General features: G+C 42.9%; 49 protein-coding genes (1 of these 49 running past the window's edge). 22 read left to right on the plus strand and 27 right to left on the minus strand.

Annotation, left to right across the window (positions count from 1 at the left end; translation table 11 throughout):
• Nucleotides 1–305: 305 nt before the first annotated feature.
• Both V7K36_RS06475 and V7K36_RS06480 read left to right on the plus strand, forming a co-directional pair.
• Nucleotides 306–3,428 carry an S-layer family protein gene (locus V7K36_RS06475; protein WP_335114176.1) on the plus strand — a complete coding sequence of 1,041 codons (3,123 nt, stop codon included), beginning with the start codon at nt 306–308 and terminating at the stop codon, nt 3,426–3,428.
• Nucleotides 3,429–3,728: 300 nt separating this feature from the next.
• A complete protein-coding gene (locus V7K36_RS06480; RefSeq protein ID WP_335114178.1) occupies nt 3,729–6,248 on the plus strand; it encodes a CHAT domain-containing protein in 2,520 nt (839 codons plus the stop codon).
• Here the strand turns inward: V7K36_RS06480 and V7K36_RS06485 are convergent.
• From V7K36_RS06485 to V7K36_RS06500, 4 genes are all read right to left on the minus strand, one after another.
• Entirely contained in the window at nt 6,190–7,497 is a 1,308-nt protein-coding gene (locus tag V7K36_RS06485; protein WP_335114180.1) for a lactate racemase domain-containing protein, read from the minus strand. The genes V7K36_RS06480 and V7K36_RS06485 overlap by 59 nt on opposite strands.
• 2 nt (nt 7,498–7,499) lie before the next feature.
• Entirely contained in the window at nt 7,500–8,336 is an 837-nt protein-coding gene (locus V7K36_RS06490; RefSeq protein WP_335114182.1) for an SDR family oxidoreductase, read from the minus strand.
• Between the two features lie 321 nt (nt 8,337–8,657).
• Nucleotides 8,658–10,079 (minus strand): glucuronate isomerase, encoded by a 1,422-nt coding sequence (gene uxaC, locus V7K36_RS06495; protein ID WP_335114184.1) that lies wholly within the window; start codon nt 10,077–10,079, stop codon nt 8,658–8,660.
• Between the two features lie 194 nt (nt 10,080–10,273).
• Nucleotides 10,274–11,302, minus strand: a complete 1,029-nt coding sequence (locus tag V7K36_RS06500) for a LacI family DNA-binding transcriptional regulator (protein ID WP_335114186.1) — start codon at nt 11,300–11,302, stop codon at nt 10,274–10,276.
• 431 nt (nt 11,303–11,733) lie between these two features.
• Between V7K36_RS06500 and V7K36_RS06505 the strand changes: the two genes are divergently transcribed.
• The 9 genes from V7K36_RS06505 to V7K36_RS06545 all read left to right on the plus strand — a co-directional run bounded on the left by V7K36_RS06505 (nt 11,734) and on the right by V7K36_RS06545 (nt 24,345).
• A complete protein-coding gene (locus tag V7K36_RS06505; protein ID WP_335114188.1) occupies nt 11,734–12,219 on the plus strand; it encodes a gluconokinase in 486 nt (161 codons plus the stop codon).
• A 187-nt stretch (nt 12,220–12,406) separates the two neighbouring features.
• Nucleotides 12,407–13,303 (plus strand): inositol oxygenase family protein, encoded by an 897-nt coding sequence (locus V7K36_RS06510; protein WP_335114190.1) that lies wholly within the window; start codon nt 12,407–12,409, stop codon nt 13,301–13,303.
• Between the two features lie 1,098 nt (nt 13,304–14,401).
• Nucleotides 14,402–15,409 carry an ABC transporter substrate-binding protein gene (locus tag V7K36_RS06515; RefSeq protein WP_335114192.1) on the plus strand — a complete coding sequence of 336 codons (1,008 nt, stop codon included), beginning with the start codon at nt 14,402–14,404 and terminating at the stop codon, nt 15,407–15,409.
• Nucleotides 15,410–15,540: 131 nt separating this feature from the next.
• Entirely contained in the window at nt 15,541–16,593 is a 1,053-nt protein-coding gene (locus V7K36_RS06520; protein ID WP_335114194.1) for an ABC transporter substrate-binding protein, read from the plus strand.
• 432 nt (nt 16,594–17,025) lie between these two features.
• Nucleotides 17,026–18,582: a sugar ABC transporter ATP-binding protein gene (locus tag V7K36_RS06525; protein ID WP_335114196.1), complete on the plus strand. Its 1,557-nt coding sequence runs from the start codon at nt 17,026–17,028 to the stop codon at nt 18,580–18,582.
• Nucleotides 18,579–19,577 carry an ABC transporter permease subunit gene (locus V7K36_RS06530; RefSeq protein ID WP_335001260.1) on the plus strand — a complete coding sequence of 333 codons (999 nt, stop codon included), beginning with the start codon at nt 18,579–18,581 and terminating at the stop codon, nt 19,575–19,577. The genes V7K36_RS06525 and V7K36_RS06530 overlap by 4 nt, the downstream gene beginning before the upstream one ends.
• Nucleotides 19,578–19,790: 213 nt before the next feature.
• A complete protein-coding gene (locus tag V7K36_RS06535; protein ID WP_334823405.1) occupies nt 19,791–21,191 on the plus strand; it encodes a sugar porter family MFS transporter in 1,401 nt (466 codons plus the stop codon).
• A 286-nt stretch (nt 21,192–21,477) separates the two neighbouring features.
• Entirely contained in the window at nt 21,478–22,524 is a 1,047-nt protein-coding gene (locus V7K36_RS06540) for a Gfo/Idh/MocA family oxidoreductase (RefSeq protein ID WP_335114197.1), read from the plus strand.
• A gap of 207 nt (nt 22,525–22,731) precedes the next feature.
• A complete protein-coding gene (locus tag V7K36_RS06545) occupies nt 22,732–24,345 on the plus strand; it encodes an iron uptake porin (protein WP_335114199.1) in 1,614 nt (537 codons plus the stop codon).
• Nucleotides 24,346–24,355: 10 nt separating this feature from the next.
• On the opposite strand, the gene V7K36_RS06550 is transcribed toward V7K36_RS06545, so the two are convergent.
• From V7K36_RS06550 to V7K36_RS06560, 3 genes are all read right to left on the minus strand, one after another.
• On the minus strand, nt 24,356–24,592 hold the full coding sequence (locus V7K36_RS06550; protein WP_334823399.1) for a 2Fe-2S iron-sulfur cluster-binding protein: 237 nt from the start codon (nt 24,590–24,592) through the stop codon (nt 24,356–24,358).
• Between the two features lie 125 nt (nt 24,593–24,717).
• On the minus strand, nt 24,718–26,202 hold the full coding sequence (gene cobQ, locus V7K36_RS06555) for a cobyric acid synthase CobQ (RefSeq protein WP_335114201.1): 1,485 nt from the start codon (nt 26,200–26,202) through the stop codon (nt 24,718–24,720).
• Nucleotides 26,203–26,517: 315 nt separating this feature from the next.
• The gene (locus V7K36_RS06560) at nt 26,518–26,922 is read right to left on the minus strand and encodes an Npun_F0494 family protein (protein ID WP_334823395.1); all 405 of its coding nucleotides are present in this window, start codon (nt 26,920–26,922) and stop codon (nt 26,518–26,520) included.
• A 194-nt stretch (nt 26,923–27,116) separates the two neighbouring features.
• Between V7K36_RS06560 and V7K36_RS06565 the strand changes: the two genes are divergently transcribed.
• Nucleotides 27,117–27,554, plus strand: coding sequence for a peroxiredoxin (locus V7K36_RS06565; RefSeq protein WP_335114203.1), 438 nt, complete (start codon nt 27,117–27,119; stop codon nt 27,552–27,554).
• A 77-nt stretch (nt 27,555–27,631) separates the two neighbouring features.
• On the opposite strand, the gene V7K36_RS06570 is transcribed toward V7K36_RS06565, so the two are convergent.
• The 4 genes from V7K36_RS06570 to V7K36_RS06585 form a co-directional block, all read right to left on the minus strand.
• Nucleotides 27,632–28,051, minus strand: a complete 420-nt coding sequence (locus tag V7K36_RS06570; RefSeq protein ID WP_335114205.1) for a hypothetical protein — start codon at nt 28,049–28,051, stop codon at nt 27,632–27,634.
• A 33-nt stretch (nt 28,052–28,084) separates the two neighbouring features.
• Nucleotides 28,085–28,972: an ABC transporter permease gene (locus V7K36_RS06575; protein WP_335114207.1), complete on the minus strand. Its 888-nt coding sequence runs from the start codon at nt 28,970–28,972 to the stop codon at nt 28,085–28,087.
• A 216-nt stretch (nt 28,973–29,188) separates the two neighbouring features.
• Nucleotides 29,189–30,208, minus strand: a complete 1,020-nt coding sequence (locus tag V7K36_RS06580) for an ABC transporter ATP-binding protein (RefSeq protein ID WP_335114209.1) — start codon at nt 30,206–30,208, stop codon at nt 29,189–29,191.
• Between the two features lie 298 nt (nt 30,209–30,506).
• Complete coding sequence (locus tag V7K36_RS06585) at nt 30,507–31,976, minus strand: aminotransferase class I/II-fold pyridoxal phosphate-dependent enzyme (protein ID WP_335114211.1); 1,470 nt, start codon at nt 31,974–31,976, stop codon at nt 30,507–30,509.
• Between the two features lie 218 nt (nt 31,977–32,194).
• On the opposite strand from V7K36_RS06585, the gene truB reads away from it, so the two are divergent.
• The 3 genes from truB to V7K36_RS06600 all read left to right on the plus strand — a co-directional run bounded on the left by truB (nt 32,195) and on the right by V7K36_RS06600 (nt 34,541).
• On the plus strand, nt 32,195–33,079 hold the full coding sequence (truB, locus tag V7K36_RS06590) for a tRNA pseudouridine(55) synthase TruB (protein ID WP_335114213.1): 885 nt from the start codon (nt 32,195–32,197) through the stop codon (nt 33,077–33,079).
• Nucleotides 33,080–33,375: 296 nt separating this feature from the next.
• Nucleotides 33,376–33,690: a hypothetical protein gene (locus tag V7K36_RS06595; protein WP_335114215.1), complete on the plus strand. Its 315-nt coding sequence runs from the start codon at nt 33,376–33,378 to the stop codon at nt 33,688–33,690.
• The gene (locus V7K36_RS06600; RefSeq protein WP_335114217.1) at nt 33,690–34,541 is read left to right on the plus strand and encodes an alpha/beta fold hydrolase; all 852 of its coding nucleotides are present in this window, start codon (nt 33,690–33,692) and stop codon (nt 34,539–34,541) included. The genes V7K36_RS06595 and V7K36_RS06600 overlap by 1 nt, the downstream gene beginning before the upstream one ends.
• A gap of 106 nt (nt 34,542–34,647) precedes the next feature.
• Here V7K36_RS06600 and V7K36_RS06605 read toward each other — a convergent pair whose 3' ends face one another.
• The 5 genes from V7K36_RS06605 to carA form a co-directional block, all read right to left on the minus strand.
• Nucleotides 34,648–34,950 (minus strand): DUF1816 domain-containing protein, encoded by a 303-nt coding sequence (locus V7K36_RS06605; protein WP_335114219.1) that lies wholly within the window; start codon nt 34,948–34,950, stop codon nt 34,648–34,650.
• An 87-nt stretch (nt 34,951–35,037) separates the two neighbouring features.
• The gene (gene rlmB / locus V7K36_RS06610; protein ID WP_335114221.1) at nt 35,038–36,165 is read right to left on the minus strand and encodes a 23S rRNA (guanosine(2251)-2'-O)-methyltransferase RlmB; all 1,128 of its coding nucleotides are present in this window, start codon (nt 36,163–36,165) and stop codon (nt 35,038–35,040) included.
• A gap of 92 nt (nt 36,166–36,257) precedes the next feature.
• The gene (locus V7K36_RS06615) at nt 36,258–36,737 is read right to left on the minus strand and encodes a Mini-ribonuclease 3 (protein WP_335114223.1); all 480 of its coding nucleotides are present in this window, start codon (nt 36,735–36,737) and stop codon (nt 36,258–36,260) included.
• A 711-nt stretch (nt 36,738–37,448) separates the two neighbouring features.
• Nucleotides 37,449–37,814: an STAS domain-containing protein gene (locus tag V7K36_RS06620; protein ID WP_300422105.1), complete on the minus strand. Its 366-nt coding sequence runs from the start codon at nt 37,812–37,814 to the stop codon at nt 37,449–37,451.
• Between the two features lie 116 nt (nt 37,815–37,930).
• The gene (gene carA, locus V7K36_RS06625) at nt 37,931–39,094 is read right to left on the minus strand and encodes a glutamine-hydrolyzing carbamoyl-phosphate synthase small subunit (RefSeq protein WP_335114225.1); all 1,164 of its coding nucleotides are present in this window, start codon (nt 39,092–39,094) and stop codon (nt 37,931–37,933) included.
• A 248-nt stretch (nt 39,095–39,342) separates the two neighbouring features.
• On the opposite strand from carA, the gene V7K36_RS06630 reads away from it, so the two are divergent.
• A complete protein-coding gene (locus V7K36_RS06630; RefSeq protein ID WP_335114227.1) occupies nt 39,343–40,392 on the plus strand; it encodes a retropepsin-like aspartic protease family protein in 1,050 nt (349 codons plus the stop codon).
• Here the strand turns inward: V7K36_RS06630 and trpD are convergent.
• From trpD to V7K36_RS06650, 4 genes are all read right to left on the minus strand, one after another.
• Nucleotides 40,322–41,392, minus strand: coding sequence for an anthranilate phosphoribosyltransferase (gene trpD / locus V7K36_RS06635; protein ID WP_335114229.1), 1,071 nt, complete (start codon nt 41,390–41,392; stop codon nt 40,322–40,324). The genes V7K36_RS06630 and trpD overlap by 71 nt on opposite strands.
• Before the next feature lie 83 nt (nt 41,393–41,475).
• A complete protein-coding gene (locus V7K36_RS06640; protein ID WP_335114231.1) occupies nt 41,476–42,363 on the minus strand; it encodes a DNA adenine methylase in 888 nt (295 codons plus the stop codon).
• A gap of 16 nt (nt 42,364–42,379) precedes the next feature.
• The gene (locus V7K36_RS06645; RefSeq protein WP_335114233.1) at nt 42,380–42,805 is read right to left on the minus strand and encodes a hypothetical protein; all 426 of its coding nucleotides are present in this window, start codon (nt 42,803–42,805) and stop codon (nt 42,380–42,382) included.
• Nucleotides 42,806–42,813: 8 nt separating this feature from the next.
• Nucleotides 42,814–43,512 carry a hypothetical protein gene (locus V7K36_RS06650; protein WP_335114235.1) on the minus strand — a complete coding sequence of 233 codons (699 nt, stop codon included), beginning with the start codon at nt 43,510–43,512 and terminating at the stop codon, nt 42,814–42,816.
• Between the two features lie 630 nt (nt 43,513–44,142).
• On the opposite strand from V7K36_RS06650, the gene V7K36_RS06655 reads away from it, so the two are divergent.
• Complete coding sequence (locus V7K36_RS06655) at nt 44,143–44,322, plus strand: high light inducible protein (RefSeq protein ID WP_334823363.1); 180 nt, start codon at nt 44,143–44,145, stop codon at nt 44,320–44,322.
• A gap of 99 nt (nt 44,323–44,421) precedes the next feature.
• Here the strand turns inward: V7K36_RS06655 and V7K36_RS06660 are convergent, their stop codons facing one another.
• From V7K36_RS06660 to V7K36_RS06670, 3 genes are all read right to left on the minus strand, one after another.
• On the minus strand, nt 44,422–45,516 hold the full coding sequence (locus V7K36_RS06660) for a hypothetical protein (protein ID WP_335114237.1): 1,095 nt from the start codon (nt 45,514–45,516) through the stop codon (nt 44,422–44,424).
• Nucleotides 45,517–46,085: 569 nt separating this feature from the next.
• Nucleotides 46,086–46,493 carry an anthrone oxygenase family protein gene (locus V7K36_RS06665; RefSeq protein WP_335114239.1) on the minus strand — a complete coding sequence of 136 codons (408 nt, stop codon included), beginning with the start codon at nt 46,491–46,493 and terminating at the stop codon, nt 46,086–46,088.
• Nucleotides 46,465–46,830 carry an anthrone oxygenase family protein gene (locus V7K36_RS06670; RefSeq protein WP_335114240.1) on the minus strand — a complete coding sequence of 122 codons (366 nt, stop codon included), beginning with the start codon at nt 46,828–46,830 and terminating at the stop codon, nt 46,465–46,467. Before V7K36_RS06670 ends, V7K36_RS06665 begins: the two co-directional genes overlap by 29 nt.
• A 178-nt stretch (nt 46,831–47,008) precedes the next feature.
• Here V7K36_RS06670 and V7K36_RS06675 point away from each other — a divergent pair, with 178 nt between their 5' ends.
• The 3 genes from V7K36_RS06675 (at nt 47,009) to V7K36_RS06685 (ending at nt 49,516) form a co-directional block, all read left to right on the plus strand.
• Nucleotides 47,009–47,971, plus strand: a complete 963-nt coding sequence (locus V7K36_RS06675) for an alpha/beta fold hydrolase (RefSeq protein ID WP_335114241.1) — start codon at nt 47,009–47,011, stop codon at nt 47,969–47,971.
• Nucleotides 47,972–48,006: 35 nt separating this feature from the next.
• On the plus strand, nt 48,007–48,156 hold the full coding sequence (locus V7K36_RS06680; protein ID WP_335114243.1) for a hypothetical protein: 150 nt from the start codon (nt 48,007–48,009) through the stop codon (nt 48,154–48,156).
• A 232-nt stretch (nt 48,157–48,388) separates the two neighbouring features.
• Complete coding sequence (locus V7K36_RS06685) at nt 48,389–49,516, plus strand: succinylglutamate desuccinylase/aspartoacylase domain-containing protein (RefSeq protein ID WP_335114245.1); 1,128 nt, start codon at nt 48,389–48,391, stop codon at nt 49,514–49,516.
• A gap of 576 nt (nt 49,517–50,092) precedes the next feature.
• Here the strand turns inward: V7K36_RS06685 and typA are convergent.
• Nucleotides 50,093–51,883 carry a translational GTPase TypA gene (gene typA / locus V7K36_RS06690; protein WP_335114247.1) on the minus strand — a complete coding sequence of 597 codons (1,791 nt, stop codon included), beginning with the start codon at nt 51,881–51,883 and terminating at the stop codon, nt 50,093–50,095.
• Nucleotides 51,884–52,229: 346 nt separating this feature from the next.
• Here typA and V7K36_RS06695 point away from each other — a divergent pair, with 346 nt between their 5' ends.
• Together V7K36_RS06695 and V7K36_RS06700 are read left to right on the plus strand one after the other, a co-directional pair.
• On the plus strand, nt 52,230–52,868 hold the full coding sequence (locus V7K36_RS06695; RefSeq protein ID WP_335114249.1) for a serine/threonine protein kinase: 639 nt from the start codon (nt 52,230–52,232) through the stop codon (nt 52,866–52,868).
• 617 nt (nt 52,869–53,485) lie between these two features.
• Nucleotides 53,486–54,538 (plus strand): hemerythrin domain-containing protein, encoded by a 1,053-nt coding sequence (locus tag V7K36_RS06700; RefSeq protein ID WP_334942616.1) that lies wholly within the window; start codon nt 53,486–53,488, stop codon nt 54,536–54,538.
• 81 nt (nt 54,539–54,619) lie between these two features.
• Here V7K36_RS06700 and V7K36_RS06705 read toward each other — a convergent pair whose 3' ends face one another.
• From V7K36_RS06705 to V7K36_RS06715, 3 genes are all read right to left on the minus strand, one after another.
• Nucleotides 54,620–55,804 carry a M20 family metallopeptidase gene (locus V7K36_RS06705; protein ID WP_335114251.1) on the minus strand — a complete coding sequence of 395 codons (1,185 nt, stop codon included), beginning with the start codon at nt 55,802–55,804 and terminating at the stop codon, nt 54,620–54,622.
• Nucleotides 55,805–56,164: 360 nt separating this feature from the next.
• The gene (locus tag V7K36_RS06710; RefSeq protein WP_335114253.1) at nt 56,165–56,728 is read right to left on the minus strand and encodes a pentapeptide repeat-containing protein; all 564 of its coding nucleotides are present in this window, start codon (nt 56,726–56,728) and stop codon (nt 56,165–56,167) included.
• A gap of 274 nt (nt 56,729–57,002) precedes the next feature.
• On the minus strand, nt 57,003–57,671 hold the final stretch of the coding sequence (locus V7K36_RS06715) for a serine/threonine protein kinase (protein WP_335114255.1). The gene runs 1,092 nt beyond the window's last position; only the last 669 of its 1,761 coding nucleotides appear in the window; the start codon falls outside the window, past its right edge — the gene reads right to left on this strand; the stop codon is at nt 57,003–57,005.

The following is a 57,671-nucleotide window of genomic DNA, read 5'->3' on the forward strand; positions in this document are numbered from 1 at the left end:
TTGGTTAAAAAGTCGAATCCGCAAAAAACTAGCGCAGTTTGATTGTTTACGAGATGCCATTGAGCACGTCTTACATTTTACGTCCTAAGTACCTTAGCGGTTGCTATAACTTATTCTTTTGGGAAGCATTACCTAAAGTTAAGTTTTAGAAACTTTACTATCATCTAGTTAAAATATCTGCTGAAATTAGTAAAAAGTTTATAAGGACGGCTAGCTGAAAACCCTTGAAGATGTGGCTGGAAGCCGTGGCGTAAGGGACTTGCATATTCACAGGTATGAAATGAGCAAGCGAGGCTGGTTATGATATGGCAATCTCTGGAGGTCGGAATTGGCACTCAGGTTTATTAGGAGTATTTAGCATTATTGAAGTGCTTGCTCATGTGATATTTGGTTCTGAAAATCACGCCTTAGCCCAGATTACCCCTGATGGAACATTGGGCGATCGCTCTTCAAAAGTCACTCCCAATGTCAATATTAAAGGACTTCCGGCTGACCGGATTGATGGCGGAGCAATTCGCGGTGCAAACCTGTTCCATAGTTTCCAGGAATTCAATGTGGGAGAGTTGCAGCGTGTTTATTTTGCCAATCCCACGGGAATCTCCAATATTCTTACACGGGTGACGGGAAGTAATATCTCGAATATTCTCGGCACTTTAGGGGTGAATGGTAGTGCAAATTTGTTTTTTCTCAATCCCAATGGTATTTTATTTGGGAAGAATGCACGACTGGATGTGGCGGATTCGTTTGTAGCGAGTACGGCGAATTCTTATACGTTTGGTAATGGGTTGCAATTTAGTGCAACTAATCCTCAGAGTCCTTCTGCATTACTAACAGTTAATCCTTCGGCATTGTTTTTTAATCAAATTGCTGCTGCAACGATTCAAAACAATTCAGTCGCACCAGCAGGATTAAATCAGTCCGGCTTTGATGCCTTTGGTCTACGTGTAGCTGATGGTCAAAGTTTGCTGCTAGTAGGTGGCAACATCAGCATGGATGGTGGAAGGTTAAATGCTTTTGGTGGGAGAGTTGAATTAGGGGGGTTAGCAGCACCTGGAAATGTCAATCTTCTTTTTAATGGCGATAATATCAGCTTGAAATTTCCTCAAAATGTGACTCGTACAGATGTATCACTTAATAATCAAGCGGGTGTATTTGTGACTGGTGCTGGTAGCGGTAATATTGCAGTTAATGCCCGTAATTTAGAGATATTAGGAGGAAGCCTCCTTTCTGCTGGTATCGGGCAAGGTTTGGGTACACCTGAAAGTGTTGCCGGGGATATTACCCTCAAAGCTACGGGGGAAATCAAAATTGCAGGTTCTGGGAGCGAAATTCGCAATTTAGTGCGCTTGGGATCAAAAGGCAATGGGGGTAACATAATTATCGATTCTGGTGACTTCTCATTACAAGACGGCGCTCAACTTGCTGCCTCAACTTCAGGAGTGGGAAAAGCAGGGAATGTGACAGTGGGTGCAAAAAATGCTTTTGACCTTGCAAATGGTAACATCCTTAGCACAGTGGAAGCCGGAGGTGTGGGTAAAGGTGGCAATATCGACATCAATGCAGCAACACTGTCACTCACTGATGGCGCTCAACTGCTAACCATTACTCGTGGTGCATCTGCTACCCAACCAGCAGGAAGAGGGGATGCGGGGAATGTCAATGTTTTGGTAACAGGCGCTGTTGATATTGCTGGGGAGAAAAATGGTTTTTTCAGTGGGATTTTCAGCTTTGTGGAGACGGGGACTGTTGGGAATGGGGGTAACATTTTTATCGATTCTGGTGACTTGTTATTACGAGACGGCGCTCAACTTGCTGCCTCAACTTATGGACAGGGGAATGCGGGGAATGTGACAGTGGGTGCAAAAGATGCTGTTTCCCTTGCAGGTCAACCAACTGCTATCTTCAGCACCGTAGAAGCAGGAGGTGTGGGTAAGGGTGGCAATATCGACATTAATGCAGCAAACCTGTCACTCACTGATAGCGCCCAACTGCTAACCATTACTCGTGGAGCATCTGCTACCCAACCAGGAGGACGGGGGGATGCAGGCAATGTCAATGTTTTGGTAACAGGTTCTGTTGATATTGCTGGCGAGAAAAACGGTTTTACCAGTGGGATTCAGAACTTGGTGGGAACGGGGACTGTTGGGAATGGGGGTAACATTTTTATCGATTCTGGTGACTTCTCTCTAAGTGATGGCGCTCAACTTGTTGCCTCAACTTATGGACAGGGAAATGCAGGGAATATTCGCATCAATGCAAAAGATGCAATAACTGTTTCTGGAACTAGTCAAGAGAGGGGATTTTCTAGTGCTTTATTCACATTTACTGATTCCACTTCCACTGGCATTGGTGGCGATATCACCGTAAACACCAATATCTTTCGCCTATCTGACGGCGCTTTACTGGATGCAAACACCAGAAATAATCAAAAGGGTGGCGATATTACAGTAAATGCAAACGTCTTTGAAACACTCAACGGCGGACAACTCACCACCACTACCTCAAGCAATGGACGTGCAGGTAAAATTACTGTCAATGCTGACGATCAGCTAATAATTAGCGGTATTGACCCTAGTTACAGCGATCGCATGACTAACTTTCCTGATAACGTAGTAAATATCGGCGTCAACAGTGGCTTATTTGTTAGTTCTACTGGTTCAGGAATCACAGGCGACATCGAAATTAACTCACCTAACATTATCTTAGACAACCAAGGTAAACTCAACGCCGAATCTGCATCCGGTAACGGTGGCGATATCAACCTCAATAGTGACTTACTCTTACTCCGTCGCAACAGTCAAATTTCCACCAACGCAGATACAAAAAAATTAGGTGGCAATGGCGGTAACATCAATATCAACTCAAGATTTATCGTTGCAGTTCCCAAAGAAAATAGCTATATCAGGGCTAACGCCTTCACTGGATCTGGTGGTAGAGTTGACATTACATCAGACGGACTTTTCGGTATTGTCCCGCAAAAAAGCCCAACCGAAAAGAGCGACATTACAGCGAGTTCCCAATTGGGAGTAAGTGGTAGAGTAACCATTAAAACCCCTGATGTAGACCCTTCTCGCGGCTTAATTCAACTACCCTCTAACTTCATAGATGCATCCCAACAAATCGCCGAAGGTTGCACACCCAGAAGAGGACAAAACGCCAGTCGCTTTATCGCTACCGGACGCGGTGGATTACCCCAAAGTCCTAATGAACCGTTGCGAGGACGAGCAGTGATTACAGGTTGGGTAGATTTGCCCTCACAAGCAACACCCAGAGTCACGGAGAAATTATCTACTGCAACTGTTACCACATTAACTAATCAAATTGTGGAGGCTCAAGGATGGATTGTTGATGCTAACGGTGATATTATCCTTGTAGCTCAATCTGGGCAAAGTTCTTCTATTCCCTCTGCCATTTCCTGTAGTCAATAATTCGTTACCCCAAGAGTATGGGGAGGAATTCCCATGAAACCCAAGAGTTGTAAAAACAATCAGTGGCAACGAATGTGTAACGGATCTAACAGATGGTTGATTCGTCTTTTTAAAATCCATGAGTTGCCTGTTTTCATTCTCTTGGTTCTGGTGACAGCTTTTTTGTGCATTATTGCTTTTCCGGTTGCTGCAACTATAAAGACACAACATAGGGAGCATTTCACTTTCGTAAAAAGCCTTGTCAAACCTCACCCCAACCCTCTCCTTGGTAAGGAGCAGGAATCTTGTTTCTCATCTGGTATGTTTGCAAAACTGAGATGCTCTCCACAACATATCGCTTCTTTAGGAATATCAATCCAAAATCCGACTGCACCAACACAAGACTTGCTGCAACAGGGTAAAGTGCTGTATGAGGCAGGACAGTTTGCAGAAGCGGTTAAAGTTTTGCAACAAGCAGTTAAAAGTTATGGCAGCCAAGGCAATGAATTGCGGCAAGCTGTCGCATTAAGTAATTTGGCATTGGCATATCAAAAACTGGGTAATTTGGCACCAGCGCAACAGGCAATTACAGATAGCTTGAAGTTGCTCGAAAAATCCTCTAATTCCCAAAATCTTCAGGTTCTGGCTCCAATTCTGGATATTCAAGGTAGTATTCAACTAGACTTGGGACAAGCTGAACAGGCACTTAACACCTGGCAACGTGCGGAAGTCAGCTATAAGCAATTAGGTGATCAAAATGGCATTACTCGCGATCGCATCAACCAAGCACAAGCATGGCAAGTTTTGGGGTTTTATCGTCGGGGTTTGACAATCTTGACTCAATTGCAGCAACAGTTACAATCACGACCTAACTCAGTCACCAAAGCAGTACAATTACGGTCTTTCGGTGATGCTCTGCAATTAGCCGGAGATTTGAAACAATCTCGTCAGGTATTACAGCAAAGTTTGGAAATTGCCCAAAAATTGGATTCTCCCCAGGATGTGAGCGCTGCTTTGTTCAGTTTAGGCAACACAGCACAAGTAGAGCAAGATTTTAAAGGGGCAATAGAATTCTATCAGCAAGCTGCGGCGATCGCTCCTAACCCGATTACCAAAGTTCAAGCTGAAATAAATCAGTTGAGTTTGCTAGTGAACACGGGACAAACACCAGCCGTGCAGACACTATTGCCGCAAATCCAAACTCAACTAGCAAAACTACCTCCTTCTGTGACAACTATCTATGCCCGAATTAATCTAGCTCAAAGCTTGATGAAATTTGGAACTACACCCGAAGCGATCGCTCAAATCTGCGCGATCGCTTTGCAACAAGCTGAATATTTGGCAGATCAGCGAGCCGAGAGCTTTGCCCTTGGGACTTTGGGCAGTGTATACGAGCAAACTAAACAATGGTCAATTGCTCAGAATCTCACTGAACGGGCACTGATCATAGCCCAAACAATCAACGCCCCAGATATCGCTTATCGTTGGTATTGGCAGTTGGGACGCTTGTTAAAACAGCAAGGAGAGATTAAGCGCGCTATTGCTGCCTATGATACTGCGGTCAGTGAGTTGCAGACTCTCCGTAGTGACTTAGTTGTTGTGAATCGAGATGTCCAGTTTTCCTTTAAAGAAAGTGTAGAACCTGTATATCGAGAGTCAGTAGAATTACTGTTGCAGTCTCAGCAAACTCATCCGAGCGAAGCAAACCTAGACAAAGCTAGACAGAGGATTGAAGCATTGCAACTGGCGGAATTAGACAACTTTTTCCGGGAAGCTTGCATTAATGCCAAAACTGTTTTGCTTGACACAGTGGTAGATAAAGATAATCCCACAGCCGCAATCATTTATCCAATTATTCTGCCTTCTGAACTCCAAGTTATTGTCAAAATTCCTAACCAGCCACTGCGTAATTATACAATCAAAAAATCACAGAAGGAGGTAGAAGCGACTTTAATAGAACTCAGAGAGTATCTTTTAGAACCTGATAGGACTGAGGAAGTGCAGGCGCTGTCACAAGAAGTCTATGGGTGGTTAATCAAAGGAATTGAGTCAGATTTAAAAGAAAGTGGAGTCAAAACCCTTGTATTTGTACTGGATGGAACATTGCGAAACGTGCCAATGGCTATACTGTATGACGGTCAGCAATATTTGGTAGAAAAATATGCTGTAGCACTCAGCTTAGGACTCCAGTTACTCGCACCCAAACCTTTGACAGAAACAAAACTCAACGTCCTAGCTGCCGGGTTAGTGCAACCACCACAAAACTTTCAACAGGAATTTCCACCGTTACCAGAAATTAAATCAGAATTCAAGTCCATTTCTCAAGCGATCGCCTCTACCACCGAGTTACTAAATCAGGACTTCAACAGCAAAAACCTAGAGAGTAAGGTCAATACTGTGCCATTTAATGTGTTACATCTGGCAACCCACGGTCAATTTAGCTCCAATACTGAGAATACTTTTATACTTGCTGCTGATGGGCCAATCAACGTGACGCAATTTGATAGCTTGCTGCGCCGTCGGGATGAAACTCGCTCAGAAGCCTTGGAAATGCTGGTTTTGAGTGCTTGCCAAACTGCTAATGGTGACAATCGCGCCACGCTAGGGCTAGCAGGAGCATCCGTGAAAGCTGGTGCCCGTAGTACCTTAGCTTCACTGTGGCATATCAATGATAAATCTACTGCGATCTTAATTGGTGAATTTTATCGTGAGTTAGTTAAAACTAAGATGACAAAGGCTGAAGCCTTGCGTCGTGCCCAAGTAAAGTTGTTAAAAGATTATCCTAATTACAGTCGTCCTGGTTACTGGGCACCTTATGTTTTAGTTGGTAACTGGCTTTGATACGGTATAGTATCTCGCCCGCCTTTGGCACAAGCAAGATACTTTCATCCTCACGATTAGCCCATTCAGTGGGTCGAATGGTAACCGGATCGCGATAGTTCAAATTATGAGCAGCACAGCGTTCAGCAGAAATACCAGTAGCTAAAGTGACGCGAATCCGCGCTTGTTCCCCGAACATCGGATCAAAAGTACCCATACCTTTTAAGTGAGTACTATGAGCCAGCACTCCACCGGGATAGGCTTGGAATTTATCCCACTGTTTGAGGAAGTAATCCCGGACATGATAGCCAATTTGGGCTAGGATTTCGCCGTGTGTATAGCTAAACTCGGTAATGTGAGGAGCATATATAATTACTTCACCTCCGTCGGCCACTACTGGCTCTAGCTTGTACATTCCTTTAGCTGCTGTCCAAATGTCGTCATACATTTGAGGCATTACTGAAAGCACTTGTTTAAATGGCTGATCTACATGTTTAATATGCAGTTTGGCCGATAATTTTGCAGCACCCTCCCAAGCTGACTCTGGTTTATCTATATATAGTCCAGCTAGCTGATTCGTTTTTGGTGCGACTACCATCGCTAGGCAAAGCTTCGGGGTAGAAATCAGGCTAGCGGCTCGGTTAATCAAGCGCCGAACTGGTGTTATTCCCGGTGTACCAATAATTTCGTAACAGGTGATTAAAGCACCTAACCAGTGTGATAAATCAATTACTTCCTGACCACCAATGCCGGGAAAAAAGTATTTATTTCCACCAGAAAAACCGACAACTTCGTGGGGAAAGACCGGGCCGCAAATAATTATTAGATCGTACTCTGTTACCAGCTTATTAACACGGACTTCAACAGCCTGATGCAGCATTGCCCGGCTGATCTCTGCTATCTCATCTGCCGAAATCACTCCACAAGAAATAAAGGTATCTGGCTGATTCCAAAGGTGGTTAAAGATGCGAACTTTTTTAAAGGTTGTTTCTCGCTCCTCTGATGTTACTCCTACCAAGTGATTGATTTGTTCTTGGCTCATGGGATTATGTGTACCCAGAGCGATCAAAAAATCCAGAGCCGCAACCCTCTTACTCAACTCATTATGGAGCAATCGAAACATTTGAGGTATGGGAGCAGTGCGGGTGCCATCTGGAATTAATATTAAGATGCGCCGTCCATCTAATTTAGGGTCTGCTAAAGCTTGATGAACTAGTTCGGAAACTTGCTTGTCTGAAAGTGTCCCGTTAGTTACAGCTAGTGAATACATTTTTAAACTCCACTGTAGATACTAAATCCACCGTCTACCGGCACCACTACCCCGTTGACAAAACTAGAACCAGAACTGCATAACCAAATTAAGGTGCTGAGTAATTCATCCGGTTTTCCGAAACGTCCGGCGGGGGTATGCTCAATGATTTTTTGCCCGCGTATAGTCAAGCTTCCATCTGGATTTAGGAGTAAATCTCGATTTTGCTCTCCAATAAAAAAACCTGGCGCGATCGCATTTACTCGCATTCCATCTCCATACTTTTGGGCGAGTTCTACCGCTAGCCAGCGAGTAAAGTTATCTATCCCGGCTTTCGCGGCTGAGTAGCCAACTACGCGGCTAATCACCCGAATGGCAGACATGGAAGAAATATTCACAATACAACCGTGAGGCTGTTTTTTTTCGACCATTGCTTGACCAAAAACTTGGCTGGGGAGTAGAGTACCGACTAAGTTTAGGCTAACTACTTCTTCAAAAGCTGCATGTGGCAGATCAAAAATAGTAGCATCAGCAGTAATTGTGGCAGCCGGAATATTACCACCAGCCATGTTTACTAGGATGTCTATTTGGCCCCAATGCTGTATAATATTATCCCTCGCTATTTCTAATTGGGAGCGATCGCTAACATCTGCCAGCACAACTATGCTTTCTCCACCGTTAGCAGTAATCTCAGCCACTACCGCACCCGCCCGTGCTTCATTGCGACCCAAAACGGCGACTCGCGCTCCAGCAAGGGACAAACCCTTTGCCATAGCCGCACCAAGCACACCAGAACCGCCTGTGACTACTGCTACCTGCTCTTTTAGGCTAAAAAGTTTATTAAAAATCCAGTCTGACATTAATGATTCTCCTGCTTATTCCAATTTGTAATTAAAAAAGTCAATATTTAATCTGGGGTGAATTGAGGGGTGAAATTTAAACGCAAAGGGAAGGCAGCGCAGTCTTCTCCCAAGGGGAGACGCTAAAAGCGATGGGGGTTTCCACGCCACTTGCTTTATGCCGGGGAACCCGTCCACCGCAGTGGCTCCCCATGAGCGACTGCCGTCGCAGAGGGAAGCGCAAAGGTACGCGGAGAATTTCTAGATGGAGGCAGGAAAAAGAGATTTTATGAGTGACGTTGAAAGGGATAATCTTAATAGCTTGATTTGGGAGAATTGGTATTAGTTCAATTTGTAAGCAACTTTAGCGAGGTCGTAAGCTAAAGCGCGGACCATGTTGTAGCCTTCTTCTTCTTCTACCAATCCCCGTGTTACCAATCCGGCTAACCAGTTACAAGCTACTCGCCGCCAGACATTGTGACGAGCCGGAATAGATACGAAAGCCCGTGTATCATCATTAAACCCGGCAGTATTATAAAGTCCGGCAGTTTCCATTACCTGATTGAAGTAGCGCTCCATGCCATTTATGCTGTCGTGAAACCACCAAGGCGGCCCGAGCAGTATGGTGGGATAATGACCGGCTAGCGGAGCCAATTCTCGGCTGTAAGTGCTTTCATCCATGCCAAAAAGAATTAAGCTAAAGCGCTGATCATTACCGTAAGCTGATAACAATGGGCGCAGATTTTGAGTCCATTCTATTTTTAGCGGAATATCAGCACCTTTATCAGATCCAAATCTCTCAAATAAAGCAGCGTTATGGTTACGCATCACACCACAATGCATTTGCATCACCAAGCCATCTTCCACACTCATCCGAGCCATTTCTATGAACATATGACCGGTAAAATGTTCTACATCACCTGGATTCAGCTTATCGGTTAATGCTCTAGCAAAGATAGCTTCTGCTTCTTGGTCAGAAAGGCGTGTGGTATAAGGTGTAGCTGCACCTTGATCGGTAGCTGTCGCGCCCATTTTTTTAAAGAAAGCTCGACGTTCTTCTAAAGCTTGCACAAAAGCAGCGTAAGTATTAATTTCTTTACCAACAGCGTTTTCCAATTTGCTAAGATTTTCGCGCCAACCAGGAGCATCCAAGTTAACTACTGCATCTGGTCGAAAAGTTGGTCTGATTTGAGTAAAACCTTCTTCGTGGAGTGATCGCTGATTCTCTAGGCTATCACTGGCTGCATCGGTAGTACAAAGCACTTCGATGTTAAAGCGTTTGAATAAAGCACGAGGGGAGAACTCAGGCAAAGCTAACAAACCTTCCAGGTAATCATAGATATGTCCAGCATTGTGAGAGTTTAAAGGTTCATCTACGCCAAAGACGTTAGTTAGTTCCTCTTTCAGCCACAACCCGGACGGAGTACCCTGGAATAGATAAAAATGTTCGGCGAACAATTGCCAGATTTTGCGGTGATCAGTTTCTGGCGGTGATCTATCACTGGTAGGTATGCCCAAAGCTTGCAGAGGTACACCCCGACTATAGAGCATCCGCAAAAGGTAATGGTCAGGGATAATAAATAATTCGGTCGGTGAACCAAAACGGGCTGCTGGATTAGCTAATAAGGCTGGATCTACGTGACCATGTGGGCAGACCAAGGGTAGCGCAGATATGCTGTCAAAAAATTGATGGGCTAGTCGTCTTTGAACTGGTTCTGGAGAAAAACAGCGATCGGGAGATAAGCTCGGTTTTTTGGTTAACATAATTTTTGTTTGGTTAAAATTTTTAGTGGTGCTGAGTGAAAATATGAATTTGCCTCACGCCCAGACGCAGATAAACCCCGTCCATTTTGAAACCTGGAGTTTTTATGAGAGTATATTTTCGGTTGTGGCTTGAGTTCTGAGCTTTACTCTCATTACAAAAAAACTACAATTTTTAAGATAGACACGGTTTAAGATTACTTACTTAATGCTGCACTACTACCACGCTGTACTAAAAAAGGAGATAAAACGCGGTTTTCTACAGTTTTTTCTTCTAATAAATCTAGTAACATTTGCATGGCATAGCCACCAATTTCTAACATTGGCTGGCTGACTGTGGTCAGTGCTGGCGTTACATAACAGCCTAAAGCAATACCATCAAATCCAACGAGACTTAAACTTCGCGGTACTAAAATACCTAGTTCTTGGCAGGCTAACAGAGCGCCAACCGTCACCATATCGTTGTAACAAAATATGCCTGTCACTTCAGCAGTCAATAGTTTAGCAAGCATATTTTGTCCGGTAGCAACATCGCTGGTTCTGGTATCATATTCGTCACTAATTGCGACCCAATCAGTATTCTCTGGTAGACCAGCTTCAGCCAGAGCCATTCGATATCCTTCTAGGCGCTGCTGATTCGACCTGCTGCGATCGCCTACACCCAGATAACCAATAGCGGTGTGTCCCAGACTTATTAGATGCTCTACGGCTAATTTAGCACCTAAGCGATCGTCTATTGCCACTGAATGAAATATTTCGGATTGATCTTCGGTCTGGCTATTAATCAGAACTGTGGGCACAGCAATTTGCGTTAGTTGTTTGGTATGCTGTTTACTAATTCGTGAGTCGGCTACTAAGATCCCGTCTACTCTACGGCGATGAAAAGTATCAATAGCTGCTATTTCCTGCTCAAAATCTCGGTGGGAAGCACTTAACAAAACACTCAAGCCTGCGGGTCTGGCTATTTTCTCGATTCCCTCTACTACCTCAGCGAAAAAGGGATCTGCAATGGAAGTTACTACTACACCAATGGTATTGGTGCGTTTATTTTGCAAGCTTTGAGCAATAGCATTCGGTACATAGTTCATCTCCTGCGCCAGTTGCTTAATTTCTTCTCGCACTTTCGGGCTGATGAGAGCGTTATCTCGCAAAGCGCGTGAAACTGTGGAATGAGAAACACCTGCTCTTTGAGCAATATCTTCAATTGAAATTCTTCGTTTATTCATTTTTCATTTTAATTCTTTTATATTAATGCACACCTGTGCATTAATATAAATTATAGGAAATAATCGTTATTTGTCAAGAGATTTTAATACAACTCACATTTTGCATGGAAAGGAGTTATCTCAGAACTTGCACCAGTCCCTACAACCGCCTCAGAATTCATTCTGAGGCTGATAGCTAAAGTCGTTCTTTAGAAGACTGAATATAGTTTGTAGTCTACGCTTAGTGGACTTGCGCTATTAGCCTGAGAATTTATTCTCTGGCGGGATATGGGGCAGGTGCAAGATATAACGTTATACCAATTCTTTGTGAAACTGCACAAAATCAGATAGTATTGGGGATTTTGCCCTTTGATTTAACCTTACAGGTAATCGGTATTAGGAGTCCTGAATTCTATCTTCGTTTCAATAACTTAACTTTTCTTAAGAAAAATATGATTATTATCGTCATGGGTGTATCTGGTTCTGGCAAAACTACGATAGGAAAACTGCTAGCAGATTCCTTAGACTGGGAGTTTAGCGACGCTGATACTTTCCACTCGCCAGAGAATGTTGAGAAAATGCGGCGCGGTATTCCTCTGAGTGAAGCTGACAGGATGCCTTGGTTGCAAGATTTGCAAACAGCTATTAAACACTGGCTACAAGAAAATCAAAATGTGGTGCTGGCGTGTTCGGCTCTAAAAGATAACTATCGGCAATTTCTGGTGTTCGATAGCGAACGCATCAAGCTAGTTTACCTCAAAGGATCTTATGAGTTGATTCAAATGCGGTTGAAAGAGCGTAGCAATCATTACATGAGCGAAAAACTCCTCAACAGTCAGTTTAATACTCTTGAAGAGCCATTGGATACCATATCTATTGATGTTGCACAGCCACCCCAGATAATTGTCCAAAACATTAGAACGGCTTTGGGAATTTAGCTTATTGGTGACAACCGTAAGATTAAGATTAATCACGTCTCTACGAAAACCTCAAAGACGAAATGAAACTTAACACACGCTTATGCACAGGTGTGCAAAAATAAGTTCAATACAGGCTATGCACACCTGTGCATGGAAGGAAGTGCAAAATTACATTTAATAAATCAATATTGACAATTAAAAAAATATGTCTCAAATTCTAAATAATGCCATTGCTCAAGCTCAAAACAATCCCTTACATTCGCTAGAAGAATGGGAAGAAGACTTACTTAATCGCTATCCCGATCCAGACAGCATAGTTAAAGAAGGTAAAACCACCGAAGAGTACAGAAATTACAAAGCGCCGACTAGAGACACGGTGAAAGAGTTCTATCGGTTAAATCATATCAATCAAACGTATGATTTTGTATTAGAGAAAAAAGAACACTTTCTCAAGTTGGATAAGAAAGAAATGTCTGTCTGGGATGCATTGGAATTTTTGAATCAATTAGTTGATGATTCCGATCCTGATACAGACTTAGATCAGTTACAACATCTATTGCAAACATCAGAAGCCATTCGCGCCGATGCACACCCAGACTGGATGGTACTTACTGGCTTGTTTCACGATATGGGGAAGGTACTTTGCTTATTTGGTGAACCCCAATGGGCCACAGTAGGCGATACTTATCCTGTGGGTTGTGCATTTTCTGATAAAATTGTTTTCTCGGAATTTTTCAAAGAAAATCCTGATTCCAATAACCCTATATATAATTCTGTATATGGTGTGTATGAGCCGAATTGTGGCTTGAGTAATATCCAGATGTCATGGGGGCATGATGAGTATGTATATTACATGATGAAAAACTATTTGCCTGAATCTGCATTGTATATCCTCCGCTATCACTCATTTTATCCTCAACATCGCGAAAATGCTTACGAGTATTTGATGGATAAACACGATAAAGAAATGTTTAAATGGGTGAAGTTATTCAATCCCTACGATTTGTATTCAAAGAATCCTAATCCTCCTGATTGGCAAAAACTAAAGCCTTACTATGAAGATTTAGTGGCTAAATATTTACCCACAACTTTAAAATTATAAATCTCCGCTAGTAGCAAGGGCAAAGAATTTAAAAAATACCCTATAAACATTATAACTGATTGGGCTTATGGAGATTGCGATTATTTTTCCCTAATAATGAATAACAATTCTTCAGCAACCCTAAACCGAGTGGAATGTTTTCTAGGAAATAATAGCAGATTGCCACTTATAAAAGTATAAAATATTTGTGCAGATGTGCTGAGGTTTATAGCCAGTGACTCGATTTTCCTTTAATTCCCAAAACGACTGAACAGGCGCGAACTATTCATCGCGTCCGTTCTTTCACATCTTGACAACGGCGGTAATGAGATGAGAATAACTTTTTTAGTGTTCTTTCTCTCTCTATCCAAAGAATTAGTCTGGTTAAGATATAACAAGACTAGCTTTGGCAACTTAATATAGCAAATAAGCGCACTTCACAAGCATATTTGAATCAACTCTGAAAATTAGATAATAGGATTTATAAAAATGGTAATTTGCTATATTTTTCTACCTCTAAAAGATAGATTTGAAAGGAACCATTCCCCTCCTACAGGATTGAATTTTCTAAATTAAAGTTAAGTGAAATATGTTAAGTTTTTTAAACTCTACCGAAGCTGAAAACTACTTAACTTTCACAAATGCTCCAGTACAAAAAGTTTAAGCTACATAAAGATGGAACAGTTTTCTTGACTTTGTAAAGTTCGATAAACGGCGCTCATATTTGGAATAATCCAGGTTAAACTAAAATTAATGTAAAACTAAATATAAATTCGCAACCTTGATAACATCAGGTTCTAATAATTTTACTTAAACGCTATTCTTAGCGCTGGCAATTCCAAATGTAGTTTCACAAATAAAATGTGATTTTTTGATGTAGCGTAGTGTTCATAGTTTTGCTTTAACAAACAAAACATCTAAATTTAGGGCAATTCATAGCACTAACTCAAATCAGGTAACAATATAAGACCTTTGAGAATAATTTAAATTGTCAAAACCAGCAGTAATGCTAGGTTATGTCTGAAGTTTTCAGACATAGCTCATATTGTGATAACTTGGCAAATTTTTATTCTACTGACCTTTTTAAAATTTAAATTCCGTTGTTAGAAATAGATGAATATGAAGAGAATTTCGCTTATCGTTGGCATATTAGGTTTCGCTGTTGTTGGTTGTACGAATGGCTCTCGAACTGACAAGATTGCTACTAATACTGTTACTAACGCTGCTACCAACACTAGTTTAGAGAGTCAGGTAAATGCTCCAAATAGAAAATTGCAAACAATCGGCGTTGCTCTTGGTGATTTGGGCAATCCCTTCTATAATGCAGTGCAGAAGGGGGCTGAGATAGAAGCCAAGAAAATCGGAGATAATATCAGAGTTAATGCGGTTTCGAGTGCCTTTGACCTGAATCAACAAACCAACCAAATCGAAAATTTTACGGCTGCAAATACTGATCTAATTATCCTCAGCGCTGTTGATAAAAAAGGAGTTAAACCAGTTATTGACCAAGCAAGGCTTGCAGGTAAAATTGTCATTGCAGTAGATTCTGCTGTTGATGCAGATGTGGATGCGATGATTAGCTCCAACAATACCCAAGCGGGAGAGATTGGTTGCCAATATATTGCCGATCGCATCAAAGGTCAAGGTAGTGTAGTCATCCTTAACGGTACTCCGATGGACTCAATCAATCAGCGAGTGAGTGGCTGCCTTGAGTCATTGTCTAAATATCCGAATATCAAACTGATCTCTAAAGACCAAAACGCAGAAGGGACTAGGGATGGAGGACTGAGAGTGATGAGCGATTTGCTCACAACCTTTCCCAAAATTGATGCCGTTTTTGCCACGAACGATCAAAGCGGTGTTGGTGCAGATTTAGCTGCTAGACAAACCAGACGTAAAGAATTTTTTATTGTTGGGGTTGACGGATCACCAGATGCAACCAAAGCAATGGAAGATAAAGATGGTGTATTTGCTGCAACTGCTGCTCAAAATCCCGCAGAGATGGCTCAAAAAGCGGTTCAGATTGGCAATGATATCATTCAGGGCAAAAAACCTGAGTCACCTAATATTCTGATTCCAGTCAAGTTGGTTACTAGACAGAACCTCAGTAGCTACAAAGGCTGGTAATACTAATTCGTAATTCGTAATTAGGACACATAGAAAAAGGCTTGATACACGAGGGTTACAATACTTTACCCTGTTTTTTAAATAGATCGTTTCCAAATTTGCTGTAAGGAAGAATGACTTCTAGGAGATATATGAATATGAAAAGGATTGCGTTTACCCCTGGTGTTACGGTTCGTGTAATTGCAGCTAGCATATTAGGTATCATCAGTGGTAGTCTTGTTGGCTGTACAAATACTCCTCCCGATCGCAACACTGCTACTAATACTGATACAAAACCGGCTACCAATATAAGTGCAGAGAATAAGACTGCCACTGGGAATACAAAATTACGATCAGTTGCCTTCACTGTTGGTGATTTAAGTAATCCCTTCTTCGTCCTCATGGGACAAGCAACTGAGGCAGAAGCGAAGAAAATTGGCGGTAAGGATGTCAACGTTAGCGTAGTTTCTAGTGCCTATGACCTCAATCAACAAGCTAATCAAATTGAAAATTTCACTGCTGCCAATACTGACATCATTATCGTCAATGCTGCTGATAAAAGTGGCATTAAGCCAGCGATTGAAAAAGCGAAACTAGCCGGTAGAATTGTCATTGCGGTAGATACAGGTGCTGAAGGAGGGGTGGACGCCACCATTACTACTAATAATGTCCAAGCTGGAGAAGTTAGTTGCAAATATATTGCTGACCGCCTCAAAGGTAAAGGCAATATTGTAATAGTTAACGGGCCGCCAGTGGACTCGGTGATTCAGCGAGTTAGTGGCTGCGAGAATGTATTGTCCAAATATCCTGATATTAAAATACTCTCTAAAAACCAGAATGCAGAGGGTAGTCGAGATGGAGGACTCAGAGTTATGACTGATTTACTGACAACCTTTCCGAAAATTGATGCTGTTTTTGCCATCAATGATCCGAGTGGAGTCGGCGCAGAACTAGCAGCTAACCAAGCACAACGTAAAGATTTCTTTATTGTCGGGGTTGATGGTGCGCCAGAAGCTATAACTGCGATCGCTGCTAAAGATGGTTTATATGCAGCGACTGCTACTCAAAATCCGCGAGGGATGGCCCAAAAAGCAGTTCAAGTTGGCAATGATATCTTAAATGGTAAAAAACCAAGTAGTTCTACCATTTTGATTCCAGTTAAGTTGATCACAAAAGATAATGTTAGTACAGAAAAAGGCTGGTAAGTAATAAAAATTGTGAATGTGCAATTCAAAATTATGCCTAATCTGAATCCTTTGATGCGTTTGTAAAGTTTTTGCACATACCTATAATGTCCGGCGGTTTTCACTTAAATTAATAGACATCTCATATCCAATTCCTTGCTTTTCCCTGATAAAAGATCGATTTGGAGAGAGGTTAAAACTTTATTACACCCAATCGAAAACCGCTATGTATGTGCATTAGCGGAAAGTATGAGTCACAATTTCTAGTACTCAGAAATTTTCCAGACAGTCCACATCAACTAACGTTAAAAACGAAGTATGAAAATATATTTTTCCAACTTTTTCTTTTCAAACTAGTGGTCAGCTTTTAAAACATGATTTTGTGATTAGGTATGAGTTTATTAATTCCTAATTCACAATCGCGAATTTTAAATTTTTTTACAGGAGATGTCCATGACAACAACTATTGAAACCTCAGTTCCTGATGCACCAACTAGCACCCCGGTGTTAGAAATGCAAGGGATTACGAAACGATTTCATGGTGTATCTGCGCTCCAAAATGTTAATCTGACGATTTATCCGGGAGAAGTTCACGCCCTCATGGGTGAAAACGGAGCAGGCAAAAGCACATTGATGAAAATTCTGGCTGGGGCTTACATTGCCGATGAAGGAGAAATTCGCATCAATGGTCAACCCCTGAAAATTACCGATCCGGCCACAGCACGCAAGTCGGGTATTAATCTCATTTATCAAGAACTGAATGTTGCACCTAATTTAACCGTTACCGAAAATATGTTTATGGGTAGCGAGTTGCAGCGAGGTCAGTTTTTAGACCGCAAAGGGATGCAACTGGAAGCCGAGGAAGTGTTGGAAAGCCTTGGAGCCAATTTTACAGCGCAGACTGTGGTTGGTACTTTAGCGATCGCAGAACAGCAGCAAGTGGAAATTGCGCGAGCGCTGAAGGATAAAAGTCGCGTTTTGGTGATGGATGAGCCAACAGCAGCCCTATCTGACCGCGAGACTGAGCATTTATTTGAGGTAATTCGCAAACTGCGGAATGATGGCATTGCGATTATTTACATCAGCCATCGGATGGAAGAAATCTATGCCTTAGCTGACCGGATTAGTGTGCTGCGTGATGGTCAATATATTGGTAGTCTCACCCGCAGTGAAATTTCTCCACAGCGATTGGTGCAGATGATGGTCGGTCGCTCCATGCAAGACTTTTATGAACATCAACGGCAAATGAATCCTGGCCCAGTGGTGCTGGAAGTCAGAAATATGAGCGACGCCCGCAAGAAGATTGAGCCGACTAGTTTTGAAGTTCATGCTGGAGAAATTGTCGGTTTAGCGGGGCTGGTTGGTGCAGGACGCACAGAACTATCCCGGCTGATTTTTGGTGCAGACCGCAAGGCCAGTGGTGAAGTATTTTTGAATGGCAAAAAACTGGAAATTAATACGCCCAGTGATGCCATTGCTGCGGGAATTGGCTACGTCCCAGAAGACCGCAAAGACCAAGGTTTATTTCTGGAGATGAGCTCCCGCAAAAATATTGCCATCAACACACTCAAGCAGGATGCAAAGGCTGGAATTGTTAACTGGGGTTCAGTGAATCGGCTGTCAACAGAGGCAGTGGAAAACTTTAATATCCGCCTAGCCAATTTGGAAATTAGAGCGCTCGATCTTTCTGGTGGTAATCAGCAAAAGCTACTGTTAGCGCGTTGGTTAGCCATTAAGCCAAGAGTACTGATGTTAGATGAGCCAACACGCGGCGTAGATATCGGTGCCAAAAGCGAAATTTACCGAATTATGAGCGAATTGGCAGCGCAAGGTGTTGCTATTTTAATGGTTTCCAGCGAACTATCGGAGATTGTCGGCATGAGCGATCGCGTCTTAGTGATGCGAGAAGGACAGCTGGTAGGTGAACTGGATGGCAGTCTTGGTAAAGAAATCACCCAAGAAAAGATTATGCACTATGCAACTGGAGCATCGGAGGTATTAGCATCATGAGTCAAACAGTCAGACCGCCTGCCAATAAATTAGCCAACAATCCCGTATCCCGCAACCGGAAATCAATTAGCACTTTGCTGGAAGTTGCGGGTATTCTGCCAATCTTAGTAATTATCTGCATCTTATTTGCATTCCTTTCTCCCAACTTCCTCACCGGCGGTAACATCGTTAATATCTTGCGTCAAGCATCAATCAATATTGTGCTGGCGACCGGAATGACCTTTGTAATTCTCACCGGAGGTATTGACCTTTCAGTTGGGTCAATCTTAGCTGTTTCTGCTGTAGTTGCCCTGCTGGTATCGCTACTACCGGCTTTAAGTTGGGCGGCTGTGCCTGCTGCCTTGCTTGCAGGATTGTTTTTGGGCTTACTCAACGGCGCTCTCATCACCTTTTTAGATGTGCCACCTTTTATTGTCACGTTAGGTTCACTTACAGCCTTACGGGGTGTAGCCTTTTTGGTTGCCAAGGGGACAACGCTGATTAACCGGGACATCAATTTTGCTTGGGTAGGTAACAGTTATGTCGGTCCTCTGCCGTGCCTAGTAATCATTGCGCTACTGACCGTAATCGCTAGCTGGTTTGTGTTGCGGCAAACTGTTTTAGGAGTGCAGATATATGCTGTCGGTGGTAACGAGCGGGCAGCCAGATTAACTGGAATTAAAGTTAATCATGTCTTGCTATTCGTCTATGGTATTAGTGGATTACTAGCAGGTTTAGCAGGAATAATGAGTGCTAGCCGTCTCTATAGTGCTAGTGGCGTATTAGGTCAGGGTTATGAATTAGATGCGATCGCAGCTGTTATTCTTGGTGGAACCAGCTTCACAGGCGGTATTGGTACCATTGGCGGCACCCTTCTCGGTGCATTAATCATTGCTATTCTCAACAACGGTTTAACTCTGTTGAACCTATCTTACTTCTGGCAACTAGTCGTCAAAGGACTAGTAATTATTTTGGCAGTGATGATTGACCGACTCCGCAGACGTTCTAGACGTTAAAGAATTAAGGGGATGGGGACTGGGGAGACGCAAAGAATAACTAACTAATCCCCAATACTTATCTACAAGAGGCTGCGCCAACGGCAATGCCCCATACCCCATGCCCCTCATCAGTGCTGACTTTTGAGTGCTGAGTGCTGAGTGGGGAATCTCACTTCTTTACTCGGAACTCGGAACTGTTTTGCCCAATGCCCAATGCCCAATATATAAACTATGTCTTCCACTACTGCTCGTCGTAAATCCAACACGTTATATGTTGTTTTGATTGCTGGTGCTGCTGCCCTTGGCGGCTTTCTGTTCGGTTTTGATACTGCTGTAATCAACGGCGCGGTTTTATCTCTATCAAAAGCTTTTAACACCAGTAGTTGGCTGACAGGGCTAGCAGTATCCCTAGCATTGCTAGGTTCTGCGGTAGGAGCCTTCTTTGCCGGACAGATTGCAGACCGTTATGGTCGAGTCAAGGCAATGGTGGTCGCTTCGGCGTTGTTTACTATCAGTGCCATTGGCTCTGGGTTTGCCTTCACTATCTGGGATTTTATCTTTTGGCGATTATTGGGTGGGGTTGGAATCGGCGTTGCTAGCGTCATCGCCCCAGCTTACATTGCGGAATGTTCTCCCACCCATTTGCGGGGAAGGTTAGGATCTCTGCAACAATTAGCGATCGTAGTAGGAATTTTCGTTGCTTTATTGAGCGACTACTTTATTGCTGTGTCAGCAGGTTCAGCAGACTTGCCGTTTTTGTTTGGGGTTGCAGCTTGGCGCTGGATGTTTTGGACAGCAGTCCCGCCAGCAGTATTCTACGGGATGGTGGCTTTAACAATTCCTGAATCCCCCCGTTATTTAGTTGCCAAAGGACGGGAGCCAGAAGCTGCTAACGTTCTGACCAAGATTTTGGGGGGTGATGTGCTGCCAAAAATTGAAGAAATTCGCCAGACAGTACTTCGTGAACGCCAGCCTAAGTTTTCTGACCTGTTGGGCAGAAGTGGTGGACTGCTCCCCATTGTTTGGATAGGAATAGGCTTATCTGTATTACAGCAATTTGTTGGTATTAATGTAATCTTCTACTACAGCAGCGTTTTGTGGCGGGCGGTCGGGTTTTCCGAAAAAGATTCCCTAACAATCACGGTGATTACAGGAGCCGTAAATATTATTACAACACTGATTGCGATCGCCTTCGTGGATAAATTTGGTCGCAAACCCTTGCTCATACTAGGGTCGATTGGCATGACCTTGACCTTGGGGACGATGGCTTCTATTTTTGGTACTGCTCCCCTGGATGCTTCTGGGAATCCCGCTCTCACCGGAAGCGCAGGTACTATGGCTCTGATTGCAGCCAACCTCTATGTGTTTTGCTTCGGTTTCTCCTGGGGGCCAGTAGTTTGGGTGCTGTTGGGAGAAATGTTTAATAACAAAATTCGAGCTGCTGCACTTTCTGTTGCTGCTGCCATGCAATGGGTTGCGAATTTCGTCATTTCCACAACATTTCCTCCCATACTGCAATATTTCGGTCTAGGTTCTGCCTATGGACTCTATACAATTGCGGCGGCTACCTCATTCTTTTTCATTCTCTTTTTTATTAAAGAAACCAAAGGAATTGAGTTAGAAGATATGTAATTGACATCGACTTAATGCCGCTTGCTATCAATACTATTCGGTTAAGGCAAGAGACGCAATAAATCGTCGTCTTTACAATAATCAGTCATTCGTAGAGACGGCGATTTATCGCGTCTTTGGGAGCTGGCGATTTATCGCGTCTTTGGGATTTTCATCAAATAACCTTAACCGAACCGTATTGGGATTGCTATAAATTTTGTGGTTTGGCCAACATGAGCGCCCTGATTATGCAAACTTTATGTGGGCAACTAAATACAAACTCTCGCTTCAGTAAATCACTAAAAAGATGGAAACTATCAATACGGCTCTTTGTTCTTATGGTGTGTCCGGCATGATATTTCATGCGCCGTTTATTGATTTGCATCCCGGATTTAAATTAGCCGGTTCTTGGGAAAGAAGTAAAAAGCTGATACAGCAACATTATCCTGAAGTAAAAAGCTATCCTTCTTTGGAAGCATTGCTGGCAGACGATAAAGTAATGTTGGTGGTTGTAAATACACCCACTTATACCCATTACGATTATACTAAACAGGCTTTGCTTGCAGATAAACATGTAGTGGTAGAAAAGGCATTTACCACAACAGTGGCAGAAGCCAAAAAGCTGAAAGAATTGGCCCAAAAACAGGAGAAAAAATTATCTGTATATCACAACCGCAGGTGGGATAGTGATTTTAAAACAGTCAAAAAAATTGTCCAGGAAGGCTTGCTAGGTGATATTGTTGAAGCAGAATTTCAAATTCAAAAATATAAACCAACCCTCAGCCATAAACAACACGTAGAAGTTCAAAATCCGGGGGCAGGAACATTAAACAACTTAGGACCGCATTTAATAGACCAAGCTTTGCATTTATTTGGGATGCCTGATGCTATTTTTGCAGACATCCGCATAACTAGGCAGCGATCGCAGGTAGATGATTATTTTGAGTTGATACTATACTACGACAAACTGCGCGTCAAATTAAAAGCAAGTTTTCTTGTGCGTGAGCCTGCGCGTGCCTATATCATACATGGCACTAAGGGTTCTTTTCTTAAAAGCAGAGCCGATAAACAAGAAGAGTATTTAGTAGCGGGTATGAAGCCTAATGCACTTGATTGGTATACAGAGCCAGAAAGTGAATATGGCTTACTTCATACAGAAAAAGACACAAAAGTAATTCGAGAAAAAATCAAAAGCTCACAGGGCAGTTATTTAGGTTATTACGATGCGGTGTACAAATCCATTGTTAATAATCAGCCAATTGCTGTTACTGTCGATGACGGAATTAATGTAATGCGGATTATAGAAGCAGCGATTAAAAGCAGCAATGAGCAAAAAGTCATAGCGTTGCTTTAAGTAACCTAAAACTTAAACTCAAAATATGTAACTTTAATGATGCTTATAGCGTTTCCTAATCACATGAGCTATATCATAGCCCCCTCCTCGCAAGCGGGGAGGGGGTTGGGGGTGGGGTTCTTGTAGCTTATAACCTAGAAGCTTTCATTCGAGTGTAATCTCTTGAGTTACAAAATCAGAATTCAACCATTTGCAAGTAATAAATCAATGCTAAAAATTATTTTTCATAGCTTTTTTCTCCTATTTTTTGCAGTTCCAGCAGTTTGGGCAGCATCTCCAGAAAATGATTCTAATCCAGCAGATGCTAATAGGAATTTGCAGGGACAAGTCAATTCTGTTTCCCAGTTTTCTGATATCAAACCTAGCGATTGGGCATTTCAGGCACTGCAATCGCTAGTGGAACGTTATGGCTGTATTGCAGGTTATCCTGACGCAACCTATCGCGGTAACCGTGCTTTGAGTCGTTATGAGTTTGCAGCTGGTTTAAATGCCTGCTTAGACCGGGTGAATGAATTAATTGCTGCGGGTACCAATGATTTAGTCAAGAAAGAAGATTTGGCAGTTCTGCAAAAATTGCAAACAGAGTTTACCGCAGAATTAACAACTCTGCGTGGGCGGGTGGATACGCTGGAGGCACATACAGCAACGCTGGAGGGGCAGCAATTTTCTACTACTACCAGGCTGAATGCTCAAATTATTACCGCCATTAGTGATACTTTTGGTAATAGGGTAGGTGGCGAACGCGATGAATCACATATCTACTTTGCAAACCGGGGTCGTCTCAACTTTGAGAGCAGTTTCACAGGCAAAGATTTGTTGCGAGTCCGGCTAGAATTTGGTAACTTTACGAATTCTAATGGTACAAGCCAAATTGCCGCAGCCACAGGCACAGGGATGACCCGCCTGAACTTCGATTATGACAGCAACGATACACTTTTTGTTCCCCACATCCGTTACTACTTCCCAGTCAGTGATTCTCTTAACTTCGTTGTTGGTCCCACAGGCATTGGTTATACCGACATTTCCACCACCGTCACTCCCCCCACAATCGCTGATGATGGCAATGGGGTTCTCTCACTTTTTGGGTCATATAGTCCCTTATTCCGGCGAGGTGGCGGCGGTGCAGCTGCTAACTGGAACATTAGCAAAGACTTGATTCTCACCTTGGGCTATTTAGCAAGCAGTCCCAATGTCCCATCGGCTAGTAACGGCTTGTTTGATGGCGGCTACAACGCCCTAGCGCACTTAGCCTATTATGGTAAGCAAGGAGCTATTGGTGTGGCCTACTCTCATGGCTATAGCCCTGCTGGAGTAGTCGATATCGCTGCTGGGACGGGTAGTGCCCTGTCAAACGCTCCCTTTGGCAACAACATTGCTACTTCCAACGATATTGTCGGCGCACAGGGATTCTATCGCTTCTCCCCGAATTTCCAAATCCACGCTTGGGGTGGATATATCTGGGCAAATGCTAAGAACTCTGGTTTGAGTGATATTTCCAATGGCAGGGGTGGAACAGATTCTCTATTTGTGAACAGTGGTGACAATGCCAATGTCTGGTTTGGGGCGATTGGGATGTCGTTTCCCGATGTGGGGGGTAGGGGTAACTTGCCGGGAATTCTCTTTGGTATACCGCCGCGTGTCTCTAACAGTGATGTCCGTCAAGACCGAGACAACGCTTACCATATCGAAGCATTCTACCGCTACCGACTAAATGATAACATCTCAGTGACTCCTGGTTTTTGGGTGATTCTCAACCCGGAAAACGACAGCAGAAATGATACACAGTATGTGGGCGTAATTCGCACAACCTTTGATTTTTAAAAAGGCCACATTACCAAGTTGGGTCACTAAACAAATTAATCGTCAATTCTTGGCGTGGCGGTACTGCTGTGATACAAGCGCGGACGATCTCTCCATCCTCTAATTCGACAGTGCAAGCGTGACAAGACCCCATGAGACAACCTGTGGGAATAAATACCCCAGCCCGATCTGCTACATCTAAGAGGGCTTCTCCCACTTCGGCATCTACTGTGACATCATCTGGTAAAAAGCGGACACGAACAATCATCAATGTTACGCATTCAATTTAGTCTTGTCATTTGTCCAAAGTCCAATTGTAAATGACTAATGACCAAAGACCAAAGACAAATGACAGTTTGAACGAAAAAATGTGCGCTTTTTATGTATTTTAGCTTAAGACAAAAACAGACTTAAGTCTAAATGGCTTTCAACTTCAGTGGCTAGGGAGTCCAAAATCTGCTCTCGCTGTTCCCGGTAGTTAGCAACACCTGTGGGCAAAGATTTTAAACCCCGTTGTTGACGGAGGCGATTTAACCAAGCCCGTCGCCAAGGGCCATTGTCAAAAAGCCCGTGCAGGTAACTTCCCCAGACTGATTGACAACTATCCACTAACCCTAAATTAATATCGTCAAATAGAGCATGGTAGGATTCGGGATCTATACCTTGCTGTTCGATGCGCGATCGCCCTTGGTGGATTTCAAAGCCATTGACTGGCAAGCCTTGTTGCGGATAATTTGAGGTAACTTGGCGCTGGCGGGCAATTTTTTGTCCTGTAATTACAGTTCTGATTGGTAAAAGATTTAACCCCTGAAATCTACCAGCTTGTCCTTCTATCCCTTCAGGATCGGCGATGATTTGACCGAGCATTTGATAGCCGCCGCAAATACCTAAAACCGTGCCACCGGAGGCAGCATAGTGTTGGATAGCTTCTGCCATACCGCTTTTTTGCAGCAGTAGCAAATCCGCAATTGTGGTCTTTGTACCAGGGAGAATCACGGCATCAGGATGTCCCAAATCTTGCTTAGGGCTGAGATATTTCACTGAAACTGTACTTTCTGATTCCAGTGGGTCAAAGTCGGTGAAGTTGGCAATTCTGGGTAAGCGGATAACGGCAATGTTGAGATCAGTTTGGGGTTTATTAGACGACGATTGACGTTCTAGCAGGTCAAGAGAGTCTTCTGCTGGAAAGACTTCTTGTAAGTAAGGTATAACACCGATGACGGGGATACCTGTACGTTCTTCTAACCATTTTATTCCCGGATCTAGGAGCGATCGCTGTCCTCGAAATTTGTTAATTACTACACCCTTAATTAAGGCGCGTTCATCTGGTTCTAATAACTCTAAGGTTCCAACGACATGGGCAAAAGCACCACCCCGATCAATATCAACCACTAACATCGTTGGCGCATTCAAATATTTTGCCACTCGCATATTAGTTAAGTCGCGGTGTTTGAGGTTAATTTCTGCTGGACTACCGGCACCTTCACAAACCACCATGTCAAATTCTGTTGCTAAATGCTGTAGGGATTCTTCAATTGTCCGCCACCCCAGGTCAAAATATTGCTCGTAGTAATCTGAGGCACTCACTTTTCCTACAGACCTACCTTTGATAATTACTTGGGAAGTCATATCCCCTTGGGGTTTGAGTAAAATTGGGTTCATTTCTACCCAAGGCACGACTCCCGCCGCCCAAGCTTGCACTGCTTGGGCATAGCCAATTTCTCCACCACTGGCAGTGACATAAGCATTTAAAGCCATGTTTTGACCTTTAAAGGGAGCCACTCGCCAGCCACGCCGCGACAAAATGCGACAAATAGCTGTAGTTAAAAATGATTTCCCTGCATGGGATGTTGTCCCCACCACCATAATTGATTTCATAGTCGCTATTAGTTCGTTTTTCCAGATACAGGCTGAATTTTTAGGAGCAAACAACAGGGGAACAGGCCGAGATGGGGGAGCAGAGAGAGATCAGGGAGCAGAGGGAGATGGGGGAACACAGGGAGAAGAACTAATACATCATGCCCAATGCCCAATGCCCAATGCCCAATGCCCAATACCCAATACTCCATGCCCAATGCCCAACATCACAAATTTCAGTCAAATGGTTATGGTAAAGACTTCATGAAAAGATGTGATGTTTCCGTATATATTGTTCCCTTTTATTGCCTAATCCTAACTCTTTGGTTTTTTATTCTAAAAAGGTATCCGTAACCAACGAATCACAGCATCGGATAAACGATCGCCCCATGAAGGAGTCCGCCAATTTTTTCCCTGATATTGCTCCACTAATTGTCGTCCCAAGGGAGTGAGGCGAAAACTATCTGTAATTCCCTGCCCATCGACTTCTCGCCGCAATACACCCACTTGGATCAGCCAGCCCAAGGAGTTGTCACACGTTAATTCTGATAAAGGGCGTTTAGTATAGCCTTGCTTGAGTCCATTTTCCAGAGCGATCGCACTCAATGACACACTCTGATGTCCCATGACTTCAAATAAAGATAGATTAAAGGGTGAACAGACTAGCGATCGCTCGGCTCTTGCTACTGTGCTTTGAGGATAGACAAAAATATTTGGGTTTTGGGAATCAACAGCAGCCATTGTGTATGGGGATAAATTTTTCTTCTGATAAAGATTTATTTAAGGATATATTTTTTCTTGTACCAGCTACCTGATTTAACTAAAAATAGTTACGTTAAGTATAGTTATGCTATTTTTCAGTAATTATATTTAATCAATATAAATTCATGTAAAATTTCAAGTGCATCAACAATCTGAAATAGGAAAGGTTAATTATGTCTCTAGCAGTTGGTACGAATGCACCTGCATTTACCGCCAAAGATACAAAGGGTAATACAGTGTCGTTATCTGATTTTGCCGGGAAGACGCTCGTTTTGTATTTTTACCCCAAAGATGACACGCCAGGATGTACCAAACAAGCCTGTAGTTTTCGGGATGCCCAGTCTCAATATCAAGGTAAAGATATTGTCATCTTGGGAGTCAGTGCAGATGATGAAGTCTCTCATCAGGCATTCACCCAAAAATATAATTTGAATTTTCCCCTACTGGCTGACAGCGACAAATCTCTCATCAAAGCTTTTGATGTGGATGGCGGCGGTTATGCCAAGCGTGTTACCTACGTAATTGACCCCAACGGCAAAATTATCCATGTTGACAGTGCTGTAAATACTACCACCCATGCTAGCGATGTTTTAGCTTCACTTGGGCTGTAGTTTTTTACCTGATAACTAAAGATTTTTTAAATAGTTTGAACCCCAAACCCTAGAGGTTTGGGGTTCTTTGTTTGAATTCAGTTACCTGATGGTAATGTAACTGATGGTGGTGTAATTGATCGTGGTGTACGTGGTGTAAGTGATGGTAGTGTAACCCCTGACGAACCAGGAGTTTCTTGTTGCTGACCTGGAATTAGTTTTTGTTGCCTTGCTTTAAAAGCTGCTGCTGCTGAGTCTAGTTCTTGGTTCTGTTGGTCAGAATTCCAGTTGAGAGTTCCGAAATTCGCCCGATGAATCAGGTCAAACATGTTGAAATTGTCTGAGTTTGAACGGGAGAACGGATCGGTATTTTGGTCTGTTGTACTCGTACTCGGAAAAGCATCTGATGGGCTGCTGACTTGAGCCGAACTGGGTTGAGCCATCAGCAAGGAAGCAAAGCTAATTCCTGCTACGGTAGCTACAAAGAGTCTAGTAATTTGTAAAAATGGTTTTTTCATGGTATTTTGACCCTAAAATTGCTCTATTTTATCTTAAACAAGACTTCGACGCAGTTGGGGTTGAATACTCAGTAAGGCGACAAGGGCAAAGCCAAACAACACCAGCAACGCTCCCCCAAAAGTAACATTACCCCAAGGAGCCTGCATCACTACACTACCTAATCCCCAACTATTGTGGAGATAGAGATAGCGAATTGGTTCGATCGCATAGCTGAGAGGATTCAGGGTAGCCACAACCTGCAACCACTGAGGCATGAAGGATAGAGGTGCCAAAGCAGTACTAGCAAACAATAACGGCAGGTTAGTGACAAAAATCACTGCAATCAATTCAATGTGTCCGGGTAAGGTAAAAGCTAAACCGAGGGAGATGGCTGTTACACCCAAAGCTAAGAGAAAGACAATTAGAGCGATCGCACCCAAGCCTGCTGCATCTGGTAGTCCAGCGCCCAAGAAAGCCGCCGCCGCTACAATCACTGCTGCTTGCAGCAAACTTTGGCTGATGATGAAGATTGCTGAAGCAAAAACAATGGAAAACCGCGATGCTAAGGGTGCTACTAGCAAACGATTCAAAAAGCCGAACTCGCGGTCAAACATTACGGGTAAACCAGCATTCAGTGCCCCAGCAAAGGCTGTAAACACAATTATACCGGCAGCCAAAAATTGCCCGTAATTTGTCGTATTGCCAAATATACCTTTGGGAGCATTTTGGAACAAAGCACCAAATAGCACTAACCACATCACTGGTTGAATAATTCCGGCAATCAAAGATGACGGACGGCGTTGCAACTGAATAAACAAGCGACGAGTTAAAGCCAACGTCTCTTGTACCAATTCACCGAAAAAGTTAGGTGCGGCATTAGCGTCAATTTGTGGTAATAGTGCTGGCTGCCAATTTAGATCAGATTTAGGAGTAACACTCATAGCAATTTGGGATTAATTGGGGATTGGGCATTGGGGATTGGGCATTGGGCATTGGGCAAAACAGTTCCGAGTTCCTCTTTTCCGAGTTCCGAGTAAAGAAGTGAGATTCCCCACTCAGCACTCAGCACTCAAAACTCAGCGCTGATGAGGGGCATTGGGCATTGGGCATTGTAATTATTTTCATTCGCCATGCCCCATGCCCCATTCGCCATGCCCCTATCTCATATTCTGCTTTTTCTCAGCCTTGGGATCGCGGATGGCAACAGCTGCGAGTTCTGCATCCATCAGTGTGCGTCCTGTAGCGGCGAGATAAACGTCATCCAGGCTGGGGCGAGATTGGGCGATGCCAAAAATGGGCAAGCCAGCAGCATTCAGCGCTTGCTGTATGTTAATCAGAACATCATTCTGAGGTGTCACCACCAAGTTGAGGGAATTACCTTGAGCGCTGTTGACGATCGCTTCTTGCACAAATGGCAAAGGTTGCAACAGGTTTTTAGCTTTTTCAGCTTCCTCAATTGGGGAAAACTCCCGAATTCGCAAGGTGATGCGATCGCCCCCGACTTGATCTTTTAATTGTGAAGGTGTCCCAGAGGCAATTACCACGCCCCGATCTATAATTGCCACGCGATCGGCTAAAGCGTCAATCTCTTCTAAGTAATGGCTGGTAATTACTACCGTCGTCCCAGAGGCGCGTAATTTCCTCAGGAATTCCCATACCACAAAACGGGTTTCTATGTCAAGTCCTACAGTTGGTTCATCCAACACCAAAACATCTGGCGAATGGAGTAACCCAGCAGCCAAGTCTAGGCGCTTGCGTAAACCGCCAGAGTAGGTTCCTGTCTTTTTGTTAGCGTATTCTTGCAAACCGAGTAAATCTAATACCGTCTCAATGCGCTGTTTGGCGATCGCGCCTGGGAGGTGATAAAGTGCTGCTTGTAATTGCAGAAGTTCTTTTCCAGTCAGCACCTTATCTATAGCGACTTCCTGAGCTACATAGCCTAGTCGTTGTCTTGCCAGTCTGGGATTATCTAACACAGAGATGCCAGATACTTCGATTTTGCCAGCATCCGGTGTGGTAAGTGTACATAAAGCACGCAAGGTAGTAGTTTTACCAGCACCGTTGGGACCAAGTAAACCAAAGATTTCTCCTGATTCTACCTGAAAAGAAACATCCTGGACGGCAACCACTGTACCGTAACGTTTTTGCAGATTCTGAATTAAAACGGCGGGAGCCATAACAGATGATCCCCAACTATACAAATCTCAATAAAGTCTATCTTTATTGTAGAAGGTAGGAAGTAAGGAAAGAGCGCATGAGCGAAAATCTGTAAACAAGTTCGCGTCATGCGCGATGCTGCCAAAAATTTATTGATTACAAGAACCCTACCCCCAACCCCCTCCCCGCTCTTCGAGAGGGGGCTATTATCTACCTAATATGATTAGGAAAAGCTATATCAATTATTCTGGGCTGTGTTTAAAAAACAAGAATAATTCAGGAGACGCGATTAATCACGTCTGTACAGGAGTTAAAGCGTTATTTCAAAACTTTCAAAGTTTTGAGGCTTGTGTCATTGCAACCACTGATAAATCCTCCCATCGCCTGAATTTGTTGCAGATAGTTAAGCACAGGTTTGGTGATGACTTCTCCCGGCATTAACACGGGAATTCCAGGGGGATAGGGACAGACTATTTCGGCACAGATGCGATCGCTTGTTTGTGCTACAGGCAATGTTTCACTAACAGCAAAAAAGGCTTCACGGGGGGAAAAATCTAAAGGATGACTCACTTTACTTACAACATCTTGCCAGATATTGTTGTTAAGAGTCAAGTTGGTTCGGCGATATTCTTTGGCAAGGGTGGTAAAACCTTGGACTAATTGCTCAATATCGGCTGGGGTGTTGCCCAAACTAATGATCAAGGTGAGATGTTGCAGTGAGGCGAATTCAGCAGTGACAGCAAATTTCTGATCTAGAATTTCATCTACTGCAAATCCGGTTAAGCCTAAACCAGAAACTGTGACAGTTAGCCGCGTTTTATCTAAAGCCACAAAGCTGGGAGATTCCCCCAACCGAGGCATTTGGAAAACTGATAATCCCGGAATTTCGCCGATTCTGGTTCTAGCTTCCTCAGCAAGTTGCAAAGTGCGAGACATCAGCATTTTTCCGTGGAGTGCCATTTGCTGACGCGCTGCATCTAAAGAAGCTAAAAGTAAATAACTAGGACTGGTAGACTGTACAAGTTGCAAAGCTTTACTGATGCGATCGCCATCTATCCTATTACCTTGGATATGCAGCATCGATGCTTGTGTGATCGCACCGAGTACTTTGTGGATGGATTGTACAGTTAAATCGGCACCTGCGGCTAAAGCTGGAGTGGGTAATTTTGGATGAAATGCAAAGTGTGCGCCGTGTGCTTCATCTACGAGTAGAGGGATATTATATTGATGGCTAATGTTGGCGATCGCATTCAAATTTCCACAAACGCCGTAATATGTGGGGTAAACTGTCAACACGGCTTTAGCGTCGGGATGCTGTTGGAGTGCAGATTCTACAGCATTAGGCGTGATGCTGTGGGCAATATCTAAAACTGGATCATATTCAGGATTAAGAAAAATGGGTATTGCACCGGAGAGAATTAAACCAGCGATCGCAGAAGAATGCACATTCCGAGGCAAAATGATTTTATCACCCGTACCACAGGTAGCGAGAATTGCTGCTTCAACACCACAGGTTGAACCATTGACAAGGAACCATGTTTGCGAAGCGCCAAAAGCCTCAGCCGCCAGTTGTTGTGCTTCTTGAATAACGCCTTGGGGTGCAAAGAGATTATCTAAATCTGCCAATTCGGTTAAATCAGCGCGAAAGACAGCTTTGCCAAATAAATCAGTCAAGGGTTGAGAAATTCCCTCACCTTGTTTATGTCCTGGTGTGTAAAAAGGCGCATGGGGTCTTGCTGCATTGGCTTTTAAGGCATCTAATAGAGGTGTTTGGTTTTGATTGAGCATTAAATGAGTATTTAATAGAATTTAGAAGCTGTAACTATTGATCAAAAAAAGGGAACTCTTAATTGGGAACAGGGAACAGTATTTCCTGTTACCGCCAGGAGTTAGAAACCCCGACAACCATCAAGTAGCAAGTTTTGGTTCGGGTCTAAATCCCCTTTCCATTACACCCTGTTCCCCGTTTCCTGTTCCCCGTTCCCTATTCCCTCTTTATTTAATTTGTGTTATTTCAAGGTTTTCTCAACTTAAACAAACCATTCGGCTGGACTTCCCACGACTGCATAGCACGGGTGCGAAAACTGTTGCGCCTCAAACGTGTCGGACACGCGGGAACCTTAGATCCCGCAGCTACTGGGGTGTTACCAATCGCACTTGGTAAAGCCACAAGATTATTGCAATATCTCCCAGAAAACAAAGCTTACAAGGCTACCATTCGGCTGGGTGTGCGTACTACAACCGATGATTTGCAAGGCGAAATCATTACTTCTCAACCTTGTGCTGGATTGAGTTTAGCAGTAGTGAAAACTGCACTGGCACAATTTGAAGGCAAGATTGAGCAAATACCACCGAGTTACAGTGCAATCCAAGTGGATGGTAAACGTCTCTACGACTTAGCACGCCAAGGGAAAACGGTGGAAGTTCCAGTGCGAACAGTGGAAATTTTTCAGATAGATATTTTGGGCTGGAGAGAAGGAGATTTCCCGGAATTGGATGTGGCGATCGCCTGTGGTTCTGGTACATATATTAGAGCGATCGCTCGTGACTTAGGTGCAATCTTAGAAACTGGTGGCACTCTTGCGGCTTTGAACCGCACCAAAAGCAGTGGTTTCGATTTAACAGATAGTCTTACCTTGACAGACTTAGAAACTAAACTGCAAGCCGAGACATTTCAACCTTTTGTATCTGATGCAGCCTTGAAACATCTGTCATCTGTGACTTTACCAGCAACATCTGCTCAAAAATGGTGTCAAGGTCAGCGAATTTCTCTAACTTTCGATGTTTCTGAAATAGTGCGAGTTTATGATCAAGAGACTCGCTTTTTAGGTATTGGGCAATTACAAGATGAAGTGTTGATTCCCCAAATGGTTTATGAACCAATTTCGTGAAGTACTCCAACCTGCAACGCTTACGGTTGGAGCTTCCAACATCATTGAACTCAGGGACGGTCTTATTCGTCTTCAGAGCGGTCATTGAGCTTGTCGAAATGTTGATTATTGCTCAGAGGTGCAATCGTTGCCACCCGCTATTCATCCTCACCCTACTAAGAGTTGAGGGTGGGGACTTTCGCGATACGTTAAAACCCTCAAAGCAGAATTAGCTAGTAGTTCTATTGGCTTTACTCGCAAAGAATCTTTCGCTGCTAGCTGTATGACACAATTAGAGGATAAGATGACGAACTACTATGACAGAAAGGTTAGACCGGATTGAAGCAATCTTAGAGCGGACAGCACAAAGGGCTGAAGCGAATACGGTAGCTATTGAAGCGAACGCAGCAGCTATAGAAGCTGATAGAGTTGCGAGCGCCCAACTACACTCAACCGTAAATTCCTTGGTGCAGATAGTTGAGATACATCAGCTAAACCATGAAGCAACTGGGCGTAACTTTGAAAGGATTGTAACCGAACTCAGAGAAATTAGAACTGAAATTAGAGGGTTGAGAACTGAAACTCAACGGATTTTAGAACATTTGTTCGGCAGACAGGAGAACGACGAGTAATGAGCGATCGCCATAATCATACTACTGCTGCACGTCTCAATGTCTACATCCAAGGTCAAGGATTCCCTATTCTGGGCTTACACGGTCATCCTGGTTCTGGTCGTAGTCTTTCTGTCTTTACCAATCATTTATCAAAACGTTATCAAACTTTTGCCCCTGATTTACGTGGATACGGCAAAAGTCGCTGCAATAGCAATTTTGATATGAATGACCATTTGACTGATTTAGAAGCGCTGCTAGACCGGTTTGAGATTCAAAAGTGCCTAGTATTGGGATGGTCACTTGGGGGCATTCTGGCAATGGAGTTAGCATTACGCTTGCCAGAGCGCGTTACTGGGCTGATTTTGGTAGCGACAGCCGCAAAACCTCGTGGCAGTCATCCGACCATCACTTGGCAAGATAATTTATATACTGGCGTTGCTGCCCTACTAAACTATATAAAACCGGGTTGGCAATGGAATATTGAAACTTTTGGCAAGCGATCGCTTTTCCGTTACCTAATCCAACAACACACATCCACCACTTACAACTACATCGCAACCGTTGCAGTACCAGCTTATTTGCAAACCTCTCCTGCTGCTACTCACGCCCTCTATAGTGCAATTCAATCGGGATACAACCGACTTCCAGATTTGCAACAAATACAATGTCCTAGTTTAGTACTTGCTGGTGAACAAGACCGCCACATCACATCTGATTCCAGCTTAGAAACTGCTCGACATCTCCAAAATTATCAGTGGGAGTGCTATCCCAACACCGCCCATCTTTTCCCGTGGGAAGTTCCCCAGCTGGTGCTGAATGATATTGATCATTGGCTGGAAGAACATCCGCAGGTAATCAGTAGTCAATAGTTCAAGGGTTTTTGACTCTTGAGCAAATAATTCGTAATTAGAACTCGAAACTACGAATTACAAATTACGAATTACAAATTACGAATTATGTTGACTCTGGCCTAATTTAAATTTGACCGCCAAAGATAGGCTGTACTTTGCGGTCAAATCTTTCCCCCAAGTCTTCAGCGATTGTTAAGGTATTGGGTTTGCAGCGCTTGATATGCACAGCAATTCCCGTAGCTCCTTCAATCTCCAAATCTTCTATATATCCAATGCTTGACAATTTAGCATCAGAAGAACTCAGAAATGGACCGAAGTAGTACGTGCATCGGGGATTCTGCGTTACAATCTCTGCCCACCAAGCCAAGCCAATATAGTCGAATGTGTTAATCAACACTTCTTTCAGGTTATGCCAAATAGTTTTCATGGTTTTTGCTGATTTATAAACATCCTACAGGGTGTTAAACGATATTGTGGTTTATTATCTTTACATTTCTTTATACTCTAGTTAGTGCTATTTTTTCAACGAAATTTTTTGTAATTTATCTAAGTGCAGCGTATTTAGCGATCGCTGGCGATAAATTTCATAAAGCGCCATACCTGCTGCTACAGAAGCATTCAGGCTGGGAGTCTTACCCTGTAGAGGAATCGATACTAAGAAATCACAGGAGCGTTGAGTCAACATACCCAGACCTTCACCTTCTGAGCCGATTACCAAAACGATTGGGCCAGTGAAATTGATTGTATGTACGGGTTCGCTCCCACTTGCAGCAGCGCCGTAAATCCAAAAGCCAGCTTCTTTCAATTCTTCTAAGGAGCGGCTGAGGTTGACAACTCTCGCTACAGCAAAATTTTCTAGAGCACCTGCTGCCACTTTCATGACAGTGGAAGTGATCCCAGATGCTCTTCTTTGGGGAATCACCAATCCTTGAGCGCCGATTGCTTCGGCGGTGCGAATAATTGCTCCCAAGTTGTGGGGATCAGTAATTCCATCAGCCACGACAATTACGGCATCGGTTACAGATTTGGACTGCTCAATTAGATCCGCTAATTCGATGTAGCCGTAGGGAGCAATTTGTGCTGCCACACCTTGATGATTAGCCCCGTTGGTGAGATAGTCTAAGCGCTTGGGTTCAACCTCGTCAATAACTGTGCCATTTTCCTTCGCTTGTAGGAGAAAATGGTGAAAGCTGGGATCGTAGCGCAGACGGGTAGTAATCCAGAGACGGTTGAGATTGCGCTGATTTTGCAACGCACTCAATACTGGATGACGACCGTAGATGAGATCGCTATCTTCTTCTATCGGTTGTGTAGATGTAGACGGCTGGGATAAGTTGCTATATCGTTGTCGGGAGTTGCCAGAAATAGAGTTGCTATCGACTTTCCGGGGATTGCGAGTTGGATTAGCAACAGAAATCGGATTGCTATCTATTTTCCGGGGATTACGAGTCGGATTAGCAACAGAAGTCGGATTGCTATCTATTTTCCGGGGATTGCGAGTTGGATTAGCAACAGAAATCGGATTGCTATCTATTTTCCGGGGATTGCGAGTCGGATTAACAATACGTTTACCCTGAATTTTTACGGGTTGCCCACGATTGGGTTCGCTAGAAGTCTTGACTTTTCTCGGTTTATTCTGCATTTGAGTTATGGATATAGCGTATGGTTGATTATCCCGATTACCTCAATTTATTGAGCCTAATCTACTGTTGTGGCCATTGTGAAATTGAGTTCTCACTCTTTTTCTATATGAAGTATTCGCAACAATTCGGTTAGACGCTGGTAATCGGTGAGATATAAGTAGCCAATTAAGGTTTCTAGACTAGTTGCCTGTTGATAAATTTCGGGATTAAGTCGCTTAGGGCGTCCTGTCGCGGCGTTTCTACCCCGTCGGACAATTTCTAATTCGGTGTCCCTGAGATGAGGAATCAGCGATCGCAAATGTAGTGCTTGGGTTTCCGCTCTTACCTGCTCCACTACCAGACGATGGTAAATTCCTGAGCGCTGCAATGGCAGCAGATAGAAGATTCTAACATATAACTCATAAATTGCATCCCCCAAAAATGCTAAAGCAGCAGGAGAAATTTGTTGCACTTGTGAGAGGGAAATCTGTTGGAATGGCGCTGTGGTTGCCAAGAGTGCTTGAGTCCAAGATAAGCTCTGTTTGGGAGTTTCATCTTGTCCATCTAATAGCTCTTCCTCCTCTGACTTCACAAATAAATCATTCCTTGACGGGCTAAATTTGGCAGGCATTCTTCGCAAAGACTGATTTTTCTGAAGTATGCCATGATAGTATACTTAGCGTAATCAATACTACCAGAATTACTTCCTAATTTCATCTTTTTGATTGAGAGTTGGCATTTTAGATCACCCTGATGTCAATGCCTATAAACCAAATTTCGCCTGCTTATTGTGTTCTGTGCCTAAGATGGTGTAAAATTTTGACATCAAACTCACCCTGATACTTGATCCCATTGCCATGCTTACTTAGTAAGCGACGATTTTTAACTATACAGTATTAAGTCAAGTTAAACTATAGATAAATCTGCTGGCTTTGTATTTCTGACAACTTTTTCAGACTTGGTTGTTTCTGCAAATATTCTAGCCAATAATTACATACCCCAGAACTGGGTATCTATATCTTGGTTATTGCTCAACTTTAAACATAATAGCTCAACTAGCTTTGTGCCTCTCGCACAAGGGGAGAAAGTCCCCAATACCCTTGTGGTATTCCTAACGTGGCAATGGCGGATGAGACGGGAAACTCTAAAAACGAATCAGACTGTTCTTGATTCTAAAAGATTGGAATTTCTAAGATATTAGAAGCTCCAACCTCAGCGAAGCAGGTTGGAGTACTTCACAAATTAAGCTATCCGATGTTGAATTTGGATAGCTGAATTTGTCTCTCAGATCAAGCAATCAAGACTACTTGACGTTTTCTAGAGCGTCTTCAACTGATTTTTGCAGGGAGAGAAACTTCTCTAGGCGAACAAGCTTGACAGTTTGAGTGACCCGGGCATTTGTGACAATTTGCAAAGTACCCTCAGCAGTTTGAGCCTGCTTGGCTAGCTGCACCAAAGCACCCAAGCCAGAGCTATCAACAAAGTCGATTTGTGAGAGATCCAAAATAATGTGCTTAGGTCCTTCGACAATCTTGCTGCCAAGTGTCTTGCGAAATGTCGGCTCAGAAAAGGCATCTAACAAACCTGTGAGGCGGAATAGCTGACAGTTATCCCGGACTTCACGAGTGCCCCTCAGGCTAACGGTTAGATTCAGTGGCTCAGCAATAATTCCCTCCTCATGAGTTAAAGTGAACGCTCAAGTATAGATGGTTTTTGAGCAAGTTGTCTACAATCTGCTGGAATAAGGGGATTGGGCATTGGAAAACTTTTGCCTATTCCTTATTTTTAACTCACCTTTGCCACGGATTGACGTGCTGTTCGCATGGCTTGAACAAATTGCTCAAACAAGTAATCAGCATCGTGGGGGCCAGGACTGGCTTCTGGGTGATACTGTACTGAGAATATAGGTAGAGATTTGTGACGTATCCCGGCAATGGTGCGATCGTTTAAGTTGAGGTGGCTGATTTCCACAACTGCCGTAGGTAAAGAATCTGGGTTAATAGCAAAACTATGGTTTTGGCTAGTAATTTCTACCCGTTGTTGTGAGCCAGCAGGCTGATTCAAACCACGATGACCAAATTTGAGTTTATAGGTTTCTGCTCCTAGTGCATGACCTAAAATTTGGTGTCCCATACAAATACCAAAGATGGGTTTTTGGCTTAATAGCAGCGCTTTGGCAGTTGCAATCCCTTCATTGACGGCAGCAGGGTCGCCAGGCCCATTAGAAAGAAACACACCATCTGGATTGTAGTTGAGAATTTCTTCTGGTGACGTATCAGCAGGCACAACAATCACCCGACAACCGTAACTTGTGAGGCGACGCAAAATATTACGTTTTACGCCAAAGTCAAGGGCTACAACGGTAAAGGGTTCGCCAAGATTTTCCGCAGCCTCAGAGTTGAATGCCCAAGCTGCAATTGTCGGATCTGACCATTCATAAGCCGTTGGGGTCGTGACTTCACGAACCAGATTCAATCCCGCCATGTTGGGAGCCGCCTGTACCTGCTCAAGCAATTCCGCCTCATCAAGAATATCTGTGGAAATGCCACCGTTCATGGCTCCGAAGATCCGAATTTTGCGGGTGAGGGCGCGGGTATCGATGCCGTAGATCCCTGGTACTTGGTTTTGTTTAAGATAATCAGGCAAGGATTGTGTCGATCGCCAGTTACTTGGTCGTTGACAAATATTACGAGCGATCGCACCTTGCACTTGGGGTCGAGATGATTCCTCATCTTCAGGATTGACACCAGTATTACCCAATTCAGGATAAGTAAAAATAACTATCTGACCGGAGTAACTAGGGTCAGTCAGGACTTCTTGATAGCCCGTCATCCCAGTGTTGAATACTACTTCTCCGATCGCGGTTCCTGTAGCACCGAAAGACCAACCGCGATAAGTGGTTCCATCTGCCAGGACAAATAAAGCTGGTATTGCGTCAGTCAGGGGCATAGTAAATTGGGGATTGTGGGGCCCCCTCTGGGGATAAGGGGTAATGGGCATTGGGGATTGGGCATGGGACATTGGGAAAACTCTTTCCTATTCTCTATTTTCTATGCCTTATTCCCTAATACTGCAATTGTTAATTATCCCATAAGTTAAGCAATTGGAAATTTTGAGGATAGTTAATTAAAATTAAAAGGGAATTAAATAAAGTAGCGGGAATGGATTTGGCAAAGCTTGGGCAGTTAGAATTAATTATGCTTCAGTCTTTTTTATCCCGTGCAACCCTAATTTTTCTATCAAGCGCTTTAGTAGTTTTGTGTGTTGCCTGTAGTGAAGACAAACGGAACACTGCGACTGGTAGCAATGAGCAACCCACGCCAATTGGGGATCTGGCATCAGTACAGCCTACTGTCAAACCAGTAACACCAGCAGCTATCCCAGAAGCGCAGCCTCTAGAGCCGTCTGAAAGTGAACCAAGTCTTTTTGAGATGGGGCGAGACAAAGCTGTTGGCGCTTGGAGTATCAGCCAATCTGCTCAATCTCCAGATGATTGGAATTTGGTGGTAAGTCAGTATCAGGATGCGATCGCGCTGATGCGAAAAGTGCGACGACAAAGCCTAGAATTTGCAATCGCTCAAACCAAGATTGCTGAATATCGGCGGCAAATCAAATATGCCCAACAGCAAGCGAATCCTCGCCCTGTGCGCGTTGCTGAACGTCAGAGAATAGTAGTTGTTGTTCCTCAGGCAGCAACCACACCAAAGTTTACCTTACGTTCATTACCTCCTGTAGCAACAAAACGGTTATCACCAGAGCCAGGTTTGCCCTCATCAGCAGTACTGATTCCCGATGAAGCAGTATTTACAGCCCCGATTAAAAGGCGGATTGGTGGCACGCCAATTGTCGAAGTCACCTTCAATGGTCAGCAACAATTTGAGATGATTGTGGATACAGGAGCCAGTGGCACTGTAATCACCCAACAGATGGCCGATGCTTTGGGAATCGTGCCAGTCGGGAAAGCGAAGGCAAACACTGCTAGTTCTAGAGCTGTAGAATTTCCTGTGGGCTATGTTAATTCGATGGCAGTTGGCGGGGTAATAGTGAATAAAGTAGCAGTAGCGATCGCCGGTGCGGAACTTGAAACTGGACTTTTAGGACATGACTTTTTTGGCAATTACGATGTCACCATCAAACGTAATGTGGTAGAATTCCGTCCGCAATTGCGATCGCAAATCAATTCCCCAGAAACTCAACTAACTGCTCCAACTTTGTCCAAGCCGCCCCACTTTGTAGGATATCCTTAGCGATTTTAATCCCTTGGGCGTGATCCAGGAATGCGATCGCACCCCCTACTTGCAGCGCCAACGACGCATTTAACGCTACCGCTTCCTGTTGTGCCTGAGTTCCCTTACCTTGCAGTACCGCCTTGAGAATCACCGCATTTTCTTGGACATCCCCACCCCGAAGCATACCTATGGAAGCAGGCGTTAAATCCAAATCTAGGGGATTAATCGTAGTTACCTGGACTTCTCCATCTGATAAAACCGCCAAATCAGTTACATCTCCTAACCCAGCCTCATCAAGTTTTTCTCGCCCGTGCAGCACAATCGCCTTTTCCTTGCCCAAATTCTGTAAAGCTTCGGCAACAGTTACCAAAAGTTTGGGAGTAAATAAGCCTACCACTTGCCCAGTTGGACGCAAGGGATTTACTAATGGACCAAGCAAATTAAAAATTGTTCGCACTTTCAAAGTCCGCCGTAATGAGGCAACTGCCTTGAGTGCTGGATGCCAACCAGGGGCAAATAAGAAAGTGATCCCCACCTCTTGTAGTGCAGCTTGCACCTTTTCACTAGAGGCACTCAAGTTTACACCCAAGGTTTCCAAGACATCGGCACTTCCCGTGAGACTTGACGCTGAACGATTGCCGTGTTTGGCGACGCGTACACCATAGGCTGCGGCGACAAATGCAACTGCTGTAGAAATATTAAAGGTTGATGACCCATCTCCACCAGTGCCACAGGTATCTATTACAGTGCTGAGTAGTGGTGAGTGATCAGTGCTGAGTGGCGAAGATTGGGATTGTAATACTTCAGACATGCCAGTCAACTCGTCGGCAGAAATGCCTCTAAAGTTCAGCGCTGTTAAAATAGCCCCCGATAACTCTGGGGGAACCGCTTCACTGAGCCATCCTTGCATCAATTCAGCAGCTTGAGTACGGGACAAGGATTGCTCATCTATTAATTGTTGCAGCAGGATAGACCAGCTAACAGAGGATTCTTGAGCAGGGATTGGGGAAGTTGTCATAGCTAAGGTTTGTAGTATTGTAGGGTGTAGTTACCTTAAAGGGCATGGGAGCTATGCTACCGGAAAATTAGGAGTCATCAAAGTTAGCTTGAAAGATCAAGGCTTAACTGCAAAGCTGGATTCACAAGGTTCTGATTTTGGGCTTTTTTCTCCAAATAAAGTTTAACTTCGTAGTTTGTAATGAATAACTCTTTTCCTTTAGCTGCACCACTCTGCTTATAATTATTCATTCCATACTGTAATTCCCACTCGCAAATATTAGCCCATTGAAAATTTTCTCTAATTTGCGGTGAGTTGTCGTAGGTAATTAGCCAGTGATGATGACATTGTTGTAAAAGTTCAGCAAATCTCTGATCTTCAAAAGAGGTGTGCAAGTCACCCCTTTTACCATATAGCTTTGATTTTTTAGCATTAAAATATGGCGGATCTAAAAATAAAAATACATCTTCTGCTTCTGATTTTAATAGGTGGCTGTAATCTAAATTAGTAATTTGGACATTTTCTGACAAAATATCTTCTAACTTTTCGAGTCGTTCTATTGAAGAATCAGTAAATCTTTTATGAAAAGCTTCTTGGGAAAAGCCACCTGATTCTACAGTTCCTGAAAAAGTAATTCTATTCAGGACAAAAAAGCGAACGGCTCTTTCTAAATCAGATAAATTACTGACATCTACAGTAGTCAATTCTGCAAAGAGTAATTTGCCATCTGTATATTTGACTTTTATATGTCGAACTGCTTTAACTAACTGAGCTAGATCAGATTGGGCAAACTTCCAAAATAAGAAGAGTTCACGGTTTAAATCGTTAATCCAAATCTTTAAATCAGGAAAGTTTTGTCTTAAATAAATGAATACAGAACCACCACCGACAAAAGGCTCTCGAAATTCAGAAAAGCTCTCTGGCAAGTATTCAACTATTTGATTTATTGCTTTCGACTTACCACCAGGATATCGTAGAGGACTTTTAATCATAACCAAAATATAACGTTTAAAAATTACTGGATACTTCTATTTTAAGTCTCTGATTATTTTGAGCTTCTAAAGCCAATTTTTTTATAATTGCTCTTTGATCTGTATTAAAAGTTTTAATATTAGCTTCTAAAAAATATTCTAGTTCTTCTAGTGATGCATCTGGAAAAATAATAGAACCAACAACCCTGTTACCTGTCAGTTTAAGTTTAGTAACAAATAATATTTGCTGCCCGTTCAATATTAAAGAATCTAAATTAGAAAATAGAATTAGCTTAAATAAACCATCTTGAATATCAGGAAGCTTTGGCAAAGATGCTGTTGAAGTATTTTTTGACTCTTGTATAATATACATATTGTTCTCGAATATTATCTCATCAGGAGTCAAATAGTAAATTCCGCCAAGATAGTTTTCAATACTAAAAGTTGCTTTTAATCCATCCACTAAATATTCTAATGAGAAGTCAGCGCTTCTCTCTTGCTAGCACTCTGAGAACCTTTAAGAGAAATATTCTTAAATTCCTTAAACTCTTCTCTGATTTTATGTAAATATTTATCTAATCCTTCTCGTGAGTGAATTATTACTCCAGTTTTATGAAAAATAAAATCATAATAATCTAGAGCTTTTTCAAAAGTTTGTGTAAATCTTTCTTCAAATAGATTCTTGTTCCAATGGAGTGCGCTTTGGCGATATGCTAATATTTCATTGATTTGAAATTTAACAAAATCATTAGCAAATTTCTGATTACTCAACTTATCCTTATTAACTTGCCCCTTTTTGGTGCTTTTTTTTGCTGTTTCGTAATAAGCAAGTACTATATAGATATTAAGCAAGTTCATCCAAGAAATTGTAGAGTATTGAATTTTATCTATATCACCATCTTTTCTCTCATCTTTAATCACCGGGATAATAGTTATAACTTTCGAGGAATTATATGTATTGTAAATTCTGGCAAATGGATAACTTCTAGTTCTCTTAGGAGATACCCATTTTGAATAAGCAATTTCAGTTGTAGGTGACTTTATTAATCCATAACTCCTTTCTTTGTTGACATCAAATACATCTAAACTAATCCTATTTAAATTCGCACCCAAGTAAGTTTTATAGGTCACTCCTTTGATAAATCCTGTAAAATGGAGAACTCCTGCCATATGTTCAAACTTTTCTTAATATTTGTCTTTGCCAGAGTTTAGCTCAACTTTGGTTATTAAAGCATAGAAATGCGAATTCTTCATGGCGTGAGTGGAATTTTAGTTATCGCGGAGAAATAATCTTATTCACAACAATCTTTCCGTGCGAATTATTGAGGTGATTGTGCTATAGGATTTATATTTTATTTTTTAAATACACGTAGGGAAGCCAGTGCCTTGCTTTGGTTCCCAAAGTTGTAGTAACTGGCGTTGCGTTAGCAAAGCGTAATGCACCACCGGAAGGTTTTGGTGTGTTACTGTCCTAACACACCCTACCGTAACCATCAAGTGCATATTTAAGTAACGGAAGCATTATATATATTTTGATAATTAGATATTGCCATTTTTATCTATCTAAAAGTTTAGAAAAATGAGACTATAGGCATTTTTAACATCCTTTCCAGAAAATTGGTGAAAAAAATAAGTTAAGCGATCGCCAGCATATTAACCTAAAATTACGTGTACTTAATATATGCTAGCTAACTAAGTTTCATTTTTGAGCCATTGAAATGTTGCATTTTTGTAAAAATCTGTTACATTACTTTACATGCAGTCATAACTGTTAGAACATAAAAGCTCGGAGTATTATTTATGGCAAACGTTAAGAAGACTACGGCTTCGGTTTCAGAAGATCCTAATGCTTTGCGCTGGGGCTTTACTCCTCAGAGCGAAAACTGGAACGGTCGTTTTGCAATGATTGGTTTTTTATCTGCCGTTGCACTTGAAGTGTTTTCTGGTCAAGGGATTTTACACTTCTGGGGCATCCTCTAGATTTAAAGGTTTTTACCTTGATTAGATTATCAGGCAAGGCGGAGATTTGCAAAATCATCTGCCTTGCCTCGTAATCTCAAGAATTAGAAAACTCGCCAGCTACTTACGTGATGAGCGAAAAATTACACGACCTGGAGATTCTTCCTGATTAATTCGCGCATATACCCGAAGACAAGTTAAGACTTCGCCAGGAATACCACCACAGTCTAGTTGTAAGTCATCCTTAGATAAAGCACAGATATCCGCATAAAGTCCCGATAATTGGCGAATTCGCACTTCATTGCCTGCATTAATCGCTTGATTAGTGACTTTCTTCAGGATGCGTCGTGATTCATGTTGCAGCTTTCCCCACCAAGAATAGCGTTCAGCCGGTGGTACGAATACTAAAGAGTGTATTGCTTCGTCCATGTCAATCCAGGCACAGAGAATTGACAGAGGATCAGCGTTTTCCTCAGCTTTTTGGGTGCGTTGGAAGCGATCGCTTAAAGCATCAATGTATTGGTTTCGCTGTTCTGGTTTGGAGTCTAAAGAGATAACATCAAAGCTAAAAACACTTTTTAAAGCATGATGTAAATCCGGCTCTATTTCAATAAAGTTCATATATAAATATAGAAAACCTGCTGGTAAATCAGATGCATTATCTTGGATAATTTGAGAATTTAAAAGTACTTGTTGAGATAAGCTCAATCCTTGAGTTTGAATAGTACCACTCAGACCGGGGTAGATAATTTCATCGCGGATAAAGGGAAGTTGAAAGAGATTAGAATTATCTGCGATCGCACCAACTTCTTGAGCCAGATCCAAGGTGTGCTGTCGCCAAGATGCAGCTAAATCCTCTGGTATCCGCAGCAGTTTGCGTTGAATCTCATTCCACAAATCAGAATCTGTTTGGCTTTGCAGTTGGGAATTACCCAGATAATAACTAAGTTCTAAGTCAGAATCGAAAGCTTCCCGGAGGCGACTTAATTTTAAATCATCTGGCGCATCTTCCCAACCAGTATTTTGCTGTGGGGGTGCAGGTTGCAACAGGCTATGAAGTTCTTGCAGCAGATCATCGCATACCTTCGCTCCTGCATCTAGTGGAAATTCTGTGCGAGCCTGATTTAAAGTAGCCTCTAGTCCATACAGGCTCAACCGCAGTAAGTGGGCTAACTCCGAGTTTTTTATTTCTAATAGCTGATGCAAGTGCTGCATGAATATTGCCTCCAAATATTATCTGTATATATAGCGTTTCTCAGTTGGGTGAAATACAAGAACCCCACCCCCAACCCCCTCCCCGCAAGCGATGAGGGGGCTATGATGCACCTCATTTGATTAGGAAAAGCTATAATTATTTTTCTAAAAACCTCACGCCAAGGTTTTCTGAGTACAGCATTTGATCAATTCGTAGCGAATTAAATGAGGTGCCGTTCTTTAAGGAAAACGAAATCGGTTGTACCTTACTAGTTGAGGAAAATATATTAAAAATAATTACATACGTGTTTAGTATAGTAATCCTTAAAGTTTCTAAATATGGTATTGAACCACTTGGATTTAAATTGACAGCATAAGTGAAATACTAGAATTTACCAGATAGATAAAGAGGCGATCGCTAAAATGACCAACGCACAGCGACTAGACCATGTAGAAGATGAACTTGAAACTGTTAAGAATTTTAGACTACCTGCTATGACAACAAGGGAACAGCCAGTGATAAACCCGCTTCTGACTTTTTTCTTTCTGCCTTGGAGATCATGAAGACAAGCGATCGCATAACATTACGATTACGCCCCTCGATCACAGAGCGCGATGGTGAGCGATGCTGCTGCTGCTAGCGATGCTGCTGCCCGAATGTGGTTCCAGATTGTCCAGTTGGCAAGGTAGCTAGACCATAAGCTGGCACCTATGCTGCTGTCCGGCTCAACTCTCGCCAGCGCTTCGTTAAGCGGCACATTGAAAACGATTGTCACGCGGAAGGTGCCAACGAGGTAGAGCAAGCTGCCGAGGAGCAAGTAGGCGGCACCAGGTTGATGCCACCTTAATACCGAAGAGATAGTCAAAGAAGAGGAAAAGGGGCAGGGGGCTCTTAGCAAGGGGGAGAACCCCATAAATAAATTTAGTTGCTCTGAAAACGGACGCATTATTTCTCGTGGCACTTGACGCTCAAAATAAATATTTTTGCTTTTGGGCATAAATAAATTTAGTTGCTCTGAAACCCTTAATTGCTGGGGAATTCCAGAATCTTTCTCCCCCTGCCCCCTGCCCCCTGCTCCCCTGCTCCCTTGCCTCTTTGGTCAGAAGGATGCAAGCCGCAGCCGTTCCCAAGAACACAGCCATAAATAATGGATTGATCACCGTGATATTGATGGATTGCATGGCGGTAATACCCTGTGCTGGCTGGAGTCGGGCAAGGGCGTTCATTACGAAGGTCGAGAAGGCGAAGAAGACTCCGGCAATCAACCCGCAGCCCAGTGCCGAGAAAAGCTTCAATACAAAATAATGTTGTTGAGTGATCAGATATTGCAGCATCACTTTATCCTCCATTTCTCTAAAGGGCAGTGTGAGTCTGATTATTTATCGATAATCGCAGATTAGATTGCTCTACGCATTCAACCTTTGAAGATTATTGTCGTTCCCGGTTTGACTATAGTCATTGTCATGTAAATTATTTGATAGCTAGTGGGTATGTCGATAGGGAGTTTCAATTATGAAGAAGCGCAACTTTCGCACGATTGAGACGAATGGGGTTCGTCTGAACACTGTTGTTGAGGGTCAGGGGCCTTTGGTTATCTTGCTTCATGGATGGCCTCAGTGCTGGTATCTATGGCGTCATCAGATCGATCCGCTTGTAGAAGCAGGTTTCCAAGTGGCCGTTCCCAACCAACGGGGATACGACGGTAGTGATGCTCCAGAGGAGATCGAGGCTTACGACATACTTAATTTAACGGGGGATGTTGTCGGCATCGCTGACGCTCTCGGTCAGGAAAGTTTCATTGTTGTGGGACATGATTGGGGGGCACCTGTAGCTTGGAATACAGCACTGCTATATGAGGAACGAGTTAATGCTGTTGTGGGAATGAGTGTTCCCTACTTCCGTTACCCGATTGGAGCATTAACAAAGCAAGAGAATTTTGGGGACAACTTCTGGTACATGGTCTACTTCCAAAAGCCCGGAATTGCCGAAGCGGAATTTGAAACAGATATCCGTCGTTCCATACGTATAATTCACTATAGTATTAGCGCTTCTGCTCCTGAAGGAATGCTCCTGAATCGGAAACCATCAACTTCTGGTTTTCTTGACGGACTGATCGATCCCCAGGAGCTACCAAAAGGCATGACACAAGAGGATCTAGACTATTATGTTGAACAGTACAAACAGAGCGGCTTCCGTGGCAACCTGAACTGGTATCGCAACATGGATCGCAATATGGAAATTACTCCCCAGTTGTCAGGTAAAAAGATATCGCAACCAGCATTATTTATTGCTGGTGAGAAAGATGTTGTATTGAAGTTTCCAGGAATGAATCTTAATGCAATGACGGAGTTGGTTCCCAACTTGAAAGGACAGGTTATCGTCCCTAGTGCTGGTCACTGGGTTCCCGCAGAGTATCCCCAAAAAGTCAACGAGGCTTTGCTTGGTTTTCTAAAAGACTTTGCCCCTCAACGGTAAGATCAGCGATTTTAGCTAAATCTTAAAATCAGATAATGGGAACCAAATTATGGCAAATTCATGCTGAATTCTGTTTTGATAATAAAAGCGATCGCTCTCATTTAAATCCTCTTCAATATTTCTCTCAGCCAAGTTTCTTCCTGTGGCGATGCCTGCGGCGGGCTGCGCCTACGCACTATTTTTAAAGGTTATGGATAATCAATTGCCAAGTAAAATCTAGCACGTTCGTAAACTTCATTTAGCAATCTTTACATCGTCTAAGGCTTGTTGTAATAGATTAATAGTATCAGGTTCAACTATAGCAGTTTTCGGTTGAGTGAGTGTACAAGAACCCCACCCCCTCCCCGCAAGCGAGGAGAGGGTTATGATTAGGAAGGGCTATAAGTTATCAAGTGCGATTTATCACCAAGTTATTTTATGCTACCAGTTATTGAAACTATTGCTTTACGTCAAATGGCTTCGGGCGATCGCTTATCTTTACAAGTTTACAAATTTATCGGCGCTCAACCTGGTAAGAAGGTTTACATTCAATCTAATCTGCACGGTGCAGAAATTGCTGGTAATGCCGTTATTCACCAGTTAATTGAGTTTTTATTAACAAGAAATGATCCAGATTTAGCTGGAGAAATTTGGCTAGTTCCCGTTTGTAATCCAATTGGGACGAATGAGCGATCGCACCATTTTTCCCCCGGACGATATTGCGTTTATGAAGCTAAAGATTGGAATCGCATATTTTGGGATTACGAGAAAGAAGCTGATGATTTAGTAGCTTTTACTAAATCTCAACTTCAGATTGATTTAGAGGTCGTTCGACAAAATTATCTAACTGTAATTAAGCAACAATTTGCCAAAATTTTAGAAAAAATTAATTCTCCCAGAAGTGTACCCTATACTGAGGTTTTTAGCTATAAACTCCAAAATCTGAGTTTAGATGCAGACTACTTAATTGACTTACATACTTCTACAAATCAAGCTTTAGACTACCTTTATTACTTCCGAAATCGAGAAGACAGTGCAAAATACTTCGGGCTTGATTTTGGAATATTACTTGATAAATACGATGGTGATGCTTTTGATGAAGCTTTTATCAAACCTTGGTTAGCACTAGAAGCTTGTTTTAAAGAGTTTGGTAGAGAAATCAAGTTTGATGTGGAAGCTTGGACACTGGAATTAGGAACAGGAATGCAAATGAACCCTGATTCAGTCGCTAAAGGTGTATGGTGTGTGAAAAACTATTTAGTGCAAAAAGGTGTACTGCAAATTCCTAATTTCTCGGATGACACAAAAACCCATGAAATGACTTTTGCATCTAACAGTAACAGGAAAAAATATTATGCGATCGCAGGTGGCATGATTCAATCTAGAATCGAATTAGGTAGTTCAGTTAAAGCCGGAGAAAAACTCTATCAAATTCTCAGTTTTAATAAAGAAGGTAAGTTACCCAGTGTAATTGATGTCTGCGCTCAACAAGATGGATTGGTTTATGATGTTGCAACGAATCAAGCTGTGAATGAAGGCGAGTTTGTACTGGGAGTTATTAGTTAGGAAATAAATTTATAGACCTCTTGCAAAAGTCTCTAATATCATGTCCGCTTGATTACTTATTAAACCCTAAGAACCCCACCCCGCCAAAGCTATGCTTTGTCTCCCCTCCCCGCTTGCGGGGAGGGGATTAAGGGGTGGGGTGCAATGACTGTGGGAATCACAACTAATTATGCGGACATGATATAACACCCCACCCCCAACCCCTCTCCGAACCTGTAAACCTTCTGGAATATTTTCATCATCACCCTCAACCTCTGCGAAAAATACACGGATGCGCCCGTGCTCTCCTTTGTTTGCTATTTTCTATACTAAAAAGACTTTAATCAGTCAGTATAGCCTCAATTTTAATCAGTTTGCTACTATGAGCTTATAGCGTTTCCTAATGACATGAAGTACATCATAGCCCCCTCTTCGCTTGCGGGGAGGGGGTTGGGGGTGGGGTTCTTGTACCTCACTCAAGTGAGAACCGCTATATTAGCTTCACTGGATTGTTCACACGGTAACTTCTTACTCAAGAAACTTACAAAACAAAAAACCCGCTCATGCGGGCTTTCTAAATTAATCAAGTAACTAAACTTACCGTTTCGCCAACTTCTTCGACATCTTCCGCAGACGAATCGATTGGGGTGTAACTTCCACCAATTCATCAGGTCCGATGTATTCCAAAGCACGCTCTAGGCTCATGTCTATCGGTGCTTGCAACTGAACCAATTCATCGCCACCAGCAGCCCGGTGGTTGGTCAACTGCTTGGTTTTACAGATATTCAGTTCCAAATCTTGGGAACGATTGTGTTCTCCTACAATCATGCCTCTGTAAACCTTTGTACCGGGAACAATAAAGAATGCTCCTCTATCTTCGGCATTTCTCATGGCGTAGAAAGTCGAAACCCCTTCTTCAAATGAGATTAAAACGCCTTTGTTACGGGCTTCAATGTCGCCACTGAGTTGACGGTAGTCCAAGAAGCTGTGGTTCATGATGCCTTCACCACGAGTCATTCGCATGAATTCACCCCGGAAACCAATTAAACCACGGGCGGGAATGACAAACTCTAGTTGGGTGCGATCGCCACTACCAGGTTGCATATCTTGCATTTCGCCTTTGCGTTGTCCCAGGCGTTCGATACAGCTACCCACACCATCAACAGGAATGTCTAACACCAAGAGTTCAAAGGGTTCGCAAGGGTGTCCGTTGACTTCACGGTAAATTACCTGTGGCTGAGATACCTGAAACTCGAACCCTTCCCGGCGCATGGTTTCGATTAAGATACCTAAGTGCAGTTCCCCACGACCGGAAACGAGGAATTTATCAGGAGAATCGGTTTCTTCAACACGCAAAGCAACGTTGGTTTCGAGTTCGCGGAATAAGCGATCGCGTATTTGTCTTGATGTCACCAACTTGCCTTCTTGACCAGCAAAGGGCGAATCATTCACACAGAAAGCCATTTGCAAGGTTGGTTCATCCACTTTAATTAGTGGTAAAGCTCGTGGTTCATTGGGGTCAGTAATCGTTTCCCCAATATAAGCATCAGCGAAACCAGCCACCGCGACAATATAACCTGCGGTTGCTTCTTCCATGTCTACCCGTTTCAGCCCTTCAAAGCCCATCAATTTGGTAATTTTACCCTTGACAATGGTGCCATCTTCTGTTACCAAAGCTGCTTGTTGTCCTGAGCGGATAGTACCGTTGTGAATTCTGCCAATCACAATCCGTCCCAGATATTCAGAATAATCTAGGGTTGTAACTTGCAATTGCAGAGGCTTATTGCTGTCGCCTACTGGTGGTGGAACGTGTTGCAGAATCGCGTTAAAAAGAGGTTGCATATCTACCGATTCTGCTTCCAAGCTTTCCTTAGCAAAACCTGCCATACCGGAGGCAAACAGATAGGTAAAATCACACTGGTCTTCATCTGCTCCTAATTCCAAGAACAGATCCAAGACTTTATCAACAGCAATGTGGGGGTCAACTTTACCACGGTCTATTTTGTTGATTACAACGATGGGGCGCAGCCCTTTTTCTAAAGCTTTTTTCAGGACAAAGCGTGTTTGGGGCATGGGACCTTCGTTGGCATCGACAATCAGAAGACATCCGTCAACCATGCCCAGTACGCGTTCAACTTCGCCGCCAAAGTCAGCGTGTCCAGGAGTATCAACAATATTAATTAGTGTTTCTTTGTAGCGAACTGCTGTATTTTTAGACAGGATAGTAATACCCCGTTCCCGTTCTAGGGCGTTTGAGTCCATAACGCAATCCGGAACGTCTTCGCCTTCGCGGAAAATGCCGGATTGTTTGAGGAGTGCGTCAACCAGAGTGGTTTTGCCGTGGTCAACGTGGGCGATAATGGCGACGTTGCGAATTGGGAGCGTCATAGAAACTTTTGGTGAACTCTAGAGGGGGTTTTGATATTTACATTTGAATGCTAGGCTTTTTTAACAGAATTAGGTATGATTAGCAAAACTCTGTAAAGAACCTTTAATAATTCTAGCTTAATCGTCACAATTGCGGTGAGGTTTGTCAAGGCTGCATTAAGACAGAAAGTTAGGCGGGCTGAATCTGTGCTTGGCGTTGAATTATTTAGGCGATCTAGTTAGAAAACTTAACTCAGGTAGTTGAAGAGTGGGTAAATGCCTGGTTAAAACTTCTAAGATATGTTTTATTCCGTAAATTAGTCTGACTTGTGCCATAGTTAACACCAGCCTGTTGGAGTTTTGAATAATGGCTTGGGTATTAGGGCAGCAATTGCAGAGTGGTAAATACACAATTGAAAAAGAATTAGGTGAAGGTGGCTTTGGTATTACCTATCTCGCCAGAGATAATCAGGGGCGTTACATTGTCATTAAAACGTTGAATGATAAGGTGCAACGCCGCTCCGATTTTGCCAAGTTTCAGCAAGATTTTTTGAATGAGGCGATAAAGCTAGCTAAATGTAGTCATCCTCATATTGTGAAAATTGATGAAGTAATCTATGAGAATCCCCTGTGGTGCATAGTGATGGAATACATTGCTGGGGAAGATTTAGCCAGTCGAATTAATAATCAAGGCGTTTTGTCAGAAGCGGAAGCATTACGCTACATTCAGCAGATTGGTGAAGCCTTGATCGTAGTTCACAATAACGGCTTGTTGCATCGGGATTTGAAACCGCAAAATATCATGTTGCGTTCTGGTAACTCTGAGGCTGTGTTAATTGATTTTGGCATTGCCAGGGAATTTACCCCGAATCTAACTCAAACTCATACACAAATTTTCTCTGATGGTTTTGCACCAATTGAGCAATATGACAAAAGAGCAAAACGGGGTGCTTACACTGACGTTTATGCTTTAGCAGCAACATTATATTCTGTGCTAACTGGATAGGATGGAATTGCGAACACTTCGCTAGGCTGGTGACAACTGGTGAAGCCATTAGCTATCAGGTTAAAAAGTTACCTTTGGGATTTCGGAATAACAATGGTTATCATACTTTAGCAAAGGAAATGATGGATAATACTCAGAAAAAATAATACTAATTTTAGCAGCGTCCATTCAGGTATTACAGTTAAAAATATTTTGGTACATTTTATAGAATCTTTAATATAACACGGTAAAAGTCAAGATATCATTCTAAATTAATCAACGCAAGAGATAAATTTTTAATCTTAAATTACGCTAACTAATACAAAAGAGTTAACTATACTAACCATTTCCAATACTTCTGAAACATACAATGTATTTGCTGATTAATTTTACTCTTGTTTGATATTATAAAATGGAATGATATCAAACAAAATCTAGAAATTGTCTATCTAAGGATATAGTTTAAATTTAAATACTATCTATCTAAAAGTAGAAAGACAGAATTTGTGATGAAAAGTTTTGTTTATCTACCCAGAGTTGTGAAGGCGATCGCTCAAAAGAAAGATGGAATCTCCCTAACCTCTGTGTCAAGGTTATATAAGTTAAGAATTATGAACACTTTGCCGAGGAGAACACGGATGGTAGCTACTTTAGATGATACGAAACGTAATGCTATTGCTGTAAAATTGGCAAGTATCAAAGCACTCCAGCAGTTAGTTATCGAAAATGAGAAATTGCTTTTGAAAGAAGGACTTGATGCCGAAATTGCCGATCGCATTCGGAATTTCATCAATGATGACGAAAAAAATCTTGGTGTTCTGGAAACTGTAATTGGTCAGTATGGCATTCAGGCTGAACCCAAAAAAACTGTTACACAATTCATTGAAAAAGCTGGCGAATTGTTTAAAGGTTCTGAGTTGAGCCTGTATGAAAAAGTATCTCAGCATGAATTGCTTAAACATCAATTAGTAATGAGTGGCTTGATAGTTCACAAGGCTGCTCAAAAAGTTGGTGCTGACGTTTTGCTAGCGATCGCACCTTTGAATACTATTAACTTTGAAAACCGCGCTCACCAAGAGCAACTCAAAGGTATTTTGGAAATTCTGGGTGTCCGCGAACTAACAGGACAAGATGCAGATCAAGGAATTTGGGCACGGGTTCAAGACGCTTTAGCCGCAGTCAGTGGTGTAGTAGGTAGTGCTGTTACCCAAACCAGTGACAAAAAGGATCTGAATATCCAAGATGTCATCCGCCTCGATCACGGCAAGGTAAATACCCTGTTCACCGAACTGCTGCAAAGCAACAATCCACAAAAGATCCAAGAGTACTTTGGTCAAATTTATAAGGATCTAAGTGTCCACGCTGAAGCTGAGGAGGAAGTAGTCTACCCAAGAGTACGTCCTTTCTACGGTCAAGCTAACACCCAAGAACTGTTTGATGAACAAGCTCATGCAAAGCTGGCGTTAGAGGAAATTAAGGCTATTAGCCCATCTTCACCGCAATTCAAAGATAAAGTCAAACAGTTGATGGATGCTATTGGCGATCATATTCGTCAAGAAGAAACCACAATGTTTGCTGCCATTCGCAACAACTTGACTACTGAGCAAAGTGAACAACTTGCTACTGAATTCAAAGCTGCTAAGACTCGAATTCAACAAAAACTGGGTGTTGTTACCGAATCGAATGTGTAGAATGCTTTCGAGCTTTCTATATCCGCTAAAAAAGGTTAGTTAACCAAAAACTCCCAGCACATCAACGCTGGGAGTTTTTGGTTAAAAATTTTGCTGACAGTATTTATAAGCCGCATAGGCCATAGTTACAACCCCAGTGATAATGGCAGATTCATCGACTTCAAATTGGGGATGGTGTAATGGGTGGTTAATGATTCTTTCTTTGTAGCCTACACCCAAGCGAAACATGGAACCGGGGACATGTTCCAAATAAATAGAAAAATCTTCAGATCCAAGGGAGGGTTCGGGTAAAACTTGAACGCGATCACTACTCCAAGCTTCTTCGGCGGCTGATTGTAACAATTGCGTCAAGACATAATCATTTTGGACGCTGGGTACGCCCTGGCGATAATTGATTTGATACTTTGCTCCGTAGGTATGGCAAACATTAGATACAATGTTTTCAATCCAGTTTGGGAGATGGGCACGGGTTTGGGGATGGAGCGATCGCACGGTTCCCAATAACTGCACTTTATCAGCAATTATATTCGGCGCTCTGCCACCGTTAATTTTCCCTATGCTCAAAACTACAGGACGCAAGGGATTTTGTGTGCGGCTGATCGCTTGTTGCAATGCAGTAATAATTTGGCAAGCAATCCAAATCGCATCAATCGCCTCATGCGGACGCGCCCCGTGCCCAGATTCTCCCATAATCAGAATTTCTAAATCATCAGCGGCGGCTGTCAATGCTCCGTAACGCACGCCAATAGATCCTGCGGGGATAGAAGGGAAAACATGAACCCCTAATAAAGCCGAGACATTTTCCATCGCTCCATCTTTCACCATCCAGCTTGCGCCTTGGGCAATTTCCTCGGCGGGCTGAAATAAAAACCGCACTTTCCCACCCAACTCCTCTGCCACTTGGGACAGCACCATTGCTGTTCCTAACCCGACAGTAGTGTGGACATCGTGACCGCAAGCGTGCATAACACCATCTGCACGAGAGGCATATTCCAAATTGGTGCCCTCTTGAATTGGCAAAGCATCCATATCGGTGCGAATTGCCAATAAACGGTCATTTTGGCTAGTGCCTTGCAGTTCTCCAATCACGCCCGTTTTGCCAACTCCTTCTTGTACGTGCAGACCACTGGAAGACAAAACACCAGCTACGAAGGCTGCTGTTTGGTACTCCTGACCGCTGAGTTCTGGGTGAGAGTGGATGTGGCGGCGAATTTCAATTAAGCGAGGCGCTAGTTTTGCTGCTAAGTCTTTAATACGGGTAAGCATCGATTCAATTAATCTATAGGCTTTTTATCCCATGATAAGGAACTGTTAACAAACAAAATGCTCTTTGCCATACGAATAGGTCAAGGAAGAGGCAGATGAGCAGGGAGCAGGGGAGGGAGAATTAACAATTCAAAATTCACGCATTCAAAATTCAAACATTTTAGACAATTTCAGACGTTCGCGTAGCGTCTCGCAGAGAAGAGGAGTGCGGTCTTGGGGTCTCCCCAAGAGGAGCAACTCCGGGGGATTTAAACCCCGGCTGAAACTGGGGCTATCTTTATGGTTGGGGTCTTAAACCCTTTTATTTACGATAATCAATGCCCTATGCCCTATGCCCCATGCCCCATGCCCAATTGCTGCTTATTTTGAGTAACAGGTTGTGCCTCGAGTATTTTCGGGTTTGAACTCGTTACATTCTCTGGGATTTTGACGCTCTAACGACCAGCCATAAGGCTTGTCGGAGGTGACGACACCATTAGCCATAGTTGTTAGTCGGAAGTTAGCCCCCCGAAAATTGGTAAACTGCAATTTGGCATCTTTTAAGTTTGCTGCTTCTAAATTGGCGCTGATGAAACCGGCAAAAGATAGATCGGCATTTTCCAGGGATGCTGATTTCAAATTTGCTCCTGTTAAGGAAGCACCAGTGAGATTCGCCGAATTCAGAATCGCACCTTCTAAATTTGCACCGGTGAGATCGGCATTCGTGAGATTAGCTTGAGATAATGTGGCACTACTCAAGTCAGCCCCTCGCAAATTTGCTCCAGTTAGATTGAGTTGAGTTAGGTCAGCACCACTTAAATTACACCGGGGACAGGCACTTGTTGCCTTCAACTGATCTAAATCTAGCTGATTTAAGGCAAAAGCCTGCTCTGCAAACCCGAAACAAGCTAACAGGGCGACGGTAGCAACAATCTTAAGTTTCATATTTTTACTGATATTTACAAAAATGACAATTTACGCACATTGCGTACTGTCATACTTACATATACCGCTTCTCTAAGGAAGAACAGGGATGAAGCATTGATTAAGAAGGTGTAAAAATACTATAAATTCTAATGGTAAGACTACTCAAACTGAAATATAGGCTATAGAATCGATTCGTGAGCAACTATACCGAACCAATTATAGACTACTATATATGTGATCCCCCTAGCTCGATAAAAAGACGACTAGGGGGATCTTGTTTTTGGGCACTTGATTAACGCCACCCCAAAAGGCGCAATCCAGGAACAATTAGGTAGTAACTCACTCCTAACCAGAAGCTGATAAAGAAGCCTACAGAACCAAAAAAAATCAGAGGCTTGTATAACTCTGACCAGCCTGGTTGACTAGAAAATTCCCAGATAGTCGGTGCTAACTTCAAAAGAATTAAAACTGCATAGCCGATCGCACTACCAAAGGCAGCGAACACAGCGTACACCAGGTGATGGCTGCGAAGTCCTAAGCTCAACGTGAGTAGGCAAACTGCGACTAAAATCACTGCCACTAAGCCCTCGCCGCTATCTTTTGGTGTGATTAATTGCAAAATCAACCAGCCGAAGCCATAGCTAATCATGCCCATCAGCGACGCTACTAAAAACCGCCGTCGTTGACCAAAACACCCTGATACTGTCAGTCCCCAAGCGGTTCCCCAGCCTGCTGCAACGAACACCAAAATATCTGCCCCGAAGACGAATTGAGTATTTGGCACTAATTCGTTTAGCTGAGTCAAAATAAATTCCCCAATCCGGCGGCCTAAACTTGTCCGATAGGCCAAAATAAAACCAGCGATCGCACCAAAACAAGCGCCGAAACTACTCAGGATTATCGCCCAAATGGTCGCCAAACAAGCTTGGAAAATTTTGATGATTGCCTGAGCAATGAAAAT

This window comes from Nostoc sp. (assembly GCF_036919555.1).
Classification (GTDB): Bacteria; Cyanobacteriota; Cyanobacteriia; order Cyanobacteriales; family Nostocaceae; genus Nostoc.

Coding starts and splice junctions, on each gene's coding strand:
- V7K36_RS06475 (WP_335114176.1), top strand. CDS start 306: ATGGCAATCTCTGGAGGTCGGAATTGGCACTCAGGTTTATTAGGAGTA.
- V7K36_RS06480 (WP_335114178.1), top strand. CDS start 3,729: ATGTTTGCAAAACTGAGATGCTCTCCACAACATATCGCTTCTTTAGGA.
- V7K36_RS06485 (WP_335114180.1), bottom strand. CDS start 7,497: ATGTATTCACTAGCTGTAACTAACGGGACACTTTCAGACAAGCAAGTT.
- V7K36_RS06490 (WP_335114182.1), bottom strand. CDS start 8,336: ATGTCAGACTGGATTTTTAATAAACTTTTTAGCCTAAAAGAGCAGGTA.
- uxaC (WP_335114184.1), bottom strand. CDS start 10,079: ATGTTAACCAAAAAACCGAGCTTATCTCCCGATCGCTGTTTTTCTCCA.
- V7K36_RS06500 (WP_335114186.1), bottom strand. CDS start 11,302: ATGAATAAACGAAGAATTTCAATTGAAGATATTGCTCAAAGAGCAGGT.
- V7K36_RS06505 (WP_335114188.1), top strand. CDS start 11,734: ATGATTATTATCGTCATGGGTGTATCTGGTTCTGGCAAAACTACGATA.
- V7K36_RS06510 (WP_335114190.1), top strand. CDS start 12,407: ATGTCTCAAATTCTAAATAATGCCATTGCTCAAGCTCAAAACAATCCC.
- V7K36_RS06515 (WP_335114192.1), top strand. CDS start 14,402: ATGAAGAGAATTTCGCTTATCGTTGGCATATTAGGTTTCGCTGTTGTT.
- V7K36_RS06520 (WP_335114194.1), top strand. CDS start 15,541: ATGAATATGAAAAGGATTGCGTTTACCCCTGGTGTTACGGTTCGTGTA.
- V7K36_RS06525 (WP_335114196.1), top strand. CDS start 17,026: ATGACAACAACTATTGAAACCTCAGTTCCTGATGCACCAACTAGCACC.
- V7K36_RS06530 (WP_335001260.1), top strand. CDS start 18,579: ATGAGTCAAACAGTCAGACCGCCTGCCAATAAATTAGCCAACAATCCC.
- V7K36_RS06535 (WP_334823405.1), top strand. CDS start 19,791: ATGTCTTCCACTACTGCTCGTCGTAAATCCAACACGTTATATGTTGTT.
- V7K36_RS06540 (WP_335114197.1), top strand. CDS start 21,478: ATGGAAACTATCAATACGGCTCTTTGTTCTTATGGTGTGTCCGGCATG.
- V7K36_RS06545 (WP_335114199.1), top strand. CDS start 22,732: ATGCTAAAAATTATTTTTCATAGCTTTTTTCTCCTATTTTTTGCAGTT.
- V7K36_RS06550 (WP_334823399.1), bottom strand. CDS start 24,592: ATGATTGTTCGTGTCCGCTTTTTACCAGATGATGTCACAGTAGATGCC.
- cobQ (WP_335114201.1), bottom strand. CDS start 26,202: ATGAAATCAATTATGGTGGTGGGGACAACATCCCATGCAGGGAAATCA.
- V7K36_RS06560 (WP_334823395.1), bottom strand. CDS start 26,922: ATGGCTGCTGTTGATTCCCAAAACCCAAATATTTTTGTCTATCCTCAA.
- V7K36_RS06565 (WP_335114203.1), top strand. CDS start 27,117: ATGTCTCTAGCAGTTGGTACGAATGCACCTGCATTTACCGCCAAAGAT.
- V7K36_RS06570 (WP_335114205.1), bottom strand. CDS start 28,051: ATGAAAAAACCATTTTTACAAATTACTAGACTCTTTGTAGCTACCGTA.
- V7K36_RS06575 (WP_335114207.1), bottom strand. CDS start 28,972: ATGAGTGTTACTCCTAAATCTGATCTAAATTGGCAGCCAGCACTATTA.
- V7K36_RS06580 (WP_335114209.1), bottom strand. CDS start 30,208: ATGGCTCCCGCCGTTTTAATTCAGAATCTGCAAAAACGTTACGGTACA.
- V7K36_RS06585 (WP_335114211.1), bottom strand. CDS start 31,976: ATGCTCAATCAAAACCAAACACCTCTATTAGATGCCTTAAAAGCCAAT.
- V7K36_RS06595 (WP_335114215.1), top strand. CDS start 33,376: ATGACAGAAAGGTTAGACCGGATTGAAGCAATCTTAGAGCGGACAGCA.
- V7K36_RS06600 (WP_335114217.1), top strand. CDS start 33,690: ATGAGCGATCGCCATAATCATACTACTGCTGCACGTCTCAATGTCTAC.
- V7K36_RS06605 (WP_335114219.1), bottom strand. CDS start 34,950: ATGAAAACTATTTGGCATAACCTGAAAGAAGTGTTGATTAACACATTC.
- rlmB (WP_335114221.1), bottom strand. CDS start 36,165: ATGCAGAATAAACCGAGAAAAGTCAAGACTTCTAGCGAACCCAATCGT.
- carA (WP_335114225.1), bottom strand. CDS start 39,094: ATGCCCCTGACTGACGCAATACCAGCTTTATTTGTCCTGGCAGATGGA.
- V7K36_RS06630 (WP_335114227.1), top strand. CDS start 39,343: ATGCTTCAGTCTTTTTTATCCCGTGCAACCCTAATTTTTCTATCAAGC.
- trpD (WP_335114229.1), bottom strand. CDS start 41,392: ATGACAACTTCCCCAATCCCTGCTCAAGAATCCTCTGTTAGCTGGTCT.
- V7K36_RS06640 (WP_335114231.1), bottom strand. CDS start 42,363: ATGATTAAAAGTCCTCTACGATATCCTGGTGGTAAGTCGAAAGCAATA.
- V7K36_RS06650 (WP_335114235.1), bottom strand. CDS start 43,512: ATGGCAGGAGTTCTCCATTTTACAGGATTTATCAAAGGAGTGACCTAT.
- V7K36_RS06655 (WP_334823363.1), top strand. CDS start 44,143: ATGGCAAACGTTAAGAAGACTACGGCTTCGGTTTCAGAAGATCCTAAT.
- V7K36_RS06660 (WP_335114237.1), bottom strand. CDS start 45,516: ATGCAGCACTTGCATCAGCTATTAGAAATAAAAAACTCGGAGTTAGCC.
- V7K36_RS06665 (WP_335114239.1), bottom strand. CDS start 46,493: ATGCCCAAAAGCAAAAATATTTATTTTGAGCGTCAAGTGCCACGAGAA.
- V7K36_RS06670 (WP_335114240.1), bottom strand. CDS start 46,830: ATGCTGCAATATCTGATCACTCAACAACATTATTTTGTATTGAAGCTT.
- V7K36_RS06675 (WP_335114241.1), top strand. CDS start 47,009: ATGAAGAAGCGCAACTTTCGCACGATTGAGACGAATGGGGTTCGTCTG.
- V7K36_RS06680 (WP_335114243.1), top strand. CDS start 48,007: ATGGGAACCAAATTATGGCAAATTCATGCTGAATTCTGTTTTGATAAT.
- V7K36_RS06685 (WP_335114245.1), top strand. CDS start 48,389: ATGCTACCAGTTATTGAAACTATTGCTTTACGTCAAATGGCTTCGGGC.
- typA (WP_335114247.1), bottom strand. CDS start 51,883: ATGACGCTCCCAATTCGCAACGTCGCCATTATCGCCCACGTTGACCAC.
- V7K36_RS06695 (WP_335114249.1), top strand. CDS start 52,230: ATGGCTTGGGTATTAGGGCAGCAATTGCAGAGTGGTAAATACACAATT.
- V7K36_RS06700 (WP_334942616.1), top strand. CDS start 53,486: ATGGTAGCTACTTTAGATGATACGAAACGTAATGCTATTGCTGTAAAA.
- V7K36_RS06705 (WP_335114251.1), bottom strand. CDS start 55,804: ATGCTTACCCGTATTAAAGACTTAGCAGCAAAACTAGCGCCTCGCTTA.
- V7K36_RS06710 (WP_335114253.1), bottom strand. CDS start 56,728: ATGAAACTTAAGATTGTTGCTACCGTCGCCCTGTTAGCTTGTTTCGGG.